The organism is Ancylobacter defluvii (assembly GCF_018390605.1).
Taxonomy (GTDB): Bacteria; Pseudomonadota; Alphaproteobacteria; order Rhizobiales; family Xanthobacteraceae; genus Ancylobacter; species Ancylobacter defluvii.
On the sequence record NZ_JAHBGD010000024.1, the window covers coordinates 115,344 to 169,977 of the forward strand.

Genomic DNA, 54,634 nt, shown 5'->3' on the forward strand with positions numbered 1-54,634 from the left:
GCCGGGGCCGCACGGCGCGCCGCCGGATTTCCGCCATGGGAGGCGGTTGCTGTGCGGGGCAAAGCAACCGCCCGTGAGGAAGCCCATGTGCCGCCTGCCCGCCCTCGCCCCGTTCACGTTTGTCCCGTTCGCGCTCGCCCCGTTCACGCTTGCCCTGCTGCTCGCGTCACCCGCCGGTGCCGCGACGCTGTGCACCGCCCTCGCCGACGCCGCCACCGGCAAGGTGCTGACGCAGGACGGCCCCGGCTGCGAGGCGCGGGTGAGCCCGGCCTCCACCTTCAAGATCCCGATCGCGCTGATGGGCTACGACGCCGGCATCCTGACCGACGCGCATGCTCCCTCCTGGCCCTACAAGCCGGGCTATCCCGCCTGGCGCAAGGAGTGGAAGCGCGACACCGACCCGACCTACTGGATGCAGGAATCGGTGGTCTGGTACTCGCAGGAGATTACCCGCACGCTCGGCATGGAACGCTTCCGCGCCTATGTCGACGGCTTCGGCTACGGCAATGAGGACGTCTCCGGCACCAGGGGCAAGAAGGACGGCCTGACCGAATCCTGGCTCTCCACCTCGCTCGCCATCTCGCCCACGGAGCAGCTCGGCTTCCTCGGCCGCATGCTGCGCGGCGAATTGCCGGTGTCGAAGCGGGCGGTAGAGATGACGGCCGAGATCCTCCGCGTCGGCACCACGCCGAATGGCTGGCAGGTGCATGGCAAGACCGGCATGGGCTTCGCCCGCGACGCCAACGGCAAGCCGGTACGCGGCAAGCCCTATGGCTGGTTCGTCGGCTGGGCGACCAAGGACGGGCGCAGCGTGACCTTCGCCCGGCTCGACCGCGACGCGGCGCGGCAGGACACGCCGACCAGCTGGCGCGCACGCGACGCCATGCTGGCCGAGCTGCCGGGGATGCTCGACGCGGTGAAGTGAGGACGCCGGGAGCGTGACGTGAGGGGATCGCCCCTCACCCGCCGCGCATGTGCTTCAGTACCGCGGCGTCGGGCCAGCAATCGAGCGCGAGGCCGTTGGCCTTCTGATAGGCGCCGAGCGCGGCGCGGGTCTTCATGCCGGCCTTGCCGTCGACCTTCTCATTGTAGAAGCCCTCGCGGGTGAGCACCTTCTGCATGAATTCAAGGTCGCGGGTCTTCACCAGCGCGATCTGCTGCCAGTCCCGCGCGAAGGGGCGGTCATCCTCGATGCGGTCGGCGAGGTGGCCGACATAGAGCACGTAGAGATCGGCGAAGTTGTAGCTCTTCAGCACGAAATAATTGGCCGGGGTCAGGAAGGCCGGGCCGAACGGGCCGGCGGGCATGATGATCGAGGCCGGGTCCTTCATCGCCGCCGGCGGGATGCGGCGGCCATCCGCCACCTTCACGCCGCGCTTCAGCCAATCGGCGATCGGCAGTGTGACGGCGGGCTCGGCCTGCGTGCAATCGAAGCCGGCCGGCACGGCGATCTCGTAGGCCCAGCGCCGGCCGGGCTGCCAGCCCTCCTCGCGCAGCAGGCTGGCGGTGGCGGCCAGCGCCTCCGGGATCGAAGTCCAGATATTGGCGGTGCCGTCGCCGTCGAGGTCGACGCCGTATTTCAGGTAGCCGGTCGGCATGAACTGGGTGAGGCCCATGGCGCCGGCCCATGAGCTCTTCATGTCGGCACGCCGGACATGGCCTTCGTCGAGAATCTTCAGCGCGGCGAGGAACTCGGCGCGGAACTCGTCCTTGCGGCGGCCGACATAGGCCTGCGTCGCCACGACGCGCAGGGCGTCGTGGTTGAGTTTAGCCGCACCGTAGGAGGTCTCGCGGGCCCAGATGGCGAGCAGGATCGAGCCCGGCACGCCGAAGCGCCGCTCGATGGCGGCGAGTTCGCCGCTATACTGCGCCGCGAGCTTGCGCCCGCGCGCCGCGTAGTTGCCGATCGCCTTGTCGGAGAGATAGGCGGCCGGGGTCTGCACGAACTCGGCCTGGCCGGAGGGCTTTTGCGGCTTGCCGGGAATGGCGAGGTCGGGGAGCGAGTAGTCGGGCTCCAGCCCCCTGGCCTCGCGCTCGAAACTGGCGCGCGAGATGCCCATCTGCTGCGCTGCCGGCCATTGCGCGGCGAGCCAGCGGTCGAAGGCGGCGTCCGCCCGGGCGGCGGCGGGCGCGCCGATCGCGGCGGACAGGGACAGGAAAACGACGGCGAAGCGGGTCAGGATGCGCATGCGCCCTATTTAGCCCAGCGGGTGCGACATGGAAAATCACCGCCGGTTCATGAACGGCTGTCGGATCGACGCGCCGCCGATCGTCCTTGGGGGGCCGGCGCCGAGGCCGGCGAGCAACGGGAGAGAAAACGATGGGACTGAAGCAGGCGATCACGCCCTATCTGTGGTTCGACACCCAAGCCGAGGAGGCGGCGCGGTTCTACGTATCGGTGTTCCCCAATTCGCGCATCCTCACGGTGGCGCGCTATTCGGAACTCGGCCCCGGCCCGGAGGGCAGCGTGATGGTGGTGCTGTTCGAACTCGACGGCATGCAGTTCGGCGCCATCAATGGCGGAACGGTGTTCAAGCTCAGCGAGGCCACCTCCTTCCTGATCGACTGCAAGACGCAGGAGGAGATCGACTTCTACTGGGAGAAGCTCGGCGCCGGCGGCCTGTACCAGCCCTGCGGCTGGGTGAAGGACCGCTTCGGCCTTTCCTGGCAGGTCAATTCGAGCGCCCTCGTCGAGAAGGCGCATGCCGACCCCGCCACCTCGCGGCGCGTGATGGAGGCGATGATGCAGATGACCAAGATCGACCTCGCGGTGCTGCAGAAGGCGGCAGAGGGGGCGTGAGGCGCGCGGCGCAACCGGCGGGCGTCACCACTGACCGGCGTCACGGGCAGGGACAATCGAGGTGCGGTGCCTCGCCCGGCTTGCCGGCCTCGACCCATGCGAGTTTGCCGCGCAGGAAGGCGAGAGCGGCGTCGAGCCGGGCCACGAATGGCGTCGCGCGACAGGCCGGTGCTCCGATATCAGCATGCGGTGCCCCTCGACCTTGGACTACACTTGTCGCTCGCGCTGGATGACCACGCCATGGCGGCGCTGGAGCCGCTGGCGGCGGCGGTCCAGGGCCTGGCGATCCAGGCCGGCCGCGCGGCGGCTAGGAGGGCGCCCGCGCGCGGCTAGCGCACCGCGACGATGAACAGGCGCGGGAAACGCAGCAGCACCTTGCCATCCACCCGCGCCGGATAGGCCTGCGCGATCCGCGCGGTGTAGGCGGCGAGGAAGGCCTCGCGCTCGGCGGCGTCGAGCGGATCGAGATAGGGGCGCAGCGCCGTCGACTTGAACCACTCGACGATGGCGGGCGCGCCGTCGAGGGCGTGCTGATAATGGGTGTGCCAGATCTCGACCTGCCGGGCGACCGGCTTCAGCAGATCATAATAGGCGCCGACCGCGGGCAGCTCGTCGCGGGTGGCGCCGGCGATCTTGCCCGCCCATGGCCCCTCCGCCGCGGTTTCCGCCATCAGCACATGCGAGGGCTCGGCGACGTTGTCGGGCATCTGCACCGCCAGCACGCCGCCCTCGGGCAGCGCCTCGAGGAGGCGGACCAGCACGGCGGGATGATCCGGCACCCACTGGAACACGGCGTTGCCGAAGACGAGGTCGGTGCCGGGCTCGGGCGCCCAGGTGCCGACATCGGCGACGGCGAAGCGCGCGGACGGCAGGCGCTCGCTCGCCTGCTTCACCATGTTGGGCGAGGAATCGATGCCGAGCACCTCGGCCTGCGGCCAGCGCTCCGCCAGCAGCTGGGTGGAGTTGCCCGGCCCGCAGCCGATATCGACGATGCGGCGGGGGGCGGCCAGCGGAATTTGCGCCACCAGATCGCGCGGCGGGCGCGTGCGCTCGTCCTCGAACTTCAGGTAGAGGCTCGGGTTCCAGTCTTCCGATGCGGTGCGCATATGCGGTCCTCCGTTGCGGGCGGAACATGCCGCAGCGGGGGTGCCGCGCCAAGCCGGGCGGGAAGAACGTCGTTCTTTTCTGGCCTTGCATGGCCAAAGAAAAGGCCGGCGCGGAGCGTCCGGCCGGCCTTTTCAACGTCGCGAGGTGTGCCTCAGCGCGTCAGCTTCTTGTGCTTCATCCGGTGCGGGATGATGCTGTCGACGCCGAGGCGGCGCTTCTTGTCTTCCTCGTAGTCGTGGAAGTTGCCCTCGAACCATTCGACATGGCTGTCATCCTCATAGGCGAGGATGTGGGTGGCGATGCGGTCGAGGAAGAAGCGGTCATGCGAGATGATCACCGCGCAGCCGGCGAAATCCTCCAGCGCCTCTTCCAGCGCCCGCAGCGTCTCGACGTCGAGGTCGTTGGTCGGTTCGTCGAGCAATAGGACGTTGGCGCCCTGCTGCAGGATACGGGCAAGGTGGACGCGGTTGCGCTCGCCGCCCGACAGCATGCCGACCTTCTTCTGCTGGTCGCCGCCCTTGAAGTTGAAGGCGCCGCAATAGGCGCGCGAATTGATCTCGCGCTTGCCGAGATAGAGGATCTCGTTGCCGCCGGAGATCTCCTCCCACACCGTCTTCTTGTCGTTCAGCGCGTCGCGGTTCTGGTCGACATAGCCGAGCTGGACGCTGTCGCCGATGGTGATGGTGCCGGCATCGGGCTTCTCCAGCCCGGTGATCATGCGGAACAGCGTGGTCTTGCCGGCGCCGTTCGGCCCGATGACGCCGACAATGCCGCCTGGCGGCAGCTTGAAGGACAGGTTGTCGATCAGCAGCTTGTCGCCGAACGACTTGGTGAGGCCGTTGAACTCGATGACGTTGTTGCCGAGGCGCTCCGCCACCGGGATGACGATCTGCGCGGTGGTCGGCGCCTTCTCGGACGCCTTCTTCACCAGATCGTCATAGCGCTGGATACGCGCCTTGTTCTTGGCCTGGCGCGCCTTGGGGGACGCCGCCATCCATTCCTGCTCGGAGGCGAGCGCGCGCTGGCGGGCCTCGTCCTCGCGATTCTCCTGCTGCATCCGCTTGGTCTTCTGGGTCAGCCAGGAGGAGTAGTTGCCCTCATAGGGAATGCCGCGGCCGCGATCGAGTTCGAGGATCCAGCCGGTCACGTTGTCGAGGAAGTAGCGGTCATGGGTGACGATCAGGATCGCGCCCGGATAGTTGCGCAGATGACCTTCCAGCCAGTTGGTGGTCTCGGCGTCGAGATGGTTGGTCGGCTCGTCGAGCAGCAGCAGCTCGGGCTGCGACAGCAGCAGCTGGCACAGCGCGACGCGGCGGCGCTCGCCGCCGGAGAGCTTGGCGACGTCCGAGCCGTCCTCGGGGCAGCCGAGGGCGTCCATCGCCTGGTCGATCTTGCTGTCGAGGTCCCACAGGCCCTGTGCCTCGATCTCGTCCTGGAGCGCGGTCATCTCGTCCGCGGTCTCGTCGGAATAGTTCATGGCGAGTTCGTTGTAGCGGTCGAGGATGCCCTTCTGCTTGGCGACGCCGAGCATGACGTTCTCGCGCACCGACAAGGCCGGATCGAGCAGCGGCTCCTGCGGCAGGTAGCCGACGCGCGCGCCCTCGGCGACCCAAGCCTCGCCGGAGAAGTCCTTGTCCATGCCGGCCATGATCTTCAGCAGGGTCGACTTGCCCGAGCCGTTGGGGCCGAGCACGCCGATCTTGGCGCTCGGGTAGAAGGAGAGGTGCACATTGTCGAGCACCTTCTTGCCGCCCGGATAGGCCTTGGTCATGCCGTGCATGTGGTAGACGTATTGATAGGAAGCCATGAGCCAGATCCTGCGCATCTGCGCGTGGGGCGCGCGCCGCGGTCATGCCGACGACGGGCTTGGTGCCGGGGAGAAAGGGTTTGCGCGCTATGTAGACCGCGCACCGGTGGGCGGCAAGACCACCGGACCGGCCTGCGGCGCCAGCGGCACCGGGAAGCTGCGGATTTCCGCCGCCGCCGCCGGGAAGCGGGCCACCAGCGCCTCCTCCTCGCCGAGCTCGACATCCTCAGGCTCGACGCCGGGCCATTCGGTGCTGGCGCCGAGAAACCAGCGGCCGCCGGCAAGCAGCCGCGCCGTGTGGAAGGTGCCGCCGGGAATATAGAGCTGCACCCGCTGGCCGGCGGCGAGATCGGGGCCGACCACGACGCGCTCGATGCCGCCATCCTCGCGCATCAGCAGCACATCCAGCGGGTCGCCGAGATAATAGTGATAGAGCTGGTGGTTGAAGATGCGGTGGAGCTGTACCGGCGCCTGCGGCGTCACCAGGAAATACAGCGCCGAGCCCATCGGCCGCCCGCCCTCGAACGGGGCCGGCAGCCCGCCGGGCGCGATGCGCTCGCCGGCGACGTAGGTCAGCCGCACGAAGCCGCAGGTCGCGCCGGGCGAAAGATCGAGCAGCGCGATAACTTCGTCGGCGGTCATGCCATTCCCTCCGGTCCGGGAAACCATCCTATCGCGCCGCACCGATCCCGCCACCGACAAGCCGCGCCGGGGACGGCACTTTCCTGCTCCGGTATTGGAACGCCACCGCTCGCTGCGCGTTAAGGCCATGCTGCATGGCAGCGAAGGGGAGTCTGCGCCTATCATAGCACCTCCCTGCACGGGTCCGAGGCTTGTATAGGGTTGGCATGTCGAGAGTACGCACCGCACCAGGATACGGCACGCACCCCACGCCCCGATCGGATTGGGCCCTCTTCCTCGATATTGACGGCACGCTGATCGAGCATGCCGACCATCCGGAAGGGATCACCATCCCCGAGAATCTGCCGACGCTGCTGATGCAGTTGCAGACCAGCTTCGCCGGCGCGGTGGCGCTGGTTTCCGGACGCACCGTCGAGTGGATGGACCGCCGCTTCGCCCCCGCCAGGCTCGCCGCCGCCGGCCAGCATGGCGCCGAGCTGCGGCTGGATCCGAACGGCAAGACGGTTCCGCTGGCCATCCCTTCCTGGCGCCAGCGCCTGGAGCAGGAGCTCGAAGCCGCGCTGCAGGCGTGGCCGGGGGTCTATCTCGAGCACAAGCCGTTGTCGCTGGCGGTGCATTACCGCGCGGTGCCGCAGTTCGAGGCCGAGGTGAAGGCGACGATCGCCGTCATCACCAACCGGCTCGGCTCGGATGTCGAATTGCTGGCCGGCCGCTTCGTGGTGGAAATCCGCCAGATCGGCCTCACCAAGGGAACCGCGGTCAAGCGCTTCCTCGAAACCTCCCCCTTCGCCGGCCGGCTGCCGGTGTTCGTCGGCGACGACGTGACCGACGAGGACGGCTTCGGCGCCGTGAAGGCGGCCGGCGGGCTGGCGGTGGCGGTCGGCCCGCGCCCGACCGACCAGGCAGATTTCCGGCTCGGCGATCCGGGCGAAGTACGTTTCTGGCTCGCGTCGGTGGTCGCCGAGAGCATGAAGGCGGAGGCCGCGCGATGAGCTCCAATCTCAATCTCGCCGCCATCGGCAACGGCACCATCGCCGCGCTGGTCGACCCGAACGGCCGCATCGCCTGGTGCTGCTGGCCGCGCATCGACGGCGACCCGCTGTTCTCGGCGATGCTCGGCGGCGAAGAGCCGGAAGGCGGCTTCTTCGATGTGCTGCTCGACGGGCAGGTGAAGGCGACGCGCCGCTATCGCGAGAACACCGCCATTATCGAGACGACGCTGGAGAACGCCGACGGCGCCAAGCTGCGCATCACCGACTTCGCGCCTCGCTTCAAGCTCTACGACCGCATCTACCGCCCGGCGACGCTGGTGCGGCGTATCGAGCCGCTGGCCGGGAACTGCCGCGTCACCATCCGCCTGCGCCCGCATTTCAACTGGGGCGAACAGTCGCCGAAGCCGGTGCGCGGCTCCAATCATATGCGCTTCGCCGGCGACGACTTCGCGGTGCGTGCGACCACCGACCTGCCGATCGTCTACATCGCCGAGGAACGGCCCTTCGTGCTGAGCCGGGCGGCGACCATCGTGCTGGGGCCGGACGAGCCCTTCGCCAATTCGCTCACCGACACCGTCCGCTCCTTCGAGGAGAAGACGCGGGACTATTGGTGGGAATGGGTACGCTACCTCTCGATTCCCTTCGAATGGCAGGACGCGGTGATCCGCGCCGCCATCTCGCTGAAGCTGTGCGCCTATGAGGAAACCGGCGGCATCGTCGCCGCGCTGACAACCTCGATCCCCGAGGCGCCGCACTCGATCCGCAACTGGGACTACCGGCACTGCTGGCTGCGCGACAGCTATTTCACCGTGCGGGCGCTCAACCTGCTGGGCGCCACGCGGACGATGGAAGACTATATCCGCTACCTCACCACGGTGATCGCCTCCGAGCCGTCCGGGCGGCTGGCGCCGGTCTATTCCATCGTGCCCGGCACCCAATTGGAGGAGCGCTTCGCGCCCGCTTTGCCCGGCTTTCGCGGCATGGGGCCGGTGCGGGTCGGCAACCAGGCGGCCGAGCAGGTGCAGAACGACGGCTACGGCCATGTGGTGCTGGCGGCAACGCAGATGTTCTTCGACCACCGGCTGCCGAACCGCGGCGACCGGGCGCTGTTCGAGCTGCTGGAAGGCGTCGGCGCGCGGGCGGCGGAATTCGCCTTCGAGCCGGATGCCGGCCTGTGGGAGCTGCGCGGCAAAAGGCGCGTGCACACCTTCTCGGCGGTGATGAGCTGGGCGGCCTGCGCGCGGCTCGCCCGCATGGCCCGCGTGCTGGAGCTGCCGGACCGCGCCAGCCACTGGAAAGAGCAGGCGACGGCGATCCGCACCCGCATCCTCTCCTTCGCGTGGAACGAGGAGATGAAGAGCTTCGTCGATGCCGAGGAGGACGGGCAGATCGATGCCAGCCTGCTGCTGCTCGCCGATCTCGGCTTCGTGCGGCCGGACGACCCGCGTTTCATCGCCACGGTGGAGCGGGTCGGCAGGGACCTGAAGCGCAACGGCTACATGATGCGCTATGCCGGCGAGGACGATTTCGGCCTGCCGGAGACGTCGTTCACCATCTGCTCCTTCTGGTACGCCAACGCGCTCGACATGATCGGCCGGCGCGACGAGGCGCGCGAGATGTTCCAGAGCCTGCTCGACCGGCGCAACGAGGCCGGGCTACTCTCCGAGGACATCGACAATCAGACGCTGGAACTGTGGGGCAATATTCCGCAGACCTATTCGATGGTGGGGCTCATCGACACGGCCATGCGCCTGTCGAAGACATGGGAGGAAGCGTTCTGGCGCGGCTCGTAATCGTTTCAAACCGGGTGGCCTCGCCGAAGGAGCGCGGGGCCAAGGCAGGTGGGCTGGCCGTTGCCCTGCGCGAGGCGCTGAACAAGCGCGGCGGGCTGTGGTTCGGCTGGAGTGGCGAGACTCAGGTCGACCCGCCGAGCGAGCCCAAGGTGTTCCGATCCGGCAAGGTGACCTACGCGCTGCAGACCCTCGATCCCGAGGACCAGCGCGCCCACTATGCCGGCTACGCCAATGGCACATTGTGGCCGCTGTGCCATTACCGGCTCGGCCTGCTCAATTTCCGCCGCACCGACTGGGAAGGCTACCGGCGGGTGAACGCCACCTTCGCGCGGGCGCTGATGCCGCTGCTGAAGCCCGACGACATCGTCTGGGTGCATGATTACCACTTCATCCCGCTGGCGAGCGAATTGCGCGCGCTCGGCTTCGAGGGGCGGATCGGCTATTTCCATCACATCCCCTTTCCGACGCCGGAAGTGTTCCTCACCCTGCCCTCGCATGCGGCGCTGGTACGGGACCTGTCGCGCTACGACCTCGTCGGGCTGCAGACAGAGCATGATGTGCGGGCGCTGCTCACCTATGTGTCGAGCGAGGCGCGCGGCTGGATCGCCCCCGGCGGCGTGGTCGGCCTGCGCGACCGGCGCTTCCGCATCGCCACCTACCCGATCGGCATCGACGCCGACGCCTTCGTGCACGACGCCGAGGCTGCCGCCGGCAGCGAAGAGGAAGAGCGGCTGAAGGCCAGCCTCGCCGGACGGGCGCTGGCGGTCGGCGTCGACCGGCTCGACTATTCCAAGGGGCTGCCGAACAAGTTCGCCGCCTTCGGCGAGTTGCTCAAGAGCCATCCGGAACGGCGCTCCACCGTCACCATGATGCAGGTCGCCCCGCTCAGCCGCAGCGAGGTGACGGAGTATCAGGCGCTGCGGCGCGAGCTGGAGGAGCTGGCCGGCGCGATCAACGGCGAATATGCCGAGTTCGACTGGGTGCCGCTGCGCTATCTCAACCGGCCGTTCCAGCGCGCGACGCTGGCCGCCATCTACCGCACCGCGCGGCTCGGCGTGGTGACGCCGCTGCGCGACGGCATGAACCTCGTCGCCAAGGAATATGTGGCGGCACAGAATCCGGAAGATCCGGGCGTGCTGGTGCTCTCCCGCTTCGCCGGCGCCGCCGACGAACTCTCCGGCTCGGTGATCGTCAATCCCTACGACGTCGAGGGCATGGCGGACGCGCTCAACTCGGCGCTGTCCATGACGCTCGGCGAGCGCAAGGACCGCTGGCGCGCCAACATGGAGAAGGTGACGCGCAACACCATTCACAGGTGGTGCGAAACCTTCATCACCGATCTTTCGGGGGTTGACGGCTACGGGGCTGGCGTCGAACCTGCGCGGAGCCTTCCCGCTCCGAAGAAGGCGACGCGCGGCCGGAACTGAGCGGTCGCCGTCTTGACGACCGACATCTCCCGCCCCTCCCGACCTCAACCTATCGGCGACGCATGTGGCAGGTTCCTCCTCAGCCGGTGAATGAAACCGAGCGACTGGCAGTGCTTGAAGCCTGCCGCATGATGGATTCCCCCGGCGACGAACGCTTCGACCGGCTGACCTGGCTCGCCCAGCACCTCTACGAAGCCGACGTCGCCTTCCTCAGCTTCATCGACGAGCATCGCCAGTGGATGAAATCGCTGAGCGCGCCACTGGTCGGCACCTCCATCGATCGCAAGCTGTCGGTGTGCCAGCACATCATTTCCACCGGCGCGCCGCTGATGTCGCCGGACCTGAAGACCGATCCGCGCTTCACCGGCCATCCGGTGGTGCCGCAGATTCCGCTGCGCTTCTATGCCGGGGTGCCGCTGATCGCCGCTCCCGACCTCGCCATCGGCTCGCTCTGCGTGATGCGGCGCGCGCCGGCCGGCGCCGACGAGCCGTTCGACTTCTCGCCGCTGGAAGCGCTCGCCGCCATCGCCGTCGACGCGGTGGCGCTGGCGCAGCGCAACGAGGAGCTGGCGGCGGAAACCCGCATCGACGCGCTGACCGGCCTCGCCAACCGCCGCGGCTTCGACGATGCGCTGCTGCGGGCCGCGAGCGATTGCAACCGGCGCAGCGAACCGCTGTCGGCGCTGCTCATCGACATCGACCGCTTCAAGACGATCAACGACCAGCTCGGCCATCTCGCCGGCGACATGGTGCTGCGGCGGGTCGGCGAGGCCCTCGCCGGCGTGGCGCTGCGCAAGGGCGATACGGTGGCGCGCTTCGGCGGCGAGGAGTTCGTGATGCTGCTGCCCGGCAGCGACCTTACCGGGGCGATGGAGGTCGCCGCGCGGGTGCGCGGCCGGCTCATCGCGGCCGGCATTCCCCGACCGGAAAGCGCCATCGTCACCGTCAGCATCGGCGTGGCGGCGCAGCCCGGCAATGCCATAGACGGGCTCGACCTGATCGCCCGCGCCGACGCGGCGCTCTACGCCGCCAAGCGGGCTGGGCGCGACCGCATCGTCGGCGACGGCATCGAGGCCACGACGAATTAGCGCGCTCACCGCGATCGGGCGGCGGCCCCTTGCCCAGCCGACGCCGCGCACGCGGAGGGCGGCTAGGCCTCGATGCGCCCGACGTCGGGCAGCCAGCGCACCGACATGGCGAAATCCTGCGCGCCGCCCGGCGGGATATGCGCCAGGCCGGGCTTGTCGGCGAACTCGCCGGAGGCACCTTCCGGGCTGGCATAGCCGTACCACGGCTCGATGCACAGGAAGGGCGCGCCGGGCTTCGACCAGATGCCGAGCTGCGGCATGGAGGGGAAGGCCACCTCCAGCCCCTGCGCGCCGGGCACCCCGAAGCGCACATGGCGCGAGCGCGGCGCGGTGAAGATCAGCGCGTCGCGCTCGAACAGGGCGTCGGTCGGCTCCAGCACGTCGCCATGGACGAGCGGGCTCGGCTCGGCGACCGCCGAGAGCAGGCCGCCGACCGGGCGGTGGATCGGCGCCACCTCCGCCTTCTCGAACACCAGCCGATGCTCACTGCGGGCGCCGCCATAAGGCAGCGGCCACAGGAAAGCGGGGTGGAAGCCGAAGCTCGCCGGCAGCGGCTCGGCACCGGGATTGGACACCGTCGCGGTGATAAGCAGCGTCGCCTCCGCCAGCGCATAGGTGACGCGCAGGGCGAAGTCGAACGGGTATTGCGCGCGGGTCTCGTCATCGGCGTCGAGGCCGAAGGTGACCGAGGACGGCCCCTTCTCGACCAGAGTGAAGACGCGGCGACGGGCAAGTCCGTGCTGGAGCATCTTGTAGCGCTGGCCCTTGTGCACCAGCTCGTCGCCCGGCAACCGGCCGACGATGGGAAACAGCAGCGGCGCCCGGCCACCCCAGAACGCGGCATCGCCGTGCCAGAGCAGATCGCGCCCCTGCGCATCGCGCAGGCGCACCAGCTCGGCGCCAAGCGGTGAAACCTGGGCGGAGAGATGATCGGAAGCGATGGAGACGGCACCCTCCACTCCCCCGGCGGCCGCGGCCTTGTTTGTCGGCTCGACGCTCATGGCTGTCTCCATCCCTCGCTTCACTCGGCTCCAGCCTATCGCGATTCCGGCGCCGACGGCGAGGCTGCACGGAAAGCCTGCACATCGTCGATGACCGGGGAATGTCCCCACGGGGCTTTCGCAACTGCAAAAGCGGACAGATCACCGCAACGCGCCAAAAACAATTACATTGAAATAATTCAAATAACTTACAGAAGAATGTCGAATTGACGCAGAGGATATCCACGCGTTCCGATTGCCGAATACAATCAACCATTGCATATTCGTGAAATATCCGCGCACAGAAAAACAATCGACGTCCATGCCCTCCACTCTCGGTCCCGACGATATCGCCAATATCCTGCGTCGTTATTTCAACCAGGGCGACCGATCCCCCGACATCGTCCTCGACACGACGCCGCGTGCCGATGTCAGCCCGTCGGTGGTCGACGAGTTGCTCGCGCGTCCCGACGTGCATGACGAGGATTATCTGGTGTTCCGACACTTTGCCGACCCGCGCACCACCATTCTCGATGTCGGGGCGAATTTCGGCTATTCGGCCACCTCGATCTGGCGATCCGGCGCCAGGGCTGCGGTCGTGTCTTTCGAACCGATCCCGATGTATGCGCGCGTGCTCGACGCGCTGGCGCAGCGGATCAACCCGCCGCCCGGCGGCCTGCTGCATCGCTGGCGGCACCCCAAGCGGTACGAATCTTTCAGCACCGGGGTTTCGGACCGGATCGGCACGATCACCTTCCACCTGTCGGTGCTGAACGAAGACCGGATCAACAGCGCCCTGACCACGGCTTCGGACACCGTCGACATCGAAAGCTATGTGCGGAACACGCTGTTTTTCGCCAAGGCCAATGGGATCGACATCACCTCGTTCCGGCTGCATCCATTCATCGCGCCGGTGACGACGCTCGACCGATGGCTCGCCGAAGCCCCCTCCACGCTCAAGCGGCAGCGGATCGTCGCCATCAAGATCGACACCGAAGGCTTCGAGGGCCACACCATGGTCGGGGCGTCGGGATTGCTGAGCAGGCAGCGCCCGCTGATCATGGCCGAATGCGGCCACGCCATCCCGCTGGCCGTCGAGACCGCACGGCTGCACGGCTATGTCATGCTCCGGCGTGTCGGCGACCGGCTGGAGATCGCCGACGCGCCGTCAGGGGTCAATACGTTCTACGGCCATCCCAGCCAGTTTCGCCGCTATCGCAGGATGGGGCTGATGGCCTGAGCCCGACGCCGGCTCCGGCGGAGCGGCGACGGCAAGCGTCTGGTCGACAAGCCGCTCGCGCCGACCGTTCGCGGAAGCGGCTGCCGCCGATCCGCGTCCGATCGGGAAAAAATGCCAAAAAGCGAATAGAAGCTACGCGCGAAATATGGGATCTGAATCCCGCATCACATCTGCGCGTTCCATCCCTTCCCACGCCTCCACCTTACCGGACCCGTCATGGCCAAGACCCTCGGCCCCGTCGCCGCGTTGCTGCTCGGCGTGTTCTTTCTGGTGACCGGCAGCGGCCTGCAAAACACGCTGCTGCCGCTGCGCGGCGCCTTCGAGGGCTTCAGCGCGGTGCAGCTCGGCGTGCTGGGTTCCAGCTATTATCTCGGCTTCGTCGCCGGCTGCCTGATCGTGCCGCGCCTGGTGCGTCGCTCCGGGCATATCCGCGCCTTCGCGGCACTGACCTCCGGCGCGGTGGCGGCGATGCTGGCGCATCCGCTGTGGATCGAGCCGACAGTGTGGTTCGTGCTGCGCGCCATTACCGGCTTCTGCTTCGCCGGGCTCTATCTCGTCATCGAAAGCTGGCTGAACGACCGCGCCACCAACCAGACCCGCGGCTTCGTGATGAGCGCCTATGTCATCATCGACTATGCGGCGCTGACCGCCGGCCAGATGATGATCACCCTGTCGCCGGTGCGCGGCTTCGAACTGTTCGCCGTCGCCGCCATCCTGTTCTCGCTGGCGACGCTGCCGGTGGCGATGACCGGGGCCGGCCAGCCGGCGCCGATCGAGACCGCGCGCATCCGCCCGATCCGGCTGATGCGCGCCGCGCCGGTGGGGGTGGTCGGCTGCTTCGTGGTCGGGCTGACCAATGGCTCGCTGTGGTCGCTGGGACCGATCTTCGGCATCGGGCGCGGGCTCACCGCCGACGGCGCCGCGACCTTCATGAGCGCCGTGGTGGTGGCGGGCGCCGTCGCGCAATGGCCGGTCGGCTTCCTCTCCGACCGCATGGACCGGCGGCGCATCCTCGCCTGGATCCTCGCCGGCGCCGTGGTGGCCGGCATCGTGCTGGGCGCGATGCCGCTCGGGCTGCTCGGCCTCAGCGGCCTCGGGCTGCTCTATGGGGCGCTCGCTATGCCGGCCTATTCGCTGGCCGCCGCGCATGCCTATGACCGCACGCCGCCGGCCGAGGCGGTGGAGACCGCGGCCGGGCTGCTGCTCGCCTATGGCATCGGCTCGGTGGTCGGCCCGTCGCTCGCCTCGGTCGGCATGCTGCATTACGGGCCGGGGGCGCTGTTCTTCTTCACCGCCGTCAGCCACCTGCTGCTGTTTGCCTTCGTGCAGTGGCGGATGATCTGGCACAAGGAAGCCCCGCGCGCCGCCAAGACGTCGGAGGCGGTCGCCTGCTCGCCGACCGGCATGGTGCCGACGCCGGAAATGCCGGTACCGGCTCCGACGGCCGCGGCGGATGCCGACGCGGTGATCGCCGACATTACCGGCGAGGACCCGCCACCGCTGTCGCCGGCGGCAGCGGCGCAGGATCCGGTGCTGGCGCCGCAGGATGGACGCTCCGACGGCGCCTGAGGCGGAACCGGCGGCGGGGTGTGGCGTTACCGTCCGCATCCCCGCGACGGAGACCCGCCGATGTTCAAATACGCCGTCATCTTCCTGGTGATCTCGCTCATTGCCGGCGGGATCGGCTTCACCGGCGTCTCGGCGCTGGCGCGGCGGATCTCCTTCATCCTGTTCGGCCTGTTCTTCCTCGGCTTCCTGGCGCTGATCGGCCTCGCCCTGCTGGTCGACAAGGCGATGACGTCGCCGAGCCCGGTCTAGCCGGCGAGGCGCTCGCCGACGAAGGCCCAGTTCACCCGCTCGTCGAGCAGCGCCTTCACATGGGCGGTGCGCCGGTTCTCCCAATCGAGATAGTAGGCGTGCTCCCACACATCGATGCCGAGCAGCGGCGCCTTGCCCTCGGCGATCGGGTTGCCGGCATCCTGCAGGCCGAGCACCTGCAGCTTTTCATTATCCGCCACCAGCCACACCCAGCCGGTGCCGAACACGCCGTCGGCGGTCTCCACCATCTTGGCCTTCAGCGGATCGATGCCGCCGAAATCGCGGGTGGCGGCTTCGACCAGTGCGGCGGGCGGCGCGGCCGGGCCGCCCTTGAACTGCTGCCAGTAGAAATTGTGGTTCCACGCCTGGCCGGCATTGTTGAACACCGGCGTGGCGTTGTCCGCCTTGGCGCGGCGGATCACCTCCTCCAGCTCCATATCGGCATAGGGCTTGCCCTCGACCAGCTTGTTGAGCTTGTCGAAATAGGCCTTGTGGTGCTTGCCGTAATGCAGGCCGACGGTGCGCGCGGAGACGGTGGGGGCGAGCGCATCCTCGCCATAGGGCAGCGGCGGCTGCTGGAACGGCGCGGCGGCGCGGGCGACATGCGGGCCGGCGAGGCCGGTGGCGGCGACGGCACCGGCGGCGGCGAGCAAAGTGCGACGGGTGAACATGACGGGGCTCCTTGGAGGCGGCCTCCGCCTGGGAGGCGCTCTCGCTCAAACCGCCAAGGCCGCGACTTCGTTCCGGAGCGCCCCGCCGCGACGAGATTTGCGCAAGGATCCACCTAGGGCGGCGGCGGGAAGGCGAGGATGTCGCGGGTGTAGCTCTCGACGAGGGCGCTGAAGGCGCGCCCGTCCGGCAGCTTCAGCACCGCGCGGTGCTCCAGCAGGAACTCCGGCATGTCGAGGTTGCGGCCGGGATCGGCGGGGATCGGCGCGCCCATCTCCCACCCCACCGGCAGAGGCTGCCACAGCAGCCTGGCCGCGAGGGTGGAGCGGCTGAAGCCGAGCGGGCGCACCACCCGGCCGAAGGCGGTATCGGTGGTCTCCAGCTCGCGGTTCATCTCCTCGGCGAGCAGGGCGGGACGGTACCAGTTGTCCGCCTCCGACAGCACCCGCGCGCCGCAGGTGAGGCGCACCCGGCGATAGACGATGCGTTCCTGCGGCCCGGCGCCGAGCAACTCGCGTATGGCGGCGTCGGCCGGCTTGTCGGCCTCGCGCACCCGGCCGGCCACCACCTTGGCGCCGGCCGGCGCCAGCGCGTGCGCGGCGCACCAGCGATCGAGAGTGAGGGTGGCGCTGGCATTGGAGAGCAGCTCGGCATTGAGCGTCTGCACCAGCGCATAGGCCTGGAGCCGCGCCAGCGCGGTATCGGGCCAGGGCGGCCGGCCGGCCTCGAACGCGCGGGCGGGAAGCGACAGCCCGGCAAGGACAAGGAGGGCGAGGATCAGGCGGCGTGACAACATGGCGAACCCGCGAACCAGGAAGCGGCGAAACTAGGGCCCGCACGCGCCACCGCCAAGAGGCCAGTTCCCGAGGCCGGAATCTGCCGCCTGCCGGGGCAACGCCCTTGCCTCCCCTGCCTTGACACAGCGCAAGGAGGCACCGGCGAGACGGCGCTAGGCTACCCCGTTAGCACCGAACGGAGGATGCCATGCCCATCGAGACCATCCTGTTCCTCGCCGCCACGCTGATGCTGTTTGGCGGCTTCGCCGGCACGCTTGCCTATGTCGATGCCTCCACCCGCGTGCAGCGGCGCGCCAACCACCCCGTGCCCGGCGAGTGACCTGAACGCGTGGACTTGGGCGCGCGGATTTGGGCGCGTGACCCGCCGGCGGCTCAGCTGCCGCCGATGAGAATGCCGGTGGCGAGCACCAGCGCGCCGCCGATGACCACCTGCACCACCGCGCGCAGGAACGGCGTCTCCATATAGCGGTTCTGGATGAAGGCGATGACCCAGAGCTCAACGAACACCACCGCGACGGCGAGCAGGGTCGCGGTCCAGAAGTCCGGGATGAGATAGGGTAGCGCGTGGCCGAGGCCGCCAATGGCGGTCATCACCCCCGAGGCGAAGCCGCGCTTGATCGGCGAGCCGCGCCCGGAAATGACGCCATCGTCATGCGCCGCCTCGGTGAAGCCCATGGAGATGCCGGCGCCGAGGGCGGCGGCGAGACCGACCAGCAGCGTGGTTCCGGAATTCTGGGTGGCGAAGGCGGTGGCGAAGATCGGCGCCAGCGTCGAGACCGAGCCGTCCATCAACCCGGCGAGCCCCGGCTGCACCCAGGTGAGCACGAATTGCCGGCGCGCGCGCGCATCCTCCTCGACGCGGGCGCCGCCTTCCTTGTGGCTCGCCTCCAGATGCTCGGCGATGTCTAAATGCCGGCGCTCCTCGTGGGCGAGATCGCCGAGCAGCTTGCGGGTGGCGGCATCGGTGCTCGCCTGCGCGGCGCGGGCATAGAAGCCGGCGGCATCGTCCTCCATCTGCGCCGCCTCCCGGCGGATGCGCTCGATGCCGAGATTCTCCACCAGCCAGACCGGGCGGCGCGAATAATAGCCGGCAACATGTTCGCGGCGAATCAGCGGGATGACGGTGCCGAAGCGCTGCTGGAACAGGGCGATGAGCCGCGCACGGTGGCCATCCTCCTCCGCCGCCATGGCGTCGAAGGTGGCAGCAGTGTCGGGAAAGTCGGCCCGCAGCCGCTCGGCATAGCTGGCGTAGATGCGTCCGTCATCCTCTTCAGAGGCGATGGCGAGGGCGAGTACCTCTTTCTCCGACAGATCCGAGAAGCGGCGGCGACCGGCGAGGCTGGCGAACATGGCATACCTTTATTAGAATAATTCCAATAATGTTTACTGCCTTGCAGCAGAACCGACAATGCGGGTGGTTACGGATCAAGCCGCCGGCCGTAAGCCTTTCGCCATGCGGCCTCCGGCGGAGCCACCGACAGCGCGCCGCCACGCGCACCACCTGGATGTGATGCGGCAATAATAGTTAGGTATTGACCTAACTATTTACCTACCCTATCGTCAGGGCATGAACATGACGCTGGCCGCTCTCGACGGCACCTTTCGCGCCCTTGCCGATCCCACCCGTCGCGCCGTCGTGGAAGCGCTGGTGCGTGGACCGGCCTCGGTGAGCGACCTCGCCCGCCCTTTCGAGATGGCGCTGCCGAGCTTCCTCCAGCATCTCAAGGTGCTGGAGGACAGCGGCCTCGTCGCCACCCGCAAGATCGGCCGGGTGCGCACCTGCAGCCTGCGCGCCGAACCACTGGCGGCCGCCGGCCACTGGCTCGACGCCCAGCGCCTGCTGTGGACGCAACGCCTCGACCAGCTCGACAGCCTGCTCCTGCACCTGAACAACCAAGAGGAAACGCGATGACCACAATGCCGAACAGTGTTTTCGACCCCTCGCTCGACCTGGAACTGCGGCGGGAGGTGGACGTGCCGCCGCAACTGGTGTGGCGCGCCTGGACCGAGCCGGAACTGCTGAAGCAGTGGTTCACCCCGGCGCCGTGGAAGACCACGGAATGCGAACTCGACCTGCGGCCCGGCGGCAAGTTCCGCACCGTGATGCAGGGGCCGGAAGGAGAGGAGCATGACAGCACCGGCTGCGTGCTGTTCGTGATCCCGCAGAAGCTGCTGGTGTTCACCGACGCGCTCGGCCCCGGCTACCGTCCGAACGCCAGCGCCTTCATGAGCGCCTCGGTCGAGATCACCCCGACCGCCACCGGCACCCTCTATGTCGCCCGCGCCTTGCACAAGGACGCGGAGGCGAAGCAGCAGCACGAGGAGATGGGCTTCCACCAGGGCTGGGCCACCGCGCTCGACCAGTTGGTGGCGCTGGTGAAGCGGTTGTAAGGGCAACGCCGTCAGGGGGCGTGACCAAAGCCCGCTCACCCCGTCCCCCTCCCTGACAGGGAGAGGGAGCTCGGGCCGGGATGCCGGACCGAGGCAGAAGGGGGAAGCGGAATCCGGCGGCCAAGCTTGTACGGCGGACACCCGGCCCGGCCGGCGTCAGCTCGGATTATCCGGCTTGCCATCATCGTCCATGTCGGCATGGAACACGTGCAGCACGTGATGGACGATGGGCGACAGCACCACGCCGGTCGCCAGCACGATGACGAGGCCGGAGAAGATGGCGTAGGAACCGGCGAACAGCTTGCCGGCATCGGTCTTCAGCTCCGCCACCGGCCCCATGCCGGACAGGATCATCGCGGCGTTGAGATAGGCATCGACCAAGCCCATGCCCTCGAAGCCGGCATAGCCGGCCATGCCGACCGCCAGCCCGAACAACATGATCGCGAACCAGATCGCGATCGCCGTGCCCAGACGGCCGAAGAACACGCGGCGCGTCGAGATCGGCCGGCCGAGACGGACGAAAAACGACAAAGGCGGCGTGGCAAGGCCCGTGGCCTCGACATTCGCCGCCTTCGGTATTTTCCTGCGCGCCATCGCCAGCTCTCCTCAAGCCAGCGCCGCGCCGCCGCTCAGTTGTCGAGAAAGCTGCGCAGCTTGCGCGAGCGGCTCGGGTGCTTGAGCTTGCGCAGCGCCTTCGCCTCGATCTGACGGATACGCTCGCGGGTCACCGAGAACTGCTGGCCGACCTCTTCCAGCGTGTGATCGGTGTTCATGCCGATGCCGAAGCGCATGCGCAGCACGCGCTCCTCGCGCGGGGTGAGGCTCGCCAGCACGCGGGTCGTGGTCTCGCGCAGGTTCGACTGGATCGCCGCGTCGATGGGCAAGATGGCGTTCTTGTCCTCGATGAAGTCGCCGAGGTGCGAATCTTCCTCGTCGCCGATCGGGGTCTCGAGCGAGATCGGCTCCTTGGCGATCTTCAGGACCTTGCGGACCTTCTCCAAGGGCATGCCCAGCTTCTCGGCCAGCTCTTCCGGGGTCGGCTCGCGGCCGATCTCGTGCAGCATCTGGCGCGAGGTGCGCACGATCTTGTTGATCGTCTCGATCATGTGCACCGGGATACGGATGGTGCGGGCCTGATCGGCGATCGAGCGGGTGATCGCCTGGCGGATCCACCAGGTGGCATAGGTCGAGAACTTGTAGCCGCGGCGGTACTCGAACTTGTCGACCGCCTTCATCAGGCCGATGTTGCCTTCCTGGATGAGATCGAGGAACTGCAGGCCGCGATTGGTGTATTTCTTGGCGATGGAGATGACGAGGCGCAGGTTGGCCTCGACCATTTCCTTCTTGGCCTGACGGGCTTCCTTCTCGCCCTTCTGCACCATCTGCACGATCTTGCGGAACTCGAGGATCTCGAGCCCGGTCTCGGTGGCCAGCGCGTGGATTTCCGAGCGCAGATCCTTGATGCCGTCGAGTTCCTGGCCGACGAAGCCCTTCCAGCCGCGCGAGGTGAGGTTCTTCACGCGGTTGATCCACTTGGGATCGAGCTCGTAGCCCTGATACTGCTTGAGGAAGTCCTCGCGGGCGACGCCGAAGCTCTCGGCGAGGCGCATGAGGCGGCCTTCCAGCGACACCAGGCGCTTGTTGATGTCGTAGAGCTGCTCGACGAGATTGTCGATGCGGGCCTGATTGAGCGAGAGCGACTTCACTTCGCCGATCAGCTGGTCCTTCAGCGTCTTGTACTTGCGGTCCTGCGACGGCGAGAGGCTCTCGTTCTTGAGCTTGGACTCGACGTTCTGGTCCTGCAGGCGGCGCAGCTTCTTATAGGCGTCGGCGATGCTATCGAAGGTTTCCAGCACCTTCGGCTTGATCTCGGCTTCCATGGCGGCGAGCGACAGGGAATTCTCCATGTCGTCATCGTCATCGGCGGCGATGGTCTCGCCGAGAGTCGGCTCGCGGGCCTCGTCGCCGTCGGGCGCGATGGAGCCGCCCTCGACGATCGGGCCGTTCTTCGCCTCGGGACCGGCATAGGTCGCCTCGAGGTCGATGATGTCGCGCAGCAGCACCTTGCCTTCGACGAGTTCGTCGCGCCAGATGATGATGGCCTGGAAGGTGAGCGGGCTCTCGCACAGGCCGGCGATCATCGCCTCGCGGCCGGCCTCGATGCGTTTGGCGATGGCGATTTCGCCCTCGCGCGACAGCAGCTCGACCGAACCCATCTCGCGCAGATACATGCGCACCGGATCGTCGGTGCGCTCGCCCGGCTCGGACTTGGTCTCGGAGCGGATGACCGCGCGCGGCGCGGATTCGGCGATCTCGCCGCCGCTCTCCTCGTCGTCCTCGGCCGCCTCGCTGGCTTCCTCGCCCTCGCCGTCGGCCTCGGCCTCCTCGGCCTCGACGACGTTGATGCCCATCTCGTTGAGCATCGCGTAGATGTCTTCGATCTGGTCGGAGGTGTTCTGCTCCGAGGGCAGAACCTCGTTCAGCTCATCATAGGTGACATAGCCGCGCTTCTTGGCGAGCTTGATCATCTTCCGGACGGCGGCGTCCGAAAGATCGAGCAACGGGCTGTCCGGGGTATCGCCATCCTTCTCGGGGGCTTCGGTCGCTTCCGCTGCCTGCTTCGCCATGCGCGTGCTCCTTAGACCACCGGCGGCAAATGCCTCCGGTCAAAAGCGGCGGGCAAACCGCCGCCTGAACCAACGTCCCGCCTTCGGGAAAATGCGGGCCGACCTGCCGCGTTTACAGCCTGAACCGTAAACGTCCGCTTGCCTGTCCCGAACCCTCCCCCGCGCCGGCCGGGCGATACCGGCGCGAAGATGATGCCGACGCAAACAGGGGCCTCTCGCGCCACGGCGCTTTCACGCTCGCGGGCGGGGGACCCTGAACCTTCTCACATCGACCGCCCCGATCGTCCGGAGGCGGCGCCGAACCCCTCTACCAAAGCTTCGGTCCCGTCAAGTGCCGCAAGCTGTCTTTGTACGTCGAGGAAACGAGCCCAGTTGAGTTCGTCGGGCTCCTCGGCGAGGCGTCTTTCCGCCTCCTTGATGTCCTTAGATAGAGCGTGAGCACGCCGGTGCAAGACCAGCCGCTGATGCCACCACAACTCGACATCGTTCGGCGCGGCATTGGCAAAGGCCGGCCAATCGTGCCGCGGCACCGCCTGCGCCGCGAGGCGGCGGGCGAGAGCGGCGAGCCCTTCCGCCTCGATGCGGGCGGCGACGCTTTCCGCATCCTCGCAGCCCTCGATATGGGCGGCGAGCAGCACCTGGCGCAGCTGGTCGGCCTCCTTGTTGAGGAAAGGCAGTTCGGCGATGTCCTCCGCCGAACGGTCGAGCAGCCAGGGATGGTTCATCAGCGCGAAGAGCAGCAGCGCCTCGTTGCGCGGCACCGCACTGGCCGCCCCCTGGATCAGCGCCGAACGGCGGACCGCCTCGCCGGCGACCGCGTCGCGGGGCAAGGGGGCGCGATCACCCCAGCCACCGGCGCGCCCGCGGCCCGGCTTGCCCCTGCCCTGCCCCTGGCGACCCTCGCCGAACGGGCGACGCCCGCCTCCGGCCGAGACGAAGGCGGGAGCGAAAAGCCCGCGCAGGCGCTCCATCAAATCCGCGCGATAATGCTTGCGCACCGTCTCGTCGCCGATGAGGCGGACGATCTCGCCGATGCGCGCCTCCAGCGCCGCGCGACGCTCGGGCGTGTCGTAGGTGGCGTTCTCCAGCTCGCGCGACCACAGTACCTCGGCGAGCGGGCGGGCCTGCGCCAGCACCGCTTCCATCGCCTCGCGTCCGCCGGCGCGGATAAGGTCGTCGGGATCCTGCCCCTCGGGCAGCATGCCGAAGGACAGGCTGACGCCGGGCTTCAGGTGCGGCAGGGCAAGGTCCATCGCGCGCCAGGCGGCGCGGCGGCCGGCCTTGTCGCCGTCGAACAGCAGCAGCGGCTCCGGCGCCATCTTCCACAACAGCGCCAGCTGCTCCTCGGTGAGCGCGGTGCCGAGCGGGGCGACGGTGGCGGAAAAGCCGGCCTCGACCATGGCGATGACGTCGACATAGCCTTCGACCGCGATCACCGGCGCGCCCTTATGGGCGGCCGCGCGGGCCTGGAAGCCGTTATAGAGCAGCGCCCCCTTGTGGAAGAGCGAGGTCTCCGGCGAATTGAGGTATTTCGCCGGGACGTCCTTCTCCAGCGCCCGTCCGCCGAAGGCGACCACGCGCCCGCGCAAATCGTGGATGGGGAACATCACGCGATCACGGAAACGGTCATAGGGGACCGGGATGTCGTCGGCGGCGATGAGCAGCCCGGCCTCGACCATGTCCTCGACCGGGACGCCACGGGCGCCGAGCGCCTCTTTCAGCGCGAAGCGCTCCGGCAGCGCGTAGCCGATGCGGAAGCGCGCCTGCGTCGCCGGGCCGAGGCCGCGATCGGCGAGATAGCCGCGCCCCTTGGCGCCGGCGCGGCCCTGCAGCATCGCCTCATAATATTTGGCCGCGAGTTCCATCACCTCGTGCAGGGTCTTGCGGCGGACCTCCTTCGCCTCCTCCTCGCGGGAGGAAACCGGCATCGGCAGGCCGGCCATGTTGGCCAGCCGCTCCACCGCCTCCGGGAAGGCGAGGCCCTCGGTCTCGATCAGGAAATCGAACTGGTCGCCGTGCTTGCCGGAGGAGAAGCAGTGATAGAAGCCCTTCTGGTCGTTGACATAGAAGGACGGCGTCTTCTCGGCGTTAAAGGGGGAGAGACCGCGCCATTCCCGCCCCTGCTTCTTCAACTGCACACGCTTGCCCACCACCTCCGAGAGGGGGAGGCGTTGGCGGATCTCGTCGAGGAACGACGGCGGAAAGCGCATGAATGGATTCGAACCGGTGTTTCGCGGACGCCTAGCAACAGGCAAGAGCCGGGCCGAGTGACCTTATGGCGTTCCGGCGGAAGGGTCGAGCCGCCGGTGCGGCCCGTCGGCAGGCGCGAAAACCGCGCCCGCTATCCACATTATCCACCGTGGAAAAGAGTCGCGCAACACTCAACCAATCGGTTGACAATCTATCGCCGCCAGTAGATATTCAACCGCATGGTTGAGCAACTTCCCATATCCACCCCGTTGGACCTCGTGTTCCACGCCCTCGCCGATCCGACGCGCCGGGCGATGCTGCACGCGCTATCCAACGGAGAGCGCACGGTCGGCGAACTTGCCGAACCGTTCGCCATGTCGCTTGCCGGCGCCTCCAAGCACGTGAAGGCACTGGAGTCCGCCGGCCTGATCCGCCGCGAGGTGAAGGGGCGCCAGCATCTGTGCCGCCTCGATGCCGCCCGGCTCGCCGACGCCGCCCAATGGCTCAGCTTCTACGAACGCTTCTGGACCGAACGCCTCAACGTCCTCGACGCCCTGCTGCGCCAGGAGGACGTCCAATCGGACACACAGGGAGACCAGAGATGAACCAGCACGCCACCGCCCAAACCTCCGCCGGTGCCTTCGCCGCCGACGGGTACGGCACCCGCCTTTCCCCCGACACACTGCGCTTCGAGCGCCTGCTGCCCGGCCCGGTGGAACGGGTCTGGGCTTATCTCACCGAGCCGGAAAAGCGCCGCCGCTGGATGGCCGACGGCCCGATGGAACTCACCCCCGGCGGCCAGGTCGATCTCGTCTTCCGCAATGGCGAGCTGAATGGCGGCCAGCCGACGCCGGAGCGCTTCGCCAAATATGATGGCGAGCACCACAATCAGGGCATCGTGCTGGCCTGCGAGCCCAACCGGCTGCTGCGCTTCAGCTGGGATGGCTGCTCGGCCGGCGCCTCGGAAGTGACCTTCGAGCTTGCCCCGCGCGGCGAGAAGGTGCTGCTCACCGTCACCCACCAGCGTCTCGCCTCGCGCGACGCCATGCTCAGCGTAGCCGGCGGCTGGCACGCCCACCTCGCCCTGCTGGCTTCGGTACTGGAAGGCCACGAGCGCCCGGCGATCTGGCCGCTCATGTCGCGCTATGCCGACGAATACGAGGCGCGAATTCCCAAGTAAGGGTACCCGCCCGGTGAGGGTACCCGCGTCAGGCGGCGGGGGCGACGCTCAGCTTGCCCTAGACGCCGTGCCGGGCGATCAGCCCGGCGACGAAGCCGGAGGCCTTCGCCGCCTCGACGAAGCGGACGATCTCGCCCAGCGCCGTCGCCTTGGCCTTCGGCGTGCCGATGGCCTGCTGCACGGCGGCGTATTGGCCGGGCAGCAGCCGTCCGCCCGGCACGCGGGCGAGATCGGCGAGCAGGCCGGGACGCAGGCCGGCGAGCGCATCGCGCTTGTTGTCGATGAAGTCGGCCAGCGCCTCGGCCATGGTCTCGGAAGGCACCAGCGTCGCCTGGGCGATGTTGCGCTCCAGCCAGAGGCCGTAGGCGGTGCGCCGCGTCACGGCGATCTCGACGCCCGCCGCATCGACCTCGGCTACCGATTGCAAGGGCGAGCCGGCCGGCACCAGATAGGTCGCCTCGATCTCGCAATAGGCCGGGGAGAAGGCGATCACCTCCGCCCGCTGCGGTTCGGCGCCGATATTGGCGATGTCCCATTCATCGCGCGCCGCCGCATCGGCGACGAGGCCGGGCGAGGCATAGGGCACCAGCTTCAGCACCACGCCGAGATGCCCGGCGAAGGCCTGCGCCATGTCGGGCGACACGCCGACCGGATCACCCGCCTCGGTGCAGCCGGTGACCAGCAGGAAGTTCGACAGGTTGATGCCGGCGCGCAGCACCCCGCCGGGCGCCAGCAGGTCCCGCACCGCGGACGGTGGCGGGTCGAGATCGAGACGAAAGGTCATGAAAGCCTCCCGCCGGCTGGCAAGCGGTCCTTCAGGCCGGCAGGCGGGACGAGCCCGCCCGGCCGGTCCCGCTCACGCGGTCAGCAGCGTCTTCACCGCGCCGCTCGCCTTGCCGAAATCCATCACGCCGGTGTAGCGCTCCTTCAGCGCCGCCATGGTGCGGCCCATGTCCTTGAGGCCATGGGCGTCGATCTCGGCGATCACCGCGGCAATGGCGGCCTGCGATTCGGCCTCGCTCATCTGCGTCGGCAGGAACGACAGGATGACCTTGATCTCCTCGCGCTCCTGCGTCGCCAGATCGACGCGGCCGGCCTCCTCATAGACCTTGGCGGATTCCTCGCGCTGCTTGACCATCTTGGTGAGCAGGCCGAGCAGATCGTCGTCGGACAGCGGATCCTTGCCCTGGCCGCGCGCCTCGATGTCGCGATCCTTGATCGCCGCATTGATCAGGCGAAGCGTGCCCAGCCGCAGCTTGTCGCCGGCCTTCATCGATTCCTTGAGCGAAGTATTGATCTTCTCGCGCAGCACGTCTGCCTCTCTTCACATCCTATGTCCGGGCGGCGGCGGCGACCGGTGTCGCGCCGCTCCGTCACGCCCGAAAAGCTTCGAAAAACTCCCACGGCCACGATCGGCCGCCTGATTTCCGCCGCGCGGACCATCCATGGCAAATCTTGCATGGAAAGTCTTGCATGCAGCTCCGCGCTGCACGAAGAACCGATGCGCAGCGTTGCGGGCTGGCATAAGGCGCAGCAAGCGATTAATTAGGCCACACTTAACCGAGGAACAAGACACATGAGCGGCAACGCATCCGATGCGGCCACCGATGACGTGTGGGCCGAACCGCTTCCCACCGCGCTTCTCGTTCTCGCCGACGGCACCGTGCTGGAAGGCTTCGGGCTCGGCGCCACCGGCCAGGCGGTCGGCGAGGTGTGCTTCAACACCGCCATGACGGGCTACCAGGAAGTGCTGACCGACCCGTCCTATGCCGGACAGATCATCACCTTCACCTTCCCGCATATCGGCAATGTCGGCACCAATGAGGAAGACATCGAGACCGTCTCGATGGCCGGCGCCTCCGGCGTGCGCGGCGTGGTGCTGCACTCCGCCATCACCGATCCCTCGAATTATCGCGCCACCCGCCATTTCGACAACTGGCTGAAGGCCCGCGGCATCATCGCCATTTCCGGCATCGACACCCGGGCGCTCACCGCGCTGATCCGCGACAAGGGCATGCCGAATGCGGTGATCGCCCACGCACCGGACGGCACGTTCGATCTCGACGCCCTGAAGAAGGAAGCGGCCGCCTGGCCGGGCCTCGTCGGCATGGATCTGGTGCCGATGGTGACCAGCGCCCAGCGCTTCAGCTGGGATGAGACGCCGTGGCAGTGGCCGGAAGGCTATGGCCGGCAGGACGCGCCGGCGCATCATGTGGTCGCCATCGACTACGGCATCAAGCGCAACATTCTGCGCCTGCTCGCCCGCGCCGGCTGCAAGGTGACCGTGGTGCCGGCGACCACCTCGGCCGAGGAGATCCTCTCGCTCCAGCCGGACGGCGTGTTCCTCTCCAACGGCCCGGGCGACCCGGCGGCGACGGGGGAATATGCGGTGCCGGTGATTCGCGACATCATCGATCGCGGCATCCCGACCTTCGGCATCTGCCTCGGCCACCAGATGCTCGGCCTCGCGGTGGGCGGGCGTACCATGAAGATGCACCAGGGCCACCACGGGGCCAACCACCCGGTGAAGGACATGACCACCGGCAAGGTGGAGATCACCTCGATGAACCACGGCTTCGCGGTCGACCGCGACAGCCTGCCGGCCACCGCCGCGGAAACCCATGTCTCGCTGTTCGACGGGTCGAATGCCGGCATCCAGCTGACCGACAAGCCGGTGTTCTCGGTGCAGTACCATCCCGAGGCGAGCCCCGGCCCGCAGGACAGCCACTATCTATTCGACCGCTTCGTCGAGATGATCGCCAACAACAAGAAGGCGGCCTGAGCCGCCTTTTTTCGGGAACAGCCAGGATAAAAAGGCCGGGAGCGGGCGCGCTCCCGACCTTTTTCGTCAGTGGGTGCCGTCGTTGAGGATGGCGAAGACCTTCTCGTAATCCCCGCGCGCCTCGGCGCCGCGCAGGAAGCCGACGCGCTGGACGCAGATCTCCGGCCCGTCCGGATGCGCCTTCAGCAGCTCGATGGTTTCAGCGATGAAGGCATCGAGCGGCAGCGCATTGGGGTTCTGCGACTGGCCCGGCATCAGGTCGGTGGCGACCAGAGGCGGCACGATCTCGACGACGCCGACCGAGGTGCCGGCGAGCTGCGCGCGCAGGCTCTGGCTCCAGGAATGGATCGCCGCCTTGGTGGCGTTGTAGGTCGGGGTCAGCACCAGCGGCACGAAGGCCAGGCCGGAGGAGACGGTGACGACCGTCGCCGAGGGCTGGCGCCTGAGGTGCGGCAGCAGAGCCGCGGTAAGCCGGATCGGCCCGAGCAGGTTGGTGGCGACGATCGCCTCCGGCACGGCGAGGTCGACCGCGTCGGCGGTCCAGTCCTCGGCGACCATGATGCCGGCATTGTTGATGACGACGTTCAGCGCCGGATATTTCTCCGCCACCGTGCCGGCGAAGGCGGCAATCGCCTGCGCATCCGCCACGTCGAGCCGTTCATAGGCCATGCCGGGATTGGCGGCGACGATCTCTTCCAGCGCCTCCTTCCGACGACCGGTGATGATGATCCGGTTCCCCTCTTTGTGCAGCGCCTCGGCAAGCGCCCGGCCGATGCCGCCATTGCCGCCGGTGATCAGGATGGTGTTGCCGCCAATGTGCATTTTCGTCTCCGCGAATGCTGGTGTTGCGTCGGCGACGGTTGTAAGTTTCATACTAACTATCAGAAAGTAGGCACCTCAAATATCTATACTTACCTGAAAGAGAGTGATGTCATGCCCGTTCCGGCACACACCCCCGCCGTTCCGCCGTCCGACGCCTACCCGGCCGAGACCGACCCGCGCGTCGAGGCGCTGGTGAACGAGGTGATCGGCCGCGTCGCCGACAAATGGACGATGATCGTTCTGGAAGTGCTGACCGAGCACGGCGAATTGCGCTTCACCCGCATCGGCGAGTTCGCCGGCGGCATCAGCCAGAAGATGCTGACCCAGACGCTGCGGCAGATGGAGCGCGACGGCCTGGTAGTGCGCACGGTGCATCCGGTGATCCCGCCGCGGGTCGAGTACCGGCTCACCGATCTCGGCTTCAGCCTGGCCGAGGCGTTCTGCGGCGTCTGGCTATGGGCGGAGGCCAATATCGAGCGCATCGAGCAGGCCCGCGCGGCGTTCGACGCGGCGAAAGCCGGCTGAGACGGAACCGGGACGCGCATGGAGGGTTCTGCCGGGAGAGGAGCCTCCAATGCCCATTCCCGAGCATCTGCGCTTCAAGCCTTCGGCCGGCGTGCCCAACAATCCCGACCTGCCGGTGCTGATCTATCGCGCCGCCCTGCCCGCCGATCCGGCGCGGATCGAGGCCGCGATCAACGCCAATGACTGGGACTGCCGCTGGCGCGACGGCATCTTCGACTATCACCACTTCCATTCCACCGCGCATGAAACGCTGGGCATCGCCCGGGGCACCGCGCAGGTGATGATCGGCGGCGAGGGTGGCGCCGCGCTGAAGCTGGCGCCGGGCGACGTCGTGGTGCTGCCGGCCGGCACCGGCCATCGGCGGCTGGAGGCCAGCGTCGATTTCCTGGTGGTCGGCGCCTATCCGCTCGGACAGGATTATGAGATCGAGCGACCGTCGGCGAACGGCCTCGACGAGGCCTTCGCGCGCATCCGCGCCGTGCCGCTGCCCGGCGGCGATCCCGTCGAAGGCCGCGAGGGACCACTCATGCAATTGTGGAAGGTATGAGCCGATCCGCGTCCCTCGCAGGGCGACAAGCCACTCCCGCCCTTCCCCCCCGCGGGAATCTGGTTTAAGGGAAGCCCCAATCGCGGGGCACCCTCCGCCAACAAACTGATCCGGGTTCACCAGGACGCGTCGCAAACGCGTCCTTTTTCGTGCGCCCGGTCGAATGCGCGAGCCGCACGGGATCCGATGCCGAAACGCACAGACATCTCCACCATCCTCATCATCGGCGCCGGTCCTATCGTTATCGGACAGGCCTGCGAGTTCGACTATTCCGGCACCCAGGCGTGCAAGACCCTCAAGGCCGAGGGCTACCGCGTGGTGCTGGTGAACTCCAATCCGGCGACCATCATGACGGACCCGGATCTCGCCGATGCCACCTATATCGAGCCGATCACCCCGGAAATCGTCGCCAAGATCATCGCCAAGGAGCGCTATGTCGCGCCGGGCGGCTTCGCGCTGCTGCCGACCATGGGCGGCCAGACGGCGCTGAACTGCGCGCTGTCGCTGCGCAAGATGGGCGTGCTCGACGAATACGGCGTCGAGATGATCGGTGCCACCGCCGAGGCCATCGACAAGGCCGAGGACCGCGAGCTGTTCCGCGACGCGATGACCAAGATCGGCCTCGACACGCCGCGCTCGCGCCAGATCAAGAACCTGCCGCAGGCGCTCGAGGCGCTCGACGAGATCGGCCTGCCGGCGATCATCCGCCCGTCCTTCACCATGGGCGGCCAGGGCGGCGGCATCGCCTACAACAAGTCGGAATATATCGAGATCATCGAGCGCGGCATCGACGCCTCCCCCACCAACGAGGTGCTGGTGGAAGAGAGCGTGCTCGGCTGGAAGGAATACGAGATGGAGGTGGTCCGCGACAAGGCGGACAACTGCATCATCGTCTGCTCCATCGAGAATCTCGATCCGATGGGCGTGCATACCGGCGATTCGATCACGGTGGCCCCGGCGCTGACGCTGACCGACAAGGAATACCAGATCATGCGCGACGCCTCGCTGGCGGTGCTGCGCGAGATCGGGGTGGAGACCGGCGGCTCCAACGTGCAGTTCGCCATCGACCCGGAAACGGGCCGGATGATCGTGATCGAGATGAACCCGCGGGTGTCGCGCTCCTCGGCGCTGGCGTCGAAGGCCACCGGCTTCCCGATCGCCAAGGTCGCCGCGCGCCTCGCGGTCGGCTACACGCTGGACGAGATCGCCAACGACATCACCGGCGGCGCCACCCCGGCCTCGTTCGAGCCGACCATCGACTATGTCGTCACCAAGATCCCGCGCTTCGCCTTCGAGAAGTTCCCCGGCGCCGACCCGGTGCTGACCACCTCGATGAAGTCGGTCGGCGAGGCGATGGCGATCGGCCGCACTTTCCAGGAGAGCTTGCAGAAGGCGCTGCGCTCGCTGGAGACCGGGCTGACCGGCCTCGACGAGATCGAGATCGAGGGCCTCGGCCAGGGCGACGACAAAAACGCCATCCGCGCCGCCATCGGCACGCCGACGCCGAACCGGCTGCTGCAGGTGGCGCAGGCGATGCGGCTCGGGCTCGACAACGAAGCCATCCACAATGGCTGCAAGATCGACCCGTGGTTCCTCGAGCAGATCCGCGAGATCGTCGACACCGAGGCGAAGATCCGCGCCCATGGCCTGCCCAAGACCGCCGGCGCCTTCCGCCGGCTGAAGGCGATGGGTTTCTCCGACCAGCGGCTCGCCACCCTCACCCGCCAGCATGAGGCGGACGTCTCGGCACAACGGCGGGCGCTCGACGTGCGCCCGGCCTATAAGCGCATCGACACCTGCGCCGCCGAGTTCGCCTCCCCGACTGCCTATATGTACTCGACCTACGAGACCCCCTTCGCCGGCGCGGTGGCGGATGAGAGCCGCCCCTCCTCCGCCAAGAAGGTGGCGATCCTCGGCGGCGGGCCGAACCGCATCGGCCAGGGTATCGAGTTCGATTATTGCTGCTGCCACGCCGCCTTCGCGCTGAAGGATGCCGGGTATGAGACCATCATGGTCAACTGCAACCCGGAGACGGTCTCGACCGATTACGACACCTCCGACCGGCTGTATTTCGAGCCGCTGACCGCCGAGGACGTGATCGAGATCCTCGACCGCGAGCGCGCCAACGGCACGCTGCACGGGGTGATCGTGCAGTTCGGCGGCCAGACGCCGCTCAAGCTCGCCCGGGCGCTGGAGGATGCCGATATCCCGATCCTCGGCACCTCGCCGGACGCCATCGACCTCGCCGAGGACCGCGACCGCTTCAAGACGCTGCTCGACCGGCTGCGGCTGAAGCAGCCGGCCAACGGCATCGCCTATTCGGTGGAGCAGGCGCGGCTCGTCACCGCCGATCTCGGCTACCCGCTCGTCGTGCGCCCCTCCTATGTGCTGGGCGGCCGGGCGATGCAGATCATCCATGAGGAAGCCCAGCTCGGCGACTACCTGCTCGGCACGCTGCCGGAGCTGGTGCCAAACGACGTCAAGGCGCGCTATCCCAACGACAAGACCGGGCAGATCAACACGCTGCTCGGCAAGAACCCGCTGCTGTTCGACCGCTATTTGTCCGACGCCATCGAGGTCGACGTCGATTGCCTCGCCGACGGCACCGACACCTTCATCTGCGGCATCATGGAGCACATCGAGGAGGCCGGTATCCATTCGGGCGACAGCGCCTGCTCGCTGCCGCCCTATTCGCTGTCGGCCGCCACCATCGCCGAGCTCGAGTCGCAGACGCGGAAGATGGCGCTGGCGCTCGGCGTCGGCGGGCTGATGAACGTGCAATACGCGATCAAGGACGGGGTGATCCACGTTCTGGAGGTCAATCCCCGCGCGTCGCGCACGGTACCCTTCGTCGCCAAGGTGGTCGGCGAGCCTTTCGCCAAGATCGCCTCCCGCGTAATGGCCGGCGAGAAGCTGGCGTCGTTCGGCCTCAAGCCGGCGGTGCTCGACCATGTGGCGGTGAAGGAGGCGGTGTTCCCCTTCGCCCGCTTCCCCGGCGTCGACACGGTGCTCGGCCCGGAAATGCGCTCCACCGGCGAAGTGATGGGCCTCGACCGCTCCTTCGAGGTGGCCTTCGCCAAGAGCCAGCTCGGCGGCGGCACCAAGGTGCCGAAGTCCGGCACGGTGTTCATCTCGGTGCGCGAGGACGACAAGCCGCGCATCCTCGACACCGCGCGGCTGCTGGCCTCGCTGGGCTTCAAGGTGCTGGCGACCTCGGGCACCCAGCGCTATCTCGCCGAGAACGGCATCGCCGCCGCCAAGGTGAACAAAGTGCTGGAAGGCCGGCCGCATATCGTCGATGCGATCAAGAACGGCGAGGTGCAGCTGGTGTTCAACACCACCGAGGGCGCGCAGGCGCTGGCGGATAGCCGCTCGCTCCGGCGCGCCGCCCTCTTGCACAAAGTGCCGTATTACACCACCCTATCAGGGGCCATTGCAGCGGCGCGCGGGATCAAGGCCTATATTGGCGGCGATCTTGAGGTACGCGCCCTGCAGGACTACTTCAGGCACGACCGGGGCTGACCTCGCGATTCGCTTTTGCGATCGCGAGCCGATCCGGCCGACAACAGACAGACATCAGCCCGACGCGAAGGTCCTTTCGCCGTAACGGCGGCGGGGCCCATCGCGGGGGCTGTGTTTGCTTTTTGGGAGGTCATAAAAGACCTATGGAAAAATTTCCGATGACCGCCGGCGGGCATGCCGCCCTCGAGGACGAGTTGAAGCGCCGCCAGCAGGTGGAGCGTCCGCGCATCATCGACGCCATCTCCGAAGCCCGCGCCCATGGCGATCTCTCCGAGAACGCCGAGTATCATGCGGCGAAGGAACAGCAGGCGCTGAACGAAGGCCGCATCGCCGAGCTGGAGGACAAGCTGTCGCGCTCCGAGATCATCGATGTCGCCAAGCTTACCGGCGACGTGGTGAAATTCGGCGCCACGGTGAAGCTGATCGACGAGGACACCGAGGAAGAGCGCGTCTGGCAGATCGTTGGCGACATGGAAGCCGACGCCAAGGCCGGCCGCATCTCCATCTCCTCGCCGATGGCCCGCGCTCTGATCGGCAAGAAGCAGGGCACCTCGGTGGAAGTGGTGACGCCGAAGGGCGCCCGCTCCTACGAGATCGCCGACGTCCGCTTCGCCTGATCTCCTGACATCCCCATGGCGCGCGGCGGCTCCGAGCTGAAGCCCGATCCGGCCAACTTCCCGGATCCGGCCAGAATCGAGGCCGTCGCGCCCAATCTCAAACGCCGGCTCTCCGGCGTCACCGCGACGCTGGAGCGCGTGGTGCCGGTGCAGGCGCGGGCGCTGCGCATCGCCGCGCTGGGACCGAAACTGGCGGCCGGGGTGCCGCGCATCGGCTGGACGGATCTGCGGCATTTCTGGCAGGCGCCGCCGGGCCGCCCGGCGCGCATCTGGCACGCCCGGCGCAACATCGAGATGCTGGCCGGCGTCGTGCTGCGCGACATGCTGCGCATGAAGCTGCGGCTGGTCTTCACCTCCGCCTCGCAGCGCCACCATACGGGATGGACGCGTTTCCTGATCTCGCGCATGGACGCGGTGATCTCTACCTCGGGCAAGACCGCGGGCTATCTCAAGCGGCCTTCCACCGTCATCCATCACGGCATCGATGCCGAGACGTTCCGTCCGGCGCCAGACCGCGTGACGGCGCGGGCAGCGCTGGGGCTGCCGGACCTCAGGCTCATCGGCTGCTTCGGGCGCATCCGCGCCCAGAAGGGCACCGACGTGTTCGTCGATGCCCTGATGCAGGTGCTATCGGAGCATCCCGGCTGGGGCGGCGTCGTGCTCGGCCGGGCGGTAGGCTCCGATGCCGGCTTCCTCGACGGATTGAAGGCGAAAGTGAAGGCCGCGGGACTGGAAGACCGCCTGCTGTTCCCCGGCGAAGTGGAAACCTCGGCGACGCCGGACTGGTATCGCGCGCTCGACCTTTATGTCGCGCCACAGCGTTGGGAGGGCTTCGGCGTCACGCCTATCGAGGCCATGGCCTGCGGCGTGCCGGTCATCGCCACCCGCGTCGGCGCCTTTGAGGAACTGGTAATCGAGGGGATCACCGGGGCGCTCGTTCCACCCGGCGATGTCGCCGCCATGGCGGCGGCGATGCGGAACCATATCGAGCTCGGCGACGCCGCGCGGGCGGCGATGGGCGAGCAGGCGCGGGCGCACGCTCTCGCCGAGTTCTCGCTGGAGCGCGAGGCCTCAAAGATCAATGCCGTCTACGAGGCGGCCTGGCGCGGCTGAGCGTCAGTGCCCGCATTGGCCTCTCGCGTGCCGTGCAGCCCGCGCTCCCAATAGGCGCGAACCCAGTCGACCGGGCCGAAACCCGGACGGTTGCGGGTGCCCCACGCCTTCACATCGGCGCGGGCGACCTCGCTCGGCTTGGGCACGCCGTGGAACACGACGAGCGGCGCCCGGCGTGGCTTGATGGCGCGACGGAACAGATAGTTCAGTGGCCAGTGCGGCACGCAATGACGGCGGAAGGAGACGGCGAAACCTTCCGGGAAATAACGGCGCCGATGCGCACGCACGCCGATATAGACCTGATCGTTCTTGGCGATGGCGTAGGCGGCATCGGGATTGGCCATGGCATCGAGATAGAGATGCTCCTGCTCGCCGGGACGCCAGGCGACCATCGAGCTCTGGGCGCCGCGATCCGGGCGCATCGACACCGGCAGCAACTCCCAGATGCTCGGGTTCCACTCGCGCAAGATGTGCAGGCCGGGCGTCGCCCGGGCATGGGCGACGATGGGGTCGAGCGGCGCCAAGATCACCACGTCGAGATCGAGATAGAGCGCGAGGTCGACGCCTTCGAAGAGGCCGGGCGCGAACATCCCGAGCTTCGGCCAGCAGCCGCGCCAGCGCAGCGCGAGCGCCCCGGTACCGGGCAGGTCGGCGGTCTCGATCTCCGGGCGCAGGCCGTCCGCCCGGTCGGTGAGGCAGATGAAGCGGAACGGTTCGGAAAGGTGGTCGCGCACGCCCTGATAAAGAACGTTCACATCCTCGGACGGATACGCCTCGCCCCATTTGATGCAGATGACGGCGAGCATCAGGCGGGGCTCCGGGTGTCGGGAACGGGCAGTTTTAGCACGGGCGCCAGCGCGCGGGCGAGGACATCGCGCGCATCCTCGGCCGGCGGCACCAGCCGGGTGAGCGTGGCGGCGAACTGTTCCGGCGTGACGCTGCGCATCGGCAGGATGGCGAGGCTGGCGCCGGCCATGCCGGCGATGATCTCGTTGGCATAGTGCTTGTGCACCACGCGCGACTTCAACCCGATCACCGGCCGGCCAGCGGCGAGGCCCTCGGCCAGCATGCTGAGCGAATCCTCGGTGACGACGACGGCATCCGCCCCGAACAGCGCCCGTACCGAGCCGGGACCGGCCGTGCGGTAATCGACGAACTCCGCCACCACGCCCGACGCCGCCAGCGCCTTGAAGCGGTCGGACACCTCGTCCGGCGTGCGGCGCGAGGTGGTGACGCGCCATTTCACGCCGTAGCGCGCCGCCACCGCCGGCACGAAGGCAAGCAGCGCCTCCCACTCCTCCGGCGGGTATTCGCGGCGATAGGCCGAGCCGCCGACCAGCAGCGCAAGCGAAGCGCCGTCGAGCGCCGCGATGTCGGCGAGCCGGCGCAGCGGCGGGTAGACGTCGGCATCGACGGTCGAGGGGATCGGCGCATAGGCGGCGCCGGGATCGCCCGCCTGCCGCGGCGAGGACACGATATTGAGCGCGATGGCGGTCTCGTCATAGCCGTCAATGCCGCCGGACACGACCAGCGGCGCCCCGAAATGCCGCGAGAGCAGCATGCCGGCGGCGATGGTCGGGCGACCCGAGGCGACGATGATGTCGGGCCGGGTGACGCTTGCGAGATCGACACCGTACAGCAGCCGCAGCCACAAGCGGGCATCCTTCCCCCAGCGGCGCATGATCAGCTTGCGGAGGTCGTCGCGTGCCCATTTGGCGGGGCGGATCTCCAGCCGCAGCACATCGGTGCGCGCGAGGCGGGCGACGGCGAGCGCCAGTCCCTCGGCCTGATTGAAATGGCCGGGCTGCCGGTCGCGCAGGACGAGCACGCGTGTCACGCCGCCTGCCCCGTACCGAGCAGACGGCGCCCCAGCCAGTTGCGGAACCGCTGCCATTTGCGCACCCGCTTCGCGATCTTGCGCGAGAGCTTGGTCTTCATCTTCGCCTGCGCGAAGGGGGTGCGGGCGCGGTGGGCGAGAAAGCGGGCGCGGGCCGGATGATCGCAATCGGCGTAGTTCGGCTTGATCTGCCCGATGAAATGGATGATGGCGGCATCGTCCCAGTCGACGGGATCGCCCTCATAGCGACCCTTCACCAGCCGGCGGTGCAGGTTCCAGCGTTCGTCGAGCGCCAGCCAATTGCCACGCAGCGTGCCGTTGAGCGCATCCTGGTCCATCATCGGCAGATCGGGATGATCGGCGGCGAACGCCATCACCTTCTCGGACAGGCTCTCGCGGCGCCACTGGTCGAGGTCGATCAGCAGCACACCGCTGTTGAAGTAGCGCATCGCGCCCGGCAGGCCGATGGCGATGTTGCGCGCGGCATGGCGGGCGGGATCGAGCCGGGCGACATCGTCCACCGCCGCCACGGCAAAGCGCTGCATGTCGAGCCCGGCCAGCGGGGCGAGCGGCGCGTTGATCAGCGTGTCGCAATCGACATAGAGCAGCCGGCCCTGCGCCTCCGGCAGCAGCAGCGGCATCAGGATGCGGGCATAGGCGGTGCGCGAGAGATGGTGGTTCACCGGGCGGGCGCCGAAATGGCGCTCCATCTCGCGGGCCAGATCGACGAAGGCGATGTTGTCCCGCGTGTAGCTGGCGCGCATCCGCGCCTGGTCCTCGGCGCCGACATTGTCGCAGAACACCACGACGCGCCCGATCTCACCGCCCGTATTGGCCGCCAGCGAGGCGAGCAGCACCGCGGTGAGCTCGACATAGGCGGTGTCCGTGGCGGTGGCGACGATCATTTCGTCTGCCCGTCCATCGGTACGATGGCGGCGTCCTTGGCCTGCCTGAGGGTCAGCGCCGTCTTCACCTTGCTGACATTGGGGGCGCTGGTAAGTTCCAGCACGAAATTCTGGAACGAGCGCAGGTCCGGCGCCACGCAGAGCAGGATGAAGTCGGTCTCGCCGGAAAGCATCCAGCAGGAGCGCACCAGCGGCCAGCGCTCCACCTGATCGGCGAAGGCGGTGAGGTCGGCCTCGGCCTGGCTGACCAGATGCACCATGGCGAAGGCCATCAGGTCGAAGCCGAGCGTCTTCTCGTCCAGCAGCGCCCGGTAGCCCTTGATGATGCCTTCTTCTTCCAGTGCCCGCACCCGGCGCAGGCAGGGCGGCGCCGAGATGCCGACCCTTTGGGAGAGCTCGACATTGGTGATGCGGCCATCCCCCTGAAGCTCGCGCAGGATGTTCCAGTCGATCGTATCGATGCGGCGCGCCACGCGGGCTCTCCTGATTGGGGGCGACGAAAGGCGCCGCGCCCGGCGCGCACCATAGAGGAGCGGCCCATCAGCGCAATAATCTTTCGCGCGGGGCGGCGCAATCTTGCCTTGGGACAACTTTGGGATAAGCCACGAGCCGCTTGCAGAGCAAAGCCCGAGTCCCTACATTTTCGCATGGCTGGGAGTAGCTGGCCGGCTCGTCTCTTGCTTGCGCCCTCTTGCAAGCGACGGTGCCACGGACCAGATGCAGCATCCTGAAGGTGTGGCCAGTGCCGCGCCACGATATTTGCGAGTGCTTTCATGTCGCCGGCCCCCAACCACATCAAGGTGGCGATCATCGGCTCCGGCCCAGCCGGCTATACCGCGGCCATCTATGCCGCGCGTGCCATGCTGGAACCGGTGCTGTTCCAGGGCATCCAGCCCGGCGGACAGCTGACCATCACCACCGATGTCGAGAACTATCCTGGCTTCAAGGACCCGATCCAGGGTCCGTGGCTGATGGAGCAGATGCAGGCGCAGGCCGAGCACGTGGGCACGCGCATCATCAGCGACATCGTCACCAAGGCCGATTTCTCCTCCCGCCCGTTCCGGCTGGAAACCGATTCGGGGCAGGTGTGGATCGCCGACACGGTGGTCCTGTCGACCGGCGCCCAGGCGCGCTGGCTCGACCTGCCCTCCGAGCAGGCCTATCGGGGCTTCGGCGTCTCCGCCTGCGCCACTTGCGACGGCTTCTTCTATCGCGGCAAGGAGGTCTTCGTGATCGGCGGTGGCAACACCGCGGTCGAGGAAGCGCTGTTCCTCACCAATTTCGCCTCCAAGGTGACGGTGGTGCATCGCCGCGACAGCTTCCGCGCCGAGCGCATCCTGCAGGACCGTCTGTTCGCCCACCCCAAGGTCGAGGTGGTGTGGAACGCGGCCTTGCACGAGGTGAAGGGCGAGAATGAGCCCACCAAGGTCACCGGCGTGGTGCTGAAGAATGTCGAGACCGGCGCCTTCAGCGAACACAGAGCGGACGGCGTGTTCATCGCCATCGGCCATGCCCCGGCGACCGAACTCGTCGCCGGCCAGCTCAGGCTGAAGCCGAGCGGCTATGTGTGGACCGCCCCTTACTCCACCTCCACCTCGGTGGAAGGCGTGTTCGCGGCCGGCGACGTCGCCGATGATATTTTCCGGCAGGCGGTGACCGCCGCCGGCATGGGCTGCATGGCTGCGCTCGAAGCGGAGCGTTTCCTCGCCGCCCGACATCCCCTCGCACATGCGGCGGAGTGATATGGACGGCAAGGCGCGGGCTCGCGACATGGACTGGGACAAGCTCAAGGTCTTCCACGTCGCGGCGGAGGCCGGGTCCTTCACCCATGCCGGCGAGGCGCTGGGGCTGTCGCAGTCGGCGGTGAGCCGGCAGGTATCGGCGCTGGAGCAGGAACTCAACATCCCGCTGTTCCACCGCCACGCCCGCGGCCTGATCCTGACCGAGCAGGGCGACCTGCTCTACCGCACCGCCCATGAAGTGTTCATGAAGCTGGAGGCGGCGCGGGCCAAGCTGACCGACTCGCGCGAAAAGCCGAATGGCGAACTGCGTGTCACCACCACCATGGGCCTCGGCACCCATTGGCTGACGGCGCGCATCGGCGAGTTTCTCGAACTCTATCCCGATATCCGCATCACGCTGATCCTGACCGATGACGAACTCGACCTCGCCATGCGCGAGGCTGATGTCGCCATCCGCCTGCGCCAGCCGGTGCAGCCGGACCTGATCCAGCGCAAGCTGTTCACCGTGCATTTCCATGCCTTCGCCTCGGCGGAATACCTCAAGCGCAACGGTCATCCGCGCACGCTGGACGAACTCGACAAGCACCGCATCATCCTGCTCGGCGGCCCGATCCCCTCCTATTTCCAGGGCCTGAACTGGCTGGAGCGGGCGGGCCTCGAGGACGGACAGGATGGGCGCGTGCCCTCGCTGTCGGTCAATAACGTGCTCGGCCTCAAGCGGGCAGTGGAGCGCGGGGTGGGCATCGGCATCGTGCCGGACTACCTGCTGGAAGACTCGGCGACGCTGGTGCAGCTGTTTCCGGAACGGCCGACGCCGACGCTGGAAGCCTATTTCGTCTATCCGCAGGAAATGCGCTCGGTGGCCCGCATCCAAGTGTTCCGCGACTTCCTGGTCGCCAAGGCGCAGCGCTGGAACTTCTGACACGCCTCACTGTCTAGTTTTTATGCACACGCCGTTTCGGGGGCGTGGATGGAGCACAGCACGCAGCCGAAAGATTTGCGGAAATCAACGCAAACTTGACCTGAATCGTTATAAAATTGTCGCAGAAATGCGAACTGACGACAGATCATTGCTGATGCCCGTAAAACGCATGCCTGCCATGCGGGCACAATTCATTGCCAAATGCCTTATGAACAGTCATATGTTGCTTCGACGCTGATGCACCGAGTGCTTCAGCTGTTCCCCTCTGGAAGGTCGCCGCTCTGCGGCGAAACTCGCCGGGCTCTCTTGAGCCCGGCTTTTTTCTTTCTGGAAATCGGTCTTCATACTCCGAGTATGTTCTCGATCATGCGGCCGGCTACTTCGCGCTCGGCATAGACCACCAGATCGGCGCCACGGCGGCGCAGGTGCTCCACCCCCTCCTCGCTATGGGCGCGGGCGGTGATGAACAGGTCGCGACGCATATGGCGGGCAGCCTCGATCAGCGCCCCGCCCTGCAATTCATCCGGTACCGTCACCATCAACGTCCGCGCGCCGGCAATGCCGGCATCCCGCAGCACTTCCGTCGGGCTGCCGCCGGCAACGATGCCGCGCCCGCCCCCACGTCGCCAGCCCTCGACCTTCAGCCGGTCCTGATCGACCACCACCAGTGGAACCTTTGCCTCGGTGAGTTGCGCGGCCACCGCGGAGCCGACTCGGCCGAGACCGACCAGGATGACCGGCCCGTCACCATAGGGCTGGTGCGGCCCGTAGATCGCGTCGGAAACCGGCACCACCGCCATTTCCTCGCGGGCAAAGCGCGCCGCCCAGCGCGCCGCCACCCTGAAGGCGAAGGGATTGAGGGCGATGGAGAGCATCGCTCCGGCGACGATGAGGTCGCGCGCCTCCGTCGGCGCCAGGCCTTCATTGATGCCGAGGCCGATGAGGATGAACGAGAACTCGCCGATCTGCGCCAGGCTCGCCGCCACCGTCGCCGCCATGCCGTGCGAGCGGCCGAGCAAGCGCACCAGCCCGACCGCCGCCGCCGATTTGACCAGCAGGATGACGGTGAGCACCGCCACCACGTCGAGCGGCCGGCGGACCAGGATGCTCGGATCGAACAGCATGCCGACCGAGACGAAGAACAGCACCGCGAAAGCATCACGCAGAGGCAGCGATCCTTCCGCCGCGCGATGGCTGAGATCGGATTCGCCCAGCACCAGCCCGGCGAAGAAGGCGCCGAGCGCGAAGGACACGCCGAACAGCTGCGCCGAGCCATAGGCGATGCCCAGGGCGACTCCGAGCACGGAAAGGGTGAACAATTCGCGTGAGCCGGTGCGGGCGACCATCGCCAGCATGGCCGGTATCACCCGGCGCCCCACCACCAGCATCAGCGCCACGAACAGGGCGACGGCGCCAAGCGTGGTGCCGATCGAGGCAGCAAGGTCCGCCATGTCGGCCTGCTGCCCGCGCGCCAACCCCGCCAGTACCGGCACCAGCACCAGCACCAGCACCATGGCGAGGTCTTCCACCACCAGCCAGCCGATGGCGACGCGGCCGTTCTCGGTCTCCAGCGCCCGCTGCTCCTCCAGCGCGCGCAGCATCACCACCGTCGAAGCCACCGACAGCGACAGGCCGAAGACCAGACCACCGGCCACCGACCAGCCCCAGATCAGTGCCAGGCCGAGGCCGACAACGGTGGCGACCGCGATCTGCGCCACCGCTCCCGGCACGGCGACGCTCCAGACCCGCAGGAGGTCGCGCAGGGTGAAGTGAAGACCGACGCCGAACATCAGCAGGATGACGCCGAGTTCGGCCAGTTGCGGGGCGAGCGAGGTATCGGCGACGAAGCCGGGAGTATAGGGGCCGACCATCAGCCCGGCGCACAGATAGCCGACGATGGGAGACAGACGCAGCCGCGTCGCAAGATAGCCAAGGATCGCTGCCAGCACGAAGGCGAGACAGACGGTCGCGATCAACGGCACCTGATGCGGCATTGCCCGGCGCCTCCCTTGCGCGTGACGGATGGGGTGTCGGGTGAGGCGGCGGACAACACCGCCGCTCACCGCAAGGTGACCGCCCAAACCCAAGGAGGCAAGCGACGAAGCCGGCCGGGCGACGATTTGCCCGGCGGGCCGGTCACATGAACAACTGCTCGCTGGCGGCCATGCCGGCATAGAGCCCGGCGACCTGTTCGCCATAACCGTTATAGATCAGGGTCGGACGGCGCTCGCCGGTGCCGATGTCGCGCTCGCTGGCCTGGCTCCAGCGCGGATGCGGCACCGCCGGGTTCACATTGGCCCAGAAGCCGTATTCGCGGCCCTGCACCTGCTCCCACAGCCCGACCGGGCGCTTGTCGACGAAGGAGATTCGCACGATCGACTTCACCGACTTGAAGCCGTACTTCCACGGCAGCGCGAGGCGCAGCGGCGCACCGAACTGATTCGGCGCCGGCTTGCCATAGATGCCGGTGACGAAGAAGGCGAGGTCGTTCATTCCCTCGGCCATGGTCACGCCGTCGACATAGGGCCAGGGATAGACGAAGCGGTTCTGGCCGGGAGCCACCTCCGGGTTCACGAAGGTTTCCATGCGGATGAACTTCGCGCTGGAGAGCGGCTTGGCGAAGGCGATGAACTCGCGCACCGGGAAGCCGGTCCACGGCACCGCCATCGACCACGCCTCGACGCAGCGGTGACGGTAGAGCCGCTCCTCCAGCGGCATGGCGCGGATGATGTCGTCGATGCCGACTTCGCGCTCCTTCTCGACGAGGCCGTCGATCTTCACCGTCCACGGCCGCCGCGGCATGCGGGCCGCAATGTCCGCGACCTGATAGTTCCGCCGGTCGGAGCCGAACTCGTAGAAATTGTTGTAATTGCCGGAGATGTCTTCCGGCGTGACCGGACGGTCGAGCGTGAAGGCCGGGTTGCGCTTTGCCGGATAAAGATCCTTGGTCGGATCATTGGCCGGATCGCCTGGCGCGGTTGCCGCCTCGGCCGGCCATCCCAGGCCGGCGGCGAGCCCTGTAGCCCCGGCGGCCAGCCCCACTCCGGCACCGAGAAGATGGCGGCGCGACAGATAAACGGATTCGGGCGTGGCGGCGCCCTCCGGCAGTTCCCAAGAGCGGCGGCGGCGGATCAGCATGGTCGTCTCCATCAGCTGGCACGCAGAAGATACGTTGGAAAGACGCCCGCCGTTACAATCCTGTTGCGTTCAACTCCTCGTGCGGTCCGTGCTCGTGCGAACGCGGCGGCGTGCGAACGCGAAACGGCCCGGTATCTTGCGATACCGGGCCGCTTGCACACCGAAAGGCGGGATCGATCAGTTCGGCCGGAGGGTCAGGTCGCCGACGCCGACGGCAAGGTTCACGCCGGTCTGGCCTTCGACGCTGAACGGCTGCAGCGCGATGGTGTTCTGGGAGCCGCCGAGCAGTGCGTTGCCGCCGACGCCGACGCCGAGAGCGACGCTACCCGACACGCCAGCATAGCGGCCGGCGAGATCGCTGGAATCGATGCGGGTGGTCGGCGCGAACACGCCCCAGATCAGGGCGTTGCGACCGGTGACGCCGACATCGAGGCCCCAGCGGCGAATGGTGCCCTCATAGGCATAGCGCGCGCCGCGACGGGTGACGAACCGGCAATCGAGTGTGCGCTTCGAACCGATGATGAAGCTCACCGACCTGGAGCCGGTGCACTCCAGCGTGCCAACCTGCACGCGGTTTATCTGCTGCGCCGAGGCCGGCGTTGCCAGGACGCCACCGAAGCCGGCAGCCAGCGTCGCCGCGAAAACGCCGAGCGTCACATATTTGCGAAACATGATCGATCTCCTTGGACCAAGCGCCTCTGCGCCGGAAACGGGACCATTAGGGGGACCGGCGACTGCCGGCCCGCCCCATACTATTACCTCAGCGCAGCGAACCGCAGAAGCGCTGGATGCGCAGGCACGCCTCCTCCAGATCCTTGGTGGCGGTGGCGTAGGAAATCCGGAACGCCGGACCTAGGCCGAAGGCGGAGCCATGCACCACGGCAACGCCTTCCGCGTCGAGAAGTTCGGTGGCGAACACCTCGTCGTCGGTGATCACCTTGCCCGACGCCGTCGTCTTGCCGATGACGCCGGCGCAGGACGGATAGACGTAGAAAGCCCCTTCCGGCTTCGGGCAGGTCAGGCCGTTGGCCTGGTTAAGCATCGAGACCACCAGGTCGCGGCGCTCCTTGAACGACTTGTTGTTCTCGGCGATGAAGTCCTGCGGGCCGTTCAGCGCCTCGACCGCCGCCCACTGGGCGATGGAGCTCGGGTTGGAGGTCGACTGCGACTGCAGCGTGCCCATCGCCTTGATCAGCTCTTCCGGTCCACCGGCATAGCCGATGCGCCAGCCGGTCATGCAATAGGCCTTCGACACCCCGTTCATGGTCAGCGTGCGGTCGTAGAGCGAGGGCTCCACCTGCGCCGGGGTGACGAACTCGAAGTCGTCATAGACCAGATGCTCATACATGTCGTCGGTGAGAATCCATACATGCGGATACTTCACCAGCACGTCGGTGAGCGCCTTCATCTCGGCGCGCGAATAGGCGGCGCCCGAGGGATTCGAGGGCGAGTTGAAGATCAGCCACTTGGTCTTCGGGGTGATCGCCGCCTCGAGCGCTTCCGGGCGGAGCTTGAAATTGTCCTCGAGCGTCGTCGCCACCGCCACCGGCGTGCCGCCGGCAAAGTTGACGATATCCGGGTAGCTCACCCAATAGGGCGCCGGGATGATCACCTCGTCGCCGAAATCGACGGTTGCCAGCAGCGCGTTGAACAGCACCTGCTTGCCGCCGGTGCCGACGGTGATCTGGCTCGGCTTGTAGGTGAGGCCGTTCTCGCGCTTGAACTTGGCAACGATAGCCGCCTTCAGCTCCGGGATGCCGTCCACCGCGGTATAGCGGGTCTGGCCGTCGCGGATCGCCTTGATCGCGGCTTCCTTGACGTTGTCGGGCGTCTCGAAGTCCGGTTCGCCGGCGGCGAGCGCGATAATGTCGCGACCTTCCGCTTTCAGCACCCGCGCCTTGTTGGAGATGGCGATGGTCGCCGAAGGCTTGATGCGCTTCATAGCGGCGGAAACGAGGCTCATGGCCGGACTCCGTTTGGATGTTTTGCGCGCGACAACTAGTCGACCCCTTGCACGGCGGCAAGTCTTTCCCCACCTCACAACGCACCTATCGATGCGGTATGCTGCCGCGATCACCCCTCCCCTTCGCGGCATTCGGGAACCCGACGTGCTCAAGCTCCATGCGATGCAGAGTTCCGGCAATTGCTACAAGGTCCGGATGCTGCTCGCGCATCTGCGCATGCCCTTCGAGCTTGTCGATGTCGATCTCCTGCGCGGGGAGAACCGTACGCCGGAATTCCTGATGAAGAATCCGGAAGGACGCGTGCCGCTGCTGGAATTGCCGGGCGGGCGTTTCCTGCCGGAATCGAACGCCATCCTGTTCTTCCTCGCCGAGGGCACGGCTCTGCTGCCGGGCGACGCGCTGGCGCGCGCCCAGGTGCTGCGCTGGATGTTCTTCGAGCAGCACTCGCACGAGCCGGCCATCGCCGCCGCCCGCTTCTGGCTGAAGCTGGTGCGCGGCGGGCGCGAACTGCGCACCCACGACATCGACCGCTGGATGGAGGAAGGCTACCGGGCGCTGAAGGTGATGGACCGGCACCTGCAGCGCCGCAGCTTCTTCGTCGATTCGGCGTTCACCATCGCCGATATCGCGCTCTATGCGCATACCCATGTGGCCGAAGAGGGCGACTTCGATCTCTCCGCTTTTCCGGCGGTACGCCGGTGGCTGGCGCGGGTCGCGGCGCAGCCCGACCATGTCGACATGGAGTGGCGCCCGCAGCTCACCGAGATCGCCAGTTAACGCGCATTAACCTCCTGCCGCGAAATTGCCCCGAAATCGCGCGGCATCGCCCAAGTACCGTCGACGGCGAGCCGCGTTCACCATCGAAACTCTCTCCATCGCAACGGAATGCTCCGGCGCCGGATGAGGATTTCGCCATGCCGCACCACGATGTCGTCGCCGCCGCCGAGGTGAAGCACACTTCGGTCCGCCGCTTTCGCCGGGCGCTGATGGAAGCCGGCGTCGTGCTCACCCTGACGCTCGCCATCGTGGCGGTGCTGTGCATGTTCGGGCTGCAGGCGGCCTCGGCGATGGAAATCGGCGTGCTTGACGGCGTCGATCCCAGCGGGCGGCTCACCATCGGTGCCATGCTGCTTGCCGCCTTCGTCGCCCTGTGCGGCCTGTCGAGCTACATGCTGCGCAACACGCTGCAAACCGTCGAGCCGCGGCATCGGCGCCGCCAGGGCTGACCCGCCGTCCGAGGGCGCCGGTGACGCGGGTTTGACCGCGCCGGCGGCATGTTGTCGGCACCGGCCGTTGCCTGTGCCGCCCGCTCTGATCTAACGATGCGTAAGGTCGTCCGGCCGGAGAGCCAACCGGAGAGCATCGTGATCCGCCCCTTCCGCATCGTCGTCTTGTCTCTCACCCTCGCTTTGCTTGCGAACCCGGCGCCGGCACAGGATGCCGCGCCCGCCGGCATCCGCACCTCCGCCGGCACGATGAGCGTTGAAACCGTCGCCGGCGGCTTCGAGAACCCCTGGAGCCTCGCCTTCCTGCCGGATGGGCGCATGCTGGTGACGGAGCGGCCGGGCCGGCTGCGGATCGTAAACCGATCCGGCACCGTCTCGGCGCCGGTGGCCGGCATGCCGCCGGTCTATGCCAACGGCCAGGGCGGGCTGCTCGACATCGTGCCGGCGCCGGATTTCGAGACCAGCCGGCTGATCTATTTCTCCTACGCCGAACCGCGCGAGGGCAGCTCGGGCACCAGCGTCGCCCGGGCGAAGCTCAGCGAGAATGGCGGCGGCGCCCGGCTGGAGAACCTCGAGGTGATCTTCCGCCAGCAGCCGGCCGCCGGCGGCTCCAGCCATTACGGCTCGCGCCTCGCCTTCGGCCGCGACGGCACGCTGTTCGTCACCCTCGGCGACCGCTATTCGCTGCGCGGCGAGGTGCAGAAGCTGTCGACCCATATCGGCAAGATCGTGCGCATCAACCCCGACGGCTCGACGCCGGCCGACAACCCCTTCGCCAAGACGGCGAATGCGCGGCCGGAGATCTGGAGCCTCGGCCACCGCAACGTGCAGGGCGCGGCCATCGACCCGCAAACCGGCCGGCTGTGGACGGTCGAGCACGGTGCGCGCGGCGGCGACGAGCTCAACCACCCCGAGGCCGGCATGAATTACGGCTGGCCGGTGATCACCTATGGCCGCGACTATTCCGGGCTGGCGATCGGCGAAGGCACCGCCAAGCCGGGCATGGAACAGCCGGTGAAATATTGGGATCCCTCCATCTCCCCGGCCGGGCTCGCCTTCTATACCGGCAACCTCATTCCAGGCTGGAAGGGCGATCTGTTCACCGGCGGCCTCTCGGGCACCCGCCTGGTGCGGCTGCGGCTCGATCCCTCCCGCGAGCGGGTGGTCGAGGAGGAAGCGCTGCTCACCGAGCGCGGCGAGCGCATCCGCGATGTGCGGCAGGGGCCGGACGGGGCGCTGTGGCTGCTCACCGACGATCCCGGCGAGGGGCGGCTGCTGCGCCTCGCGCCGGGAGAGTGACCGGCCGCCTCGCCTACCACTTCTGGAAGATGAACCACGCCCCCAGCGCGATGAAGGCAAAGCCGATGGCGTGGTTCCAGCCGAGCGGCTCCTTCAGCCAGAACACCGAGAAGCCGGCGAACACGATGAGGGTGATGACCTCCTGCATGGTCTTGAGCTCGGCGGTCGCGTACACGGCCGAGCCGATGCGATTGGCCGGCACGGCGAGGCAATACTCGAAGAAGGCGATGCCCCAGCTGGCCAGCACGGCGATGAATAGCGGCGCCGACTTGTGCTTGAGATGGCCGTACCAGGCGAAGGTCATGAAGATGTTGGAAGCAGTGAGCAGCAGGAGCGGCAGCAGCGCGGGGGGAAACAATGAGGTGAGCGCGGGCATGAATATCTCTCGCGGGAGGAACCGGCGAGAGATAGCGCCCACCACCATGGCGTCAATGCGTCCGTCGCCGCGGAGCGGCCGGACGCCTCACATCTCGACCCATTGCCGAAGCAGGTTGTGATAGACGTTGGTCAGCGACAGCACCGCCGGGGAATCGATCGGCACCGCCTCGCGGGTCTGCACGATGGCGACGTCGAGATCGTAGAGCAGTGCGCGGCGACCGTCGTCCTTGATCATAGACTGGCTCCAGAAGAAGCTCGACCAGCGGCTGCCGCGGGTGATCTGTTTCACCGCGTGGAGACTGCTCGCCGGATAGACCACCATGTGGCCGGCCGGCAGCTTCACCTCCTGGCCGCCGAACGTGTCCTCGATCACCAGTTCGCCGCCGTCATAATCCTCGGGATCGGTGAGGAAGAGGGTGCTGGAAACGTCCGCCCGCATGCGCGCGCCGGTGCCGGGAATGGCGCGGATGGCGCTGTCGACATGCGCGCCGAACTCCATGCCGACATCGTAGCGATTGAACATCGGCGGCAGCACCCGCAGCGGCATGGCGGCGGAATTGAACACCGGGTTGCGGCCGAGCGCCCGCAGGATGAGATCGCCGAGCTCGCGCGCCTCGGCGGAATCCTCGGGGATCTGCAAATTTTTCTTGGCCATGGCCGCCTGCGCGCCGGCGGTGGCGCGGCCGTCGACCCAGCGCGAGGCCTCCAGCACGCGGCGGCAATGGGCGACCTCCTCGCGGGTCAGCACGTCGGGGATGGTCACGAGCATGGGGCGCATCCGAATGAAAAGAGGGGGAAAGCAGGCGTCGCCTGCCCTCCCCCGAAAGTGAGACGGTCGATTTGATACGGAGGTCGCTCAGAAAGTCGCGCCCACCGTGAACACCACGGCGCGGCCGGTGCCGACCACGGCGCGATTGTTGAAGCCCGCCACGTAGTTGAGCTCGTCCGTCAGATTGTAGCCGTTGACGGCGAAGCGGTAGTTGCCCTGCTTGTAGGAAACCAGCGCGTCGAGCGAGAAGGTCTCCGGAACCCAGGAAGTGTTGGCGGTGTTAGTGTAGTAACCGTCGGTATAGCTGATGCCACCGCCGACCAGCAGTTCACCCGGGATCTGGGTGAACCAGTGCTTGGCAACATCGTAGGTCGTCCAGATAGAGGCCGAGTTGCGAGGCGCGTAGTTCACCTCGTTGCCGATGTTCGATGCCGTGGGCGAGTAGGTGATTTCACTGTCGAGATAGGTGTAGGCCGCCTGCACCGTCCAGGCGTCGGTCAGGTTGCCGGTCGCTCCAAGCTCGACACCCTGAACGCGCTGCTTGTCGCCCGTCTGATCGAACAGCTGCGTCGCGTCATTAAAGTAATACGCATTACCCTTGATGGTGCGGAACAAGGCACCCGTTAGCCCGAGCTTTCCGTCGAGCAGCGAGAACTTGGCACCGATCTCTGCGGTCTCGTTCGATTCCGGCTCAAGAGCCGACGTCGCGCTCAGCGGGTTCGGGGTAACCGCGACGTTGCCACCCGGCGGCGTGTAGGACTTGCCCCACGAAACGTAATAGGTCTGCTCCTTGGTCGGCTCCCAAATCAGCGAGAGGCTCGGGCTGAAGAAGCTGGAGTGCGAATCGTAGTCCGTCCAGCCGGGAACATTAGGCGCGGGCCGCTTACCACCCGTGCTCGAGGTTTCGTAGTTGATGTTGTAGTTGTCGAAACGACCAGCGGCGAGCAGCGAGACCGTATCGACGAACCAGAAGCGATCCGAGGCAAAGATCGCCGAATTGGTCGCCTGGGAGCGGCGCAGATTCAGGCCGCTGTCGTAAACATAGAAGCTGTTGGAATTATAGAAGGACGGATCGGCGACGGTGCCGACGGTCTTCGTGGAGGGAACATTGGTGAAATAGCTGCGGGCGTCGTTCTGGAAGAAGAGATCGACGCCGGCTACGAATTGATTTCGGAACCCTCCGATGTTGAAATCGGCGATGGCGGTGGTGATGTTCTGGCCGCCATAAGTCTCCTGATCGAAGCCCGCCGGGCCACCGAGAGTATACGGCACGTTCGGATTGCCGTTGACAACAAAGTTGCCGCAGGTGATGGCGGCACAGGATGCCGCCGACTGGGTATAGTAGCGGTTGTAATAAGCTAACCGACTGTCGTTAGTGATGGTCAGCCACTCGTTCACCTCGTTGCGATACTTGGCGGTGAACATGGTGACGTCGTAATTATCCTTGTCGGTCTCCTTGCCATAGTAGTTGGAGCGCGACACGCCGGGATATTCCGTCACCGGCAGGGAAACGCCGGTGCTGCGGGTGGCAAACGGCACGCCCATGTCGGTCTGGCCGTCGCCATCCTGATAGAAGATGTTCAGGTGCAGCGTCTGGTCGGTACCGAGACCGAAGCCGACCGCACCTAGGAAGCCGTAGCGATCCTTGTACATGTAGTCGCGATCGACCAGATCCTGCTCGGTATACATGCCAACGAAACGCACGGCGGTGGTGTCGTCGATCTGTTTGTTGACGTCGCCCACCACGCGGTAGAGCGGACCATTGCCGATCTGCCCCTCGAAATCATACTTGTCGCCGAGATGGGCCTCCTTCTGGGTGATATTGATCGCACCACCAGTGGTACCCATACCGAAATTCTCGGACGACGAACCCTTGAACACTTCTACAGACTCAAAAGCGAAGCTGTCGCGGGTATAAGAGCCGAAGTCGCGCAGACCATCGACATAGATGTCGCCATTGGCCTGGAAGCCGCGGATGCGGAACTGATCGCCGTTCATGCCGCCATTGCCCTCGCCGGACGAGGCGGTGACGCCGGGAACGTTGCGCAGCGCCTGTTCGAGCGTAGTGACGCCCTGCTGCTGCATCGTCTCCTGCGAGATGACGGTAATCGTCTGCGGGGTGTCCTGAATGGTTCCCGGAATGCGCGATATGCCGGTGGTCGCCTCCAGCGCGTTAGCCGGTGCGTTGTCGCCCGCGACGGTGACGGTGGGCAGCTCTTCCGTCGAGCTCGGAGTGGAGGCGGCCTGCTGGGCCTGCGCATCCATCAACGGCATCGCCGACATCGTCATCGCCAGACCGGTGGTCAAGGCGGCACCGGATACCGATGGCCTTAGCGTCTTCATCTTCGTCATTCGTCCAACCCCTGGTGAGCACGTCAACATCAGTCGATAAAGGAAGAGTCTAACTCAGTTCAAACTCTATGTTTTTTAGGAATTCAAAAGTCTATCCCGCCTGTAATGCCAGACCGATCCTTGTTTTTAATTGTTAAAAATTGAATCAAAGTCCAACTCCTTGCCATTACATAATTCAATGCCCTATTTCCGTCTCAATCTGAACGCCTGAACGCCACTGTTGCCCCAACGACACATGGCGGTTCATTTGTGGATCGTGATCGCGCATGGCCGATGAATGGATCTCCCTTGCGGCGCTGAAGCGCATGGGTGCCGACGAACTGAAGGCCCGCATCGCCGAAGGTCCGCAGGCCGCCGCCCGCTGGGTGCAGGCCGGAGCGCTGAACGGTCTCATCAATGCCCAGCTCGCCTGGGGACGGATGCTGCTCGACGGCACCGGCACGGCGCGCGATGCCGAGGCCGGCCTGCGCTGGTTCAGCAGCGCCGCCGCCGCCGGCAGTGCCGAAGGCATCAACATGGTGGGGCGCTGCCATGAGCATGGCTGGGGCACGCCCGTCGACCCGGCGCAGGCGGTGGAATTCTATCGCCGGGCCGCGCAGATGAACGATGCCTGGGCGCAGTTCAATCTCGCCGGGCTGCTGCTGGCCGGCAATGGTGCGCCGCTGGATCGCCGGCAGGCGCTCGTTCTCTATGCCCGTGCCGCCCGTTCCGGGCATGCCAAGGCCGCCACCATGATCGGCCGCTACCTCGAGAATGGCTGGGACCGGCCGGCACGACCTCAGGCAGCCCTGCGCTGGTATCGTCGCGGCGCCCAGGGCGGCGACTATCGCGGCCAGTTCGATTATGGTCGCCTGCTGCTCGCCAGCGGCCGGACCGAAGAAGGCCTCGTCTGGATGGGTCGCAGCATCGAGAGCGCGGTGCCGGCGTTCTGCCGGCTCGCCGGCGCGGGGTTGCGCGCCAGCACGGATCCGGCCATCGGGCAGCTGGCGCTACACGCGCTCCGGCGCGCCAGCGAGAGCGGCACGGCGCAAGACCTGCGCGCCTACGCCTCCGCCCTCGCCGAGGGGGTGGGCGGTCAAGCGCAGCCGGAAGCAGCGAGGAGCACCTTCGCGCAGGCACGCATAATCGAGGAGCGCGACAGGCTCGTCCAGGAAGCGGCCATGCAACCAGATGCCGGCGGCCGGGCAGCGACCGCCGCAACAAGGGGGCCCCGGCTGTCGCGGGCAATCCGCGCATGGCTCGGCCGCTGGTCCTAGCGCGAAGCCTCAGTGCCGGCTCTCTGCCCAGGCGCGAAATTCGCGCAGCAGATTGGCGAAATCCCAGAAGGCGGCGCCCAGAAAAAGGGCGGCGACCAAAGCCAGCACCGTCGCGGTGCCCTGGGAGAAGTCGATCGGGCCGCGGGCGAAATCATAGGCGCTGAAGGCACCGAATAGCATCACGACACCGGCGATGATCAGATAGGCGACGCGGTCGAGCCGGCTGGCCGCCAGCGCCAGCAGCAGCGCGACAACGATGCCGATCGCCGCCGCCCACAGGAATCCCAATGAGAACAGCGTTGCCGTCCAGCGCCCGACGACGAAGGACAGATAGGCAAGCGCCGCGAGCACCAGAAACCCCGCCCGCAGCCGAACCATGGATTGTCCGCTGATCCGCGTCATTGCCGGCCGCTCCCCGCCTTGCCATGCTGGCAGCCTAATCGGACGTCCTCATCCGCGTCGAGCATGCACTTGCAACAAATTTTCCGACATTGCAGCCTCATACGTCCCGCCATCGCGCGCCAAACGCGACCGGTGGAACCCATCCGCCTCGCCGCCGTTGCCGCTCCGTCCGAAGCTGATACGCCTGCCCCCGCCCTTCCCCGACTCTTGCCCTCATTGCCGAGCCACATCATGCGTCACGTTCTCGTCCTGCTGAACGCCAAGGCGGGCACCCTGCAGAATCGCGACGGCGAAGCCGTGCGCCAGGAGGTTGCCGAACGGCTCGCTCGCGACGGGCGCAAGGTGGAGGTGTATCTGCTCAACGGCGAGGCATTGGTGCGCGCCATCCGCGCCAGTGGGCGCGGCCCGCACGACACGGTGATCGTCGGCGGCGGCGACGGCAGCGTCAGCCTGGCGGCGCGCTGCCACGAACACTCCGGCAAGGCGCTCGGTATCCTGCCGCTGGGCACCATGAACCTGCTGGCGCACGACATCGGCATGCCGACCGACATCGGCGCCGCGCTCGATGCGCTCGATACCGCCCGGTCGATACGCGTCGACATGGGCACGCTGAACGGGCGGCGGTTTCACACCATCTCCGGCTTCGGCTTCTTCAGCCAGATGGCGCGGGCGCGGGAAACCGCGCGTCGCTGGGGGCTTGGCCGCTTCTTCGCGGTGCCGATCGCCGCCTTCCTCGCCCTTCGACGCACCGGCCGCATTCATATCGACGTCGAGGTGGATGGGCACAGCCGGCACTTCGCGGCGTTCTCGGCGCTGGTCACCGTCAACCGCTTCACCGGGCCGGGCTGGCGCCGCGGGCGGCTCGACGAGGACCTGCTCGAAGTGCACATCGTCGAGGATCGGGGGGCGCTTGCCAAATTGAAGGCAGGCGCCGACCTGATGACCGATAGCTGGCGCGGCAATCCCGG

At 67.2% G+C, this 54,634-nt stretch carries 53 protein-coding genes (1 of these 53 running past the window's edge); 27 read left to right on the forward strand and 26 right to left on the reverse strand.

All coding sequences use genetic code 11. From position 1 onward, the window contains the following. Nucleotides 1–85 precede the first annotated feature (85 nt). On the forward strand, nt 86–925 hold the full coding sequence (blaOXA, locus tag KHC24_RS16820) for a class D beta-lactamase (RefSeq protein ID WP_213364479.1): 840 nt from the start codon (nt 86–88) through the stop codon (nt 923–925). A gap of 34 nt (nt 926–959) precedes the next feature. Here blaOXA and KHC24_RS16825 read toward each other — a convergent pair whose 3' ends face one another. Continuing rightward, entirely contained in the window at nt 960–2,189 is a 1,230-nt protein-coding gene (locus tag KHC24_RS16825; RefSeq protein ID WP_213364480.1) for a lytic murein transglycosylase, read from the reverse strand. A gap of 131 nt (nt 2,190–2,320) precedes the next feature. Between KHC24_RS16825 and KHC24_RS16830 the strand changes: the two genes are divergently transcribed. Continuing rightward, complete coding sequence (locus tag KHC24_RS16830) at nt 2,321–2,800, forward strand: VOC family protein (protein ID WP_213364481.1); 480 nt, start codon at nt 2,321–2,323, stop codon at nt 2,798–2,800. 329 nt (nt 2,801–3,129) lie between these two features. Here the strand turns inward: KHC24_RS16830 and tam are convergent, their stop codons facing one another. From tam to KHC24_RS16845, 3 genes are all read right to left on the reverse strand, one after another. Beyond that, on the reverse strand, nt 3,130–3,906 hold the full coding sequence (gene tam / locus KHC24_RS16835) for a trans-aconitate 2-methyltransferase (protein ID WP_213364482.1): 777 nt from the start codon (nt 3,904–3,906) through the stop codon (nt 3,130–3,132). A 152-nt stretch (nt 3,907–4,058) separates the two neighbouring features. Next, nucleotides 4,059–5,714 (reverse strand): energy-dependent translational throttle protein EttA, encoded by a 1,656-nt coding sequence (ettA, locus tag KHC24_RS16840; protein WP_213364483.1) that lies wholly within the window; start codon nt 5,712–5,714, stop codon nt 4,059–4,061. A gap of 87 nt (nt 5,715–5,801) precedes the next feature. Further along, a complete protein-coding gene (locus KHC24_RS16845; protein ID WP_213364484.1) occupies nt 5,802–6,356 on the reverse strand; it encodes a cupin domain-containing protein in 555 nt (184 codons plus the stop codon). Nucleotides 6,357–6,562: 206 nt separating this feature from the next. On the opposite strand from KHC24_RS16845, the gene otsB reads away from it, so the two are divergent. The 4 genes from otsB (at nt 6,563) to KHC24_RS16865 (ending at nt 11,656) form a co-directional block, all read left to right on the forward strand. Then, nucleotides 6,563–7,348, forward strand: a complete 786-nt coding sequence (gene otsB, locus KHC24_RS16850; protein WP_213364485.1) for a trehalose-phosphatase — start codon at nt 6,563–6,565, stop codon at nt 7,346–7,348. Then, entirely contained in the window at nt 7,345–9,141 is a 1,797-nt protein-coding gene (locus KHC24_RS16855) for a glycoside hydrolase family 15 protein (protein ID WP_213364486.1), read from the forward strand. Before otsB ends, KHC24_RS16855 begins: the two co-directional genes overlap by 4 nt. After that, on the forward strand, nt 9,126–10,568 hold the full coding sequence (locus KHC24_RS16860) for an alpha,alpha-trehalose-phosphate synthase (UDP-forming) (RefSeq protein WP_213365160.1): 1,443 nt from the start codon (nt 9,126–9,128) through the stop codon (nt 10,566–10,568). Before KHC24_RS16855 ends, KHC24_RS16860 begins: the two co-directional genes overlap by 16 nt. Nucleotides 10,569–10,696: 128 nt before the next feature. Then, nucleotides 10,697–11,656, forward strand: coding sequence for a sensor domain-containing diguanylate cyclase (locus KHC24_RS16865; RefSeq protein ID WP_246547085.1), 960 nt, complete (start codon nt 10,697–10,699; stop codon nt 11,654–11,656). A gap of 62 nt (nt 11,657–11,718) precedes the next feature. Here the strand turns inward: KHC24_RS16865 and KHC24_RS16870 are convergent, their stop codons facing one another. Next, nucleotides 11,719–12,657, reverse strand: coding sequence for an aldose 1-epimerase family protein (locus KHC24_RS16870; protein WP_213364488.1), 939 nt, complete (start codon nt 12,655–12,657; stop codon nt 11,719–11,721). Between the two features lie 301 nt (nt 12,658–12,958). Here KHC24_RS16870 and KHC24_RS16875 point away from each other — a divergent pair, with 301 nt between their 5' ends. The 3 genes from KHC24_RS16875 (at nt 12,959) to KHC24_RS16885 (ending at nt 15,694) form a co-directional block, all read left to right on the forward strand. After that, nucleotides 12,959–13,876, forward strand: coding sequence for an FkbM family methyltransferase (locus KHC24_RS16875; RefSeq protein ID WP_213364489.1), 918 nt, complete (start codon nt 12,959–12,961; stop codon nt 13,874–13,876). A 216-nt stretch (nt 13,877–14,092) separates the two neighbouring features. Next, entirely contained in the window at nt 14,093–15,445 is a 1,353-nt protein-coding gene (locus KHC24_RS25440; protein WP_213364490.1) for an MFS transporter, read from the forward strand. A gap of 60 nt (nt 15,446–15,505) precedes the next feature. Beyond that, nucleotides 15,506–15,694 carry a DUF1328 domain-containing protein gene (locus KHC24_RS16885; RefSeq protein WP_213364491.1) on the forward strand — a complete coding sequence of 63 codons (189 nt, stop codon included), beginning with the start codon at nt 15,506–15,508 and terminating at the stop codon, nt 15,692–15,694. Here KHC24_RS16885 and KHC24_RS16890 read toward each other — a convergent pair. Together KHC24_RS16890 and KHC24_RS16895 are read right to left on the reverse strand one after the other, a co-directional pair. Next, nucleotides 15,691–16,365, reverse strand: a complete 675-nt coding sequence (locus KHC24_RS16890; protein WP_213364492.1) for a superoxide dismutase — start codon at nt 16,363–16,365, stop codon at nt 15,691–15,693. The two genes, KHC24_RS16885 and KHC24_RS16890, sit on opposite strands and share 4 nt — an antisense overlap. A gap of 113 nt (nt 16,366–16,478) precedes the next feature. Then, nucleotides 16,479–17,159: a hypothetical protein gene (locus KHC24_RS16895; RefSeq protein WP_213364493.1), complete on the reverse strand. Its 681-nt coding sequence runs from the start codon at nt 17,157–17,159 to the stop codon at nt 16,479–16,481. A 188-nt stretch (nt 17,160–17,347) separates the two neighbouring features. Between KHC24_RS16895 and KHC24_RS25445 the strand changes: the two genes are divergently transcribed. Next, nucleotides 17,348–17,479 carry a hypothetical protein gene (locus KHC24_RS25445; RefSeq protein WP_271180598.1) on the forward strand — a complete coding sequence of 44 codons (132 nt, stop codon included), beginning with the start codon at nt 17,348–17,350 and terminating at the stop codon, nt 17,477–17,479. Nucleotides 17,480–17,532: 53 nt separating this feature from the next. Here KHC24_RS25445 and mbfA read toward each other — a convergent pair whose 3' ends face one another. After that, nucleotides 17,533–18,510 carry an iron exporter MbfA gene (mbfA, locus tag KHC24_RS16900; RefSeq protein WP_213364494.1) on the reverse strand — a complete coding sequence of 326 codons (978 nt, stop codon included), beginning with the start codon at nt 18,508–18,510 and terminating at the stop codon, nt 17,533–17,535. A gap of 217 nt (nt 18,511–18,727) precedes the next feature. On the opposite strand from mbfA, the gene KHC24_RS16905 reads away from it, so the two are divergent. After that, the gene (locus KHC24_RS16905; RefSeq protein WP_373878580.1) at nt 18,728–19,072 is read left to right on the forward strand and encodes an ArsR/SmtB family transcription factor; all 345 of its coding nucleotides are present in this window, start codon (nt 18,728–18,730) and stop codon (nt 19,070–19,072) included. Continuing rightward, a complete protein-coding gene (locus tag KHC24_RS16910) occupies nt 19,069–19,551 on the forward strand; it encodes an SRPBCC family protein (protein WP_246547087.1) in 483 nt (160 codons plus the stop codon). Before KHC24_RS16905 ends, KHC24_RS16910 begins: the two co-directional genes overlap by 4 nt. A 156-nt stretch (nt 19,552–19,707) precedes the next feature. Here KHC24_RS16910 and KHC24_RS16915 read toward each other — a convergent pair whose 3' ends face one another. From KHC24_RS16915 to dnaG, 3 genes are all read right to left on the reverse strand, one after another. Continuing rightward, complete coding sequence (locus KHC24_RS16915) at nt 19,708–20,145, reverse strand: hypothetical protein (protein ID WP_213364496.1); 438 nt, start codon at nt 20,143–20,145, stop codon at nt 19,708–19,710. A 35-nt stretch (nt 20,146–20,180) separates the two neighbouring features. Further along, nucleotides 20,181–22,178, reverse strand: coding sequence for an RNA polymerase sigma factor RpoD (gene rpoD, locus KHC24_RS16920; RefSeq protein WP_213364497.1), 1,998 nt, complete (start codon nt 22,176–22,178; stop codon nt 20,181–20,183). Between the two features lie 263 nt (nt 22,179–22,441). Continuing rightward, the gene (dnaG, locus tag KHC24_RS16925) at nt 22,442–24,388 is read right to left on the reverse strand and encodes a DNA primase (protein WP_213364498.1); all 1,947 of its coding nucleotides are present in this window, start codon (nt 24,386–24,388) and stop codon (nt 22,442–22,444) included. Nucleotides 24,389–24,607: 219 nt separating this feature from the next. Here dnaG and KHC24_RS16930 point away from each other — a divergent pair, with 219 nt between their 5' ends. Beyond that, complete coding sequence (locus KHC24_RS16930) at nt 24,608–24,973, forward strand: ArsR/SmtB family transcription factor (protein WP_213364499.1); 366 nt, start codon at nt 24,608–24,610, stop codon at nt 24,971–24,973. Further along, nucleotides 24,970–25,548 carry an SRPBCC family protein gene (locus tag KHC24_RS16935; RefSeq protein WP_213364500.1) on the forward strand — a complete coding sequence of 193 codons (579 nt, stop codon included), beginning with the start codon at nt 24,970–24,972 and terminating at the stop codon, nt 25,546–25,548. Before KHC24_RS16930 ends, KHC24_RS16935 begins: the two co-directional genes overlap by 4 nt. 58 nt (nt 25,549–25,606) lie before the next feature. Here the strand turns inward: KHC24_RS16935 and KHC24_RS16940 are convergent, their stop codons facing one another. Next, the gene (locus KHC24_RS16940; protein WP_213364501.1) at nt 25,607–26,332 is read right to left on the reverse strand and encodes a transporter substrate-binding domain-containing protein; all 726 of its coding nucleotides are present in this window, start codon (nt 26,330–26,332) and stop codon (nt 25,607–25,609) included. A 72-nt stretch (nt 26,333–26,404) separates the two neighbouring features. Further along, complete coding sequence (locus KHC24_RS16945) at nt 26,405–26,860, reverse strand: GatB/YqeY domain-containing protein (protein WP_213364502.1); 456 nt, start codon at nt 26,858–26,860, stop codon at nt 26,405–26,407. Between the two features lie 264 nt (nt 26,861–27,124). Here KHC24_RS16945 and carA point away from each other — a divergent pair, with 264 nt between their 5' ends. Beyond that, complete coding sequence (gene carA / locus KHC24_RS16950; RefSeq protein ID WP_213364503.1) at nt 27,125–28,330, forward strand: glutamine-hydrolyzing carbamoyl-phosphate synthase small subunit; 1,206 nt, start codon at nt 27,125–27,127, stop codon at nt 28,328–28,330. Between the two features lie 66 nt (nt 28,331–28,396). Here the strand turns inward: carA and KHC24_RS16955 are convergent, their stop codons facing one another. Next, nucleotides 28,397–29,152, reverse strand: coding sequence for an SDR family oxidoreductase (locus KHC24_RS16955; protein ID WP_213364504.1), 756 nt, complete (start codon nt 29,150–29,152; stop codon nt 28,397–28,399). A gap of 111 nt (nt 29,153–29,263) precedes the next feature. On the opposite strand from KHC24_RS16955, the gene KHC24_RS16960 reads away from it, so the two are divergent. From KHC24_RS16960 to KHC24_RS16980, 5 genes are all read left to right on the forward strand, one after another. Further along, nucleotides 29,264–29,677, forward strand: coding sequence for a winged helix-turn-helix transcriptional regulator (locus tag KHC24_RS16960; protein WP_213364505.1), 414 nt, complete (start codon nt 29,264–29,266; stop codon nt 29,675–29,677). 49 nt (nt 29,678–29,726) lie between these two features. After that, nucleotides 29,727–30,224, forward strand: a complete 498-nt coding sequence (locus tag KHC24_RS16965) for a cupin (RefSeq protein ID WP_213364506.1) — start codon at nt 29,727–29,729, stop codon at nt 30,222–30,224. Nucleotides 30,225–30,410: 186 nt separating this feature from the next. Beyond that, nucleotides 30,411–33,746, forward strand: a complete 3,336-nt coding sequence (gene carB, locus KHC24_RS16970; protein WP_213364507.1) for a carbamoyl-phosphate synthase large subunit — start codon at nt 30,411–30,413, stop codon at nt 33,744–33,746. Nucleotides 33,747–33,889: 143 nt separating this feature from the next. Further along, complete coding sequence (greA, locus tag KHC24_RS16975; protein ID WP_213364508.1) at nt 33,890–34,363, forward strand: transcription elongation factor GreA; 474 nt, start codon at nt 33,890–33,892, stop codon at nt 34,361–34,363. Between the two features lie 15 nt (nt 34,364–34,378). Then, nucleotides 34,379–35,476, forward strand: a complete 1,098-nt coding sequence (locus tag KHC24_RS16980; RefSeq protein ID WP_213364509.1) for a glycosyltransferase family 4 protein — start codon at nt 34,379–34,381, stop codon at nt 35,474–35,476. Here KHC24_RS16980 and KHC24_RS16985 read toward each other — a convergent pair. Genes KHC24_RS16985 through KHC24_RS17000 form a run of 4 tightly spaced genes read right to left on the reverse strand, consistent with a single transcriptional unit; the run spans nt 35,452 to nt 38,691 of the window. Beyond that, a complete protein-coding gene (locus KHC24_RS16985; RefSeq protein ID WP_213364510.1) occupies nt 35,452–36,282 on the reverse strand; it encodes a hypothetical protein in 831 nt (276 codons plus the stop codon). The two genes, KHC24_RS16980 and KHC24_RS16985, sit on opposite strands and share 25 nt — an antisense overlap. Next, nucleotides 36,282–37,313, reverse strand: a complete 1,032-nt coding sequence (locus KHC24_RS16990) for an ELM1/GtrOC1 family putative glycosyltransferase (protein ID WP_271180599.1) — start codon at nt 37,311–37,313, stop codon at nt 36,282–36,284. The genes KHC24_RS16985 and KHC24_RS16990 overlap by 1 nt, the downstream gene beginning before the upstream one ends. Beyond that, entirely contained in the window at nt 37,310–38,218 is a 909-nt protein-coding gene (locus KHC24_RS16995) for a glycosyltransferase family 8 protein (protein ID WP_213364512.1), read from the reverse strand. The genes KHC24_RS16990 and KHC24_RS16995 overlap by 4 nt, the downstream gene beginning before the upstream one ends. Then, entirely contained in the window at nt 38,215–38,691 is a 477-nt protein-coding gene (locus KHC24_RS17000) for an Lrp/AsnC family transcriptional regulator (protein WP_213364513.1), read from the reverse strand. The genes KHC24_RS16995 and KHC24_RS17000 overlap by 4 nt, the downstream gene beginning before the upstream one ends. Nucleotides 38,692–38,991: 300 nt before the next feature. On the opposite strand from KHC24_RS17000, the gene trxB reads away from it, so the two are divergent. Beyond that, nucleotides 38,992–39,960: a thioredoxin-disulfide reductase gene (trxB, locus tag KHC24_RS17005; protein WP_213364514.1), complete on the forward strand. Its 969-nt coding sequence runs from the start codon at nt 38,992–38,994 to the stop codon at nt 39,958–39,960. 28 nt (nt 39,961–39,988) lie between these two features. Continuing rightward, nucleotides 39,989–40,882 (forward strand): LysR family transcriptional regulator, encoded by an 894-nt coding sequence (locus KHC24_RS17010; RefSeq protein WP_213365162.1) that lies wholly within the window; start codon nt 39,989–39,991, stop codon nt 40,880–40,882. Between the two features lie 341 nt (nt 40,883–41,223). Here KHC24_RS17010 and KHC24_RS17015 read toward each other — a convergent pair whose 3' ends face one another. The 4 genes from KHC24_RS17015 to KHC24_RS17030 all read right to left on the reverse strand — a co-directional run bounded on the left by KHC24_RS17015 (nt 41,224) and on the right by KHC24_RS17030 (nt 45,983). Then, complete coding sequence (locus KHC24_RS17015) at nt 41,224–42,876, reverse strand: cation:proton antiporter domain-containing protein (protein WP_213364515.1); 1,653 nt, start codon at nt 42,874–42,876, stop codon at nt 41,224–41,226. Nucleotides 42,877–43,018: 142 nt separating this feature from the next. Continuing rightward, nucleotides 43,019–44,020 (reverse strand): protein-methionine-sulfoxide reductase catalytic subunit MsrP, encoded by a 1,002-nt coding sequence (gene msrP / locus KHC24_RS17020; protein ID WP_213364516.1) that lies wholly within the window; start codon nt 44,018–44,020, stop codon nt 43,019–43,021. 177 nt (nt 44,021–44,197) lie between these two features. Next, the gene (locus KHC24_RS17025; protein WP_213364517.1) at nt 44,198–44,692 is read right to left on the reverse strand and encodes a DUF992 domain-containing protein; all 495 of its coding nucleotides are present in this window, start codon (nt 44,690–44,692) and stop codon (nt 44,198–44,200) included. Between the two features lie 88 nt (nt 44,693–44,780). Continuing rightward, the gene (locus KHC24_RS17030; RefSeq protein WP_213364518.1) at nt 44,781–45,983 is read right to left on the reverse strand and encodes a pyridoxal phosphate-dependent aminotransferase; all 1,203 of its coding nucleotides are present in this window, start codon (nt 45,981–45,983) and stop codon (nt 44,781–44,783) included. 91 nt (nt 45,984–46,074) lie between these two features. On the opposite strand from KHC24_RS17030, the gene KHC24_RS17035 reads away from it, so the two are divergent. From KHC24_RS17035 to KHC24_RS17045, 3 genes are all read left to right on the forward strand, one after another. Beyond that, nucleotides 46,075–46,761, forward strand: coding sequence for a glutathione S-transferase family protein (locus KHC24_RS17035; protein WP_373878581.1), 687 nt, complete (start codon nt 46,075–46,077; stop codon nt 46,759–46,761). Nucleotides 46,762–46,898: 137 nt separating this feature from the next. Next, a complete protein-coding gene (locus KHC24_RS17040) occupies nt 46,899–47,210 on the forward strand; it encodes a hypothetical protein (RefSeq protein ID WP_213364520.1) in 312 nt (103 codons plus the stop codon). 96 nt (nt 47,211–47,306) lie between these two features. Then, the gene (locus KHC24_RS17045; protein ID WP_213364521.1) at nt 47,307–48,509 is read left to right on the forward strand and encodes a PQQ-dependent sugar dehydrogenase; all 1,203 of its coding nucleotides are present in this window, start codon (nt 47,307–47,309) and stop codon (nt 48,507–48,509) included. 13 nt (nt 48,510–48,522) lie between these two features. Here KHC24_RS17045 and KHC24_RS17050 read toward each other — a convergent pair whose 3' ends face one another. The 3 genes from KHC24_RS17050 to KHC24_RS17060 all read right to left on the reverse strand — a co-directional run bounded on the left by KHC24_RS17050 (nt 48,523) and on the right by KHC24_RS17060 (nt 52,008). Continuing rightward, on the reverse strand, nt 48,523–48,885 hold the full coding sequence (locus tag KHC24_RS17050) for a DMT family protein (RefSeq protein WP_213364522.1): 363 nt from the start codon (nt 48,883–48,885) through the stop codon (nt 48,523–48,525). An 87-nt stretch (nt 48,886–48,972) separates the two neighbouring features. Next, nucleotides 48,973–49,656 (reverse strand): Fe2+-dependent dioxygenase, encoded by a 684-nt coding sequence (locus KHC24_RS17055; protein WP_213364523.1) that lies wholly within the window; start codon nt 49,654–49,656, stop codon nt 48,973–48,975. 87 nt (nt 49,657–49,743) lie between these two features. Continuing rightward, nucleotides 49,744–52,008 carry a TonB-dependent receptor gene (locus KHC24_RS17060; RefSeq protein WP_246547089.1) on the reverse strand — a complete coding sequence of 755 codons (2,265 nt, stop codon included), beginning with the start codon at nt 52,006–52,008 and terminating at the stop codon, nt 49,744–49,746. 266 nt (nt 52,009–52,274) lie between these two features. Between KHC24_RS17060 and KHC24_RS17065 the strand changes: the two genes are divergently transcribed. After that, a complete protein-coding gene (locus KHC24_RS17065; RefSeq protein WP_213364524.1) occupies nt 52,275–53,264 on the forward strand; it encodes a tetratricopeptide repeat protein in 990 nt (329 codons plus the stop codon). A gap of 9 nt (nt 53,265–53,273) precedes the next feature. On the opposite strand, the gene KHC24_RS17070 is transcribed toward KHC24_RS17065, so the two are convergent. Beyond that, entirely contained in the window at nt 53,274–53,666 is a 393-nt protein-coding gene (locus tag KHC24_RS17070) for a hypothetical protein (RefSeq protein ID WP_213364525.1), read from the reverse strand. Nucleotides 53,667–53,897: 231 nt separating this feature from the next. On the opposite strand from KHC24_RS17070, the gene KHC24_RS17075 reads away from it, so the two are divergent. Beyond that, nucleotides 53,898–54,634: the 5' portion of a diacylglycerol/lipid kinase family protein gene (locus tag KHC24_RS17075; RefSeq protein WP_213364526.1), read on the forward strand. It continues 178 nt past the right edge of the window; 737 of the gene's 915 nt are visible here — the first part of the coding sequence; its start codon is at nt 53,898–53,900; the stop codon falls past the right edge of the window.

Excerpts from the sequence above, each read along its gene's own strand:
- KHC24_RS16980 (WP_213364509.1), top strand. The coding sequence starts at position 34,379 with ATGGCGCGCGGCGGCTCCGAGCTGAAGCCCGATCCGGCCAACTTCCCG.
- KHC24_RS17050 (WP_213364522.1), bottom strand. The coding sequence starts at position 48,885 with ATGCCCGCGCTCACCTCATTGTTTCCCCCCGCGCTGCTGCCGCTCCTG.
- KHC24_RS16960 (WP_213364505.1), top strand. The coding sequence starts at position 29,264 with ATGCCCGTTCCGGCACACACCCCCGCCGTTCCGCCGTCCGACGCCTAC.
- KHC24_RS16825 (WP_213364480.1), bottom strand. The coding sequence starts at position 2,189 with ATGCGCATCCTGACCCGCTTCGCCGTCGTTTTCCTGTCCCTGTCCGCC.
- KHC24_RS25445 (WP_271180598.1), top strand. The coding sequence starts at position 17,348 with ATGCCCATCGAGACCATCCTGTTCCTCGCCGCCACGCTGATGCTGTTT.
- KHC24_RS16965 (WP_213364506.1), top strand. The coding sequence starts at position 29,727 with ATGCCCATTCCCGAGCATCTGCGCTTCAAGCCTTCGGCCGGCGTGCCC.
- KHC24_RS16995 (WP_213364512.1), bottom strand. The coding sequence starts at position 38,218 with ATGATCGTCGCCACCGCCACGGACACCGCCTATGTCGAGCTCACCGCG.
- msrP (WP_213364516.1), bottom strand. The coding sequence starts at position 44,020 with ATGCTGATCCGCCGCCGCCGCTCTTGGGAACTGCCGGAGGGCGCCGCC.
- otsB (WP_213364485.1), top strand. The coding sequence starts at position 6,563 with ATGTCGAGAGTACGCACCGCACCAGGATACGGCACGCACCCCACGCCC.
- KHC24_RS17045 (WP_213364521.1), top strand. The coding sequence starts at position 47,307 with ATGCGTAAGGTCGTCCGGCCGGAGAGCCAACCGGAGAGCATCGTGATC.
- KHC24_RS17070 (WP_213364525.1), bottom strand. The coding sequence starts at position 53,666 with ATGACGCGGATCAGCGGACAATCCATGGTTCGGCTGCGGGCGGGGTTT.
- KHC24_RS25440 (WP_213364490.1), top strand. The coding sequence starts at position 14,093 with ATGGCCAAGACCCTCGGCCCCGTCGCCGCGTTGCTGCTCGGCGTGTTC.
- KHC24_RS17010 (WP_213365162.1), top strand. The coding sequence starts at position 39,989 with ATGGACTGGGACAAGCTCAAGGTCTTCCACGTCGCGGCGGAGGCCGGG.
- KHC24_RS17065 (WP_213364524.1), top strand. The coding sequence starts at position 52,275 with ATGGCCGATGAATGGATCTCCCTTGCGGCGCTGAAGCGCATGGGTGCC.
- greA (WP_213364508.1), top strand. The coding sequence starts at position 33,890 with ATGGAAAAATTTCCGATGACCGCCGGCGGGCATGCCGCCCTCGAGGAC.
- KHC24_RS17060 (WP_246547089.1), bottom strand. The coding sequence starts at position 52,008 with ATGACGAAGATGAAGACGCTAAGGCCATCGGTATCCGGTGCCGCCTTG.
- carB (WP_213364507.1), top strand. The coding sequence starts at position 30,411 with ATGCCGAAACGCACAGACATCTCCACCATCCTCATCATCGGCGCCGGT.
- mbfA (WP_213364494.1), bottom strand. The coding sequence starts at position 18,510 with ATGTTCGCCAGCCTCGCCGGTCGCCGCCGCTTCTCGGATCTGTCGGAG.
- KHC24_RS16915 (WP_213364496.1), bottom strand. The coding sequence starts at position 20,145 with ATGGCGCGCAGGAAAATACCGAAGGCGGCGAATGTCGAGGCCACGGGC.
- KHC24_RS16905 (WP_373878580.1), top strand. The coding sequence starts at position 18,728 with ATGAACATGACGCTGGCCGCTCTCGACGGCACCTTTCGCGCCCTTGCC.
- KHC24_RS17055 (WP_213364523.1), bottom strand. The coding sequence starts at position 49,656 with ATGCTCGTGACCATCCCCGACGTGCTGACCCGCGAGGAGGTCGCCCAT.
- KHC24_RS16890 (WP_213364492.1), bottom strand. The coding sequence starts at position 16,365 with ATGTTCACCCGTCGCACTTTGCTCGCCGCCGCCGGTGCCGTCGCCGCC.
- KHC24_RS16985 (WP_213364510.1), bottom strand. The coding sequence starts at position 36,282 with ATGCTCGCCGTCATCTGCATCAAATGGGGCGAGGCGTATCCGTCCGAG.
- KHC24_RS16940 (WP_213364501.1), bottom strand. The coding sequence starts at position 26,332 with ATGACCTTTCGTCTCGATCTCGACCCGCCACCGTCCGCGGTGCGGGAC.
- KHC24_RS16955 (WP_213364504.1), bottom strand. The coding sequence starts at position 29,152 with ATGCACATTGGCGGCAACACCATCCTGATCACCGGCGGCAATGGCGGC.
- rpoD (WP_213364497.1), bottom strand. The coding sequence starts at position 22,178 with ATGGCGAAGCAGGCAGCGGAAGCGACCGAAGCCCCCGAGAAGGATGGC.
- KHC24_RS16870 (WP_213364488.1), bottom strand. The coding sequence starts at position 12,657 with ATGAGCGTCGAGCCGACAAACAAGGCCGCGGCCGCCGGGGGAGTGGAG.
- carA (WP_213364503.1), top strand. The coding sequence starts at position 27,125 with ATGAGCGGCAACGCATCCGATGCGGCCACCGATGACGTGTGGGCCGAA.
- KHC24_RS16910 (WP_246547087.1), top strand. The coding sequence starts at position 19,069 with ATGACCACAATGCCGAACAGTGTTTTCGACCCCTCGCTCGACCTGGAA.
- KHC24_RS16830 (WP_213364481.1), top strand. The coding sequence starts at position 2,321 with ATGGGACTGAAGCAGGCGATCACGCCCTATCTGTGGTTCGACACCCAA.
- KHC24_RS17030 (WP_213364518.1), bottom strand. The coding sequence starts at position 45,983 with ATGAGCCTCGTTTCCGCCGCTATGAAGCGCATCAAGCCTTCGGCGACC.
- KHC24_RS17035 (WP_373878581.1), top strand. The coding sequence starts at position 46,075 with ATGCGGTATGCTGCCGCGATCACCCCTCCCCTTCGCGGCATTCGGGAA.
- tam (WP_213364482.1), bottom strand. The coding sequence starts at position 3,906 with ATGCGCACCGCATCGGAAGACTGGAACCCGAGCCTCTACCTGAAGTTC.
- dnaG (WP_213364498.1), bottom strand. The coding sequence starts at position 24,388 with ATGCGCTTTCCGCCGTCGTTCCTCGACGAGATCCGCCAACGCCTCCCC.
- KHC24_RS16845 (WP_213364484.1), bottom strand. The coding sequence starts at position 6,356 with ATGACCGCCGACGAAGTTATCGCGCTGCTCGATCTTTCGCCCGGCGCG.
- KHC24_RS17025 (WP_213364517.1), bottom strand. The coding sequence starts at position 44,692 with ATGTTTCGCAAATATGTGACGCTCGGCGTTTTCGCGGCGACGCTGGCT.
- KHC24_RS16885 (WP_213364491.1), top strand. The coding sequence starts at position 15,506 with ATGTTCAAATACGCCGTCATCTTCCTGGTGATCTCGCTCATTGCCGGC.
- KHC24_RS17015 (WP_213364515.1), bottom strand. The coding sequence starts at position 42,876 with ATGCCGCATCAGGTGCCGTTGATCGCGACCGTCTGTCTCGCCTTCGTG.
- KHC24_RS17040 (WP_213364520.1), top strand. The coding sequence starts at position 46,899 with ATGCCGCACCACGATGTCGTCGCCGCCGCCGAGGTGAAGCACACTTCG.
- trxB (WP_213364514.1), top strand. The coding sequence starts at position 38,992 with ATGTCGCCGGCCCCCAACCACATCAAGGTGGCGATCATCGGCTCCGGC.
- KHC24_RS16935 (WP_213364500.1), top strand. The coding sequence starts at position 24,970 with ATGAACCAGCACGCCACCGCCCAAACCTCCGCCGGTGCCTTCGCCGCC.
- ettA (WP_213364483.1), bottom strand. The coding sequence starts at position 5,714 with ATGGCTTCCTATCAATACGTCTACCACATGCACGGCATGACCAAGGCC.
- KHC24_RS16895 (WP_213364493.1), bottom strand. The coding sequence starts at position 17,159 with ATGTTGTCACGCCGCCTGATCCTCGCCCTCCTTGTCCTTGCCGGGCTG.
- KHC24_RS16855 (WP_213364486.1), top strand. The coding sequence starts at position 7,345 with ATGAGCTCCAATCTCAATCTCGCCGCCATCGGCAACGGCACCATCGCC.
- blaOXA (WP_213364479.1), top strand. The coding sequence starts at position 86 with ATGTGCCGCCTGCCCGCCCTCGCCCCGTTCACGTTTGTCCCGTTCGCG.
- KHC24_RS16875 (WP_213364489.1), top strand. The coding sequence starts at position 12,959 with ATGCCCTCCACTCTCGGTCCCGACGATATCGCCAATATCCTGCGTCGT.
- KHC24_RS16865 (WP_246547085.1), top strand. The coding sequence starts at position 10,697 with ATGATGGATTCCCCCGGCGACGAACGCTTCGACCGGCTGACCTGGCTC.
- KHC24_RS16930 (WP_213364499.1), top strand. The coding sequence starts at position 24,608 with ATGGTTGAGCAACTTCCCATATCCACCCCGTTGGACCTCGTGTTCCAC.